The following is a 57671-nucleotide window of genomic DNA, read 5'->3' as shown; positions in this document are numbered from 1 at the left end:
TTCTATTATCCGGAATATGCAAGCGCCGCAAGGAACGACCAGTACCTGCTCGGCGACGATATTCTGATCGCGCCGACCATCACCGATTCCAACAACGGCGATCCGGCGGTTCCCTCCGAATGGCTGAAGACTCCCGACGGCAAAAAGGGCTTGAAGGCGGAGTACTTTAACAACTACAGCCTGAACGGCGATCCGGTTCTTACCCAGACGGTTCCCAACATCGATTATGACTGGGGAACCGGAAGCCCGGCAAACGGCGTCAATTCGGATAACTTCAGCATCCGTTACACAGGCACCATCACCATTGGCGACAAAGACGTGAAACTGCAGACCTGCAGCGACGACGGCGCCCGCATCTACATCAACGACGAGCTGTTCGTCGATTCCTGGAAAGATCAGTCCACCACCATCAAAACTTCCGAGGGTGTCCTGAAGGCTGGCGAAACCTACAACGTGCGCTATGAGTACTACGAAAAGACGGACAAAGCAATCTGCAAAATGCAGTATATCGCAGAAGGCGAGCAGGAAGAGACCCTTTGCACCAGATCTGTTTGGATTCCGGAAGGCGAATGGATCGACCTGTTCAGCGGCGAGACTGTTTATGGCCCGCGCAGCATCGAAGTGGAAGCGCCGGTCAGCGAAACCCCCATGTACATCAAGAAGGGCGCCATTATTCCTCTGGCCGACGAAATGATGACCACGAAGGAGAAGGATTGGAGCCACATGACGCTGGACGTTTACCCGTCCACCCGCAACAGTGACACCACAACCCTGTATGAGGACGATACCATCTCCAACGATTACACGGAAGGCAAATTCCGTACCACCGAGCTGTCTACCAAATCTGAAGGCGGCAAGACTGTCATTGACATCGGCGCGGCAAAGGGAACCTTTGACGGCGAACGCTGCTTTGACAATCGCGATTGGACCGTTCGCATCCATCAGCCGGAAGGCTGGGGCGAGCTGCAGAGCGTGACCACCGCGAATGGAGAGTCCCTCAATTTCACAGCGGTTGCGCAGGATACCAGCGCAATGCCGTTTGAAATCGAAGGCGGCGCCAACGACGGCACCGTTTATGAAGTGGAAGTATCCGGCAATGTTTACGAAGCCATGCAGCTGATCGCTGCATTTGACAATGCGGTCGATCCGGAAATCCCGGACCTGGATTATGACGAAGGCGTTGTCTATGACAGCTACAAACTGCCGGTGGAGCGCACCATCGACGTCAGCAGTGAAATGCCGTACGTGGTGGACCTGTCCTCCCTTGGCAACCTCGACTGGGTACACTCCAATGTGAGCGATGCCAGACAGATTATCAGAAAAGACACCGCAGTCCCGCAGATCACCTTCCTGAAGCAGAATGCACGCAGTTTGGGCGGCTTTGTCGACTACTGCACAAGCTTCAGCTATTCGGACGGTATGCCGATTCAAACTGTAAATGAAACCCGCAACGGTTCTGTCATTTTTGATACCGACGCCAGCTTTGAATTCAATGTGAAGGCAACGGAAGAGGAAAAACAGCTGGTCCTGTTCATCGGCGGCTGGAAGAGCGACGCCAAGCTGGAAATCTTCGACAAATCGGCGGATACCGTGATCGATACCTATACCTTCGGCGATATGAATAAGTCCTATTACCGCAAGGTCACGATCGATATGACTTCTGAGACCGGCACCGAGCTGGTGGTCCGTTACACAAAGACCAACGGCAGCAACATCACCTTCGCGGCGGCAGCGCTCCGCGATCCGAATGCGGATCCGGGAGACGACGTCAACAAGGCTGTGGAACGCACGGTCAACGTGACAGATCAGTATCCGGCTAAGCGCAACCTGACAGAAGAGGGCAATCTTGACTGGATCCACCTCGGCAGAGCGGCGACCGCCGACATCAACCGCAAGGACGTTGAGGAAGAACAGCTTGTCCTGACCACTTCCTCTGCCCTCGTCGGTTTCGACGACCACCGGACTGCGTTCAGCTGGTCGGACGGCACGCCGGACAAGGAAGCAACTGACCTGATCACCGGCTTGCAGCAGAGCCAGCTGGGCAGCGACTTTACTATCAAGGCAAAGGCGGGCCCGGAAGAGAAGATTCTGACTCTCTATCTCGGCGGCTGGAAGGGCAGAGGCAGACTGACTGTCTACGACGCATCCGGTTTGACCGAAAACCAGAGCTATGAATTTGGCAACATGGATACCAACTTCTATACCACAGTAACCATCAACCTGAAGGCAAAAGAAGAAAGCACCCTGTATGTACGTTATGAGCTGATCGAGCGGAACGGCGGCAACGTTTCCTTTGTAGCCGCAACACTGAATCAGCCTGCGGTGGAGCCTGCCGAGCATATGCTGACGGTAAACTTCCCGAAGAACGTGAAGATGTCCATCGACGGTGAAGAGCAGAAGCTCGCGAACCTGATCGGCTCCTACAAGAACGTCGTGATGGCAGACACCGCAATGGCCTTCAGCTTTGCTCCGGCAATTGAGGGCAGAGAGATTGCAGGCGTTACCGTGAACGGCAAAGCTGTTGAAATTGGTGAAGACTTCAATGTCAGCGAGTACATTCTCAACACTGTGATGCCGAACGAGAACACAGAGATCAACCTCGACTTTACCGTGGTAAACAAGCAGGTGCTGCGCAGCACGATCGCAATTGCGGAAGATTGCGCGGATGAAGCCGCTCTTGCGGTCGAGTCCGTACAGAAGAAGTACGAGGCAGCTCTGAAGGCGGCAAAGGCGGCAGAGGCAAACAAGGCTGCAACACAGGCAGAGATCAACGAAGCCTGGAGCGAACTGATTGACGCGCTGCATTATCTGAGCTTTGTTGCGGGCGATAAGACGATGCTGAAAGCTCCGATGCAGCTGGCAGAACTGATCGATCGCAACATGTTCACACCGAACAGCCTGGCTGTTCTGGACAAAGCCTATGCGGACGCGGCGGACCTGATGGACGACGCAGACGTATTGGAAGCAGACATTAAGGCAGCGGTCGATGCACTTTACGATGCATTGAACAATCTGGTAGAGCGTGCGAATACGACTCAGCTGGAGGGAGTAGTTGCAAACGGCGAAGCGCTCGATCAGAGCAAGTACTTTGACGACGATGCAATGGAAACCTTCCGGAAGGTTCTCGCTGAGGCGAAGGTTCTGCTGGAGGATGCCAACGCAACCCAGACAGCTGTAAACGAGAAGGTTGACGAGCTGATTGCGGCAATGATGAACCTGCGCGTCATCCCGAATAAGGATGCGCTCAAGGATCTGATCGCACAAGGTGAAAACACCAGCACAACAAACGTTCCGGCAGCTGTTGCAAATCAGCTTGCACAGGCGATGAACCAGGCAAAAGCGGTTCTGGCGGATGAGAACGCAACTGAAGCCCAGGTGGAAGCAGCAGTCAACGCGATGCAGGCTGCCCTGAAGGCTGTTGAGGACGCGAAGGACAATAAGCCGGCCCCGACTCCGAAGCCGGATACCAAGAAGAGCAGCAACTCCACCAGAAACACCAGCAACGCCTATGGCACCGCGGGTATTGTCTCCGCCAGCCAGAGCGCGGCTGCAAGCGTACGCAGCGATACGAACGGCGTTATTACGCTGAACAGAGGCAGCGTATACACCTTTAAGATGACTGTTGCCAACGGCAGCGGTTTGATCCCGAGCTTTACCGTAGGAAACGGCAATGTGATTAAGACGCAGTTTGTGTCCCGCATCGGCAACGACTTCTACTACAAGGTCTATGCGGTTGGCACACCGGGCGAGAGCACGGGCGTTTACACCACACTGAACGGCCAGGCCGCACAGATGCACTGCACCGTGAAGGTTGCGTAATACGTTTCCCTTTCCTGTTGGAAAAAGCAACTGAAGAATTTGCAAACATAAGAAACCGCCGGGTGCATCCGCTTTGGATGCGCCCGGCGGTTTCCTGTTATTGAAACGCATGATCAACAAGGAATTTTTAGATGAAGCTGTTTTTTGGTATGCACCTGTGGCAAAGGGCTGCACAATAACTTTTTCGTAAAATGCACCATCCTGTACCGCTCCTGTTTAAAAGTAAAAGGCGAACACCCTGACATCCGTGCGGGTGTTCGCCTTTTATCCATGTCTGTGAAATGACCGTTCCTTGTCAGCTGCCGCGGGATTGTCAAACCAGAGTATTTTGCCTGCCGTATTACAATTCCGTTTTCCGAAAGGACGCGGCCTTAATAAGCCCTGTCTTTGCGCCGGCAGCCCTCCGACCGCCGGACCGGCTCTTCCCACTGGCCCGCAGGATTTTCCCGCTCCGAGTCTCGCAGAACACGCCGGATTCTACGGCAAATACTCCGTTGACCAGGACATGCTCAATGCCGACCGGCTTTGCGTCCGGCTGTCCGCGATCCGGAAATACCGCGGTATCCGCGATTGTCTGCGGATCAAAGATGACCAGATCGGCGTCCGCGCCCACAGCGATTCTCCCTTTATTAGGCAGTGAAAACGTCCGCGCAGGCAGCAGAGTCGCCTTGTAAATTGCGTCTCCCATGGTGAGCTCTCTCCGTTCCCGCACCATCTCCCGGATAAATTTTGGAAAGGAACCCGCGATCTGCGGGTGCCCCTCCCCCTTCCGGTATGCACCGATGTCGGTAGAAGGCATGGCATACTCCTTCCGGAGCGCTTCATAGATCTCCTCTTTTTGCCCGGTAAAGCAGATGATCGACTCATCCGGCTCCTGTTCCCGCACCTTTCGGTACAGCGACTCGTCCAGCCATTGCCCCATGTGGGGACCGGTCGCCACCAGCATGTCGCCGAAACGCAGCTCGTTGTCCCGGATGGTCTGCTCGTCAAAGGTCGCCGTACCCGCGTAGGTGGCCCATTCCGTATACAGGCCGCTGTCGACGCGGACCCAAAGGCCATCCTGCCGGGCGCGATCCACAATGTCCAGCGCCTCCCGCATAATGCCCTCCCCATACTGATACACAAAATGGGAAAACAGCAGCCGTGCGCCGGTTTTACGCGCAACATACAACATCTCATACAGGGAAGACAGATCATACAGCGTGAAAAGGCGGGTGTGCACCGGGACAATGCGCCCGAACGAAGTACTGACTTCCGCCAGCGCTTCAATTTCCTTCAGCGACGCGCCGGGCGAATAATCCAGACCAAAAGAAACCCCGCAGGCGCCATCCTGCAGAGCCTGATCCGCCATACGTTTCATCTGCGCGATCTGCGCGTCGCTCGCCTTTTCATACACGTCCTCCAGACCGACCGCCTTTCGCAGGGAAAACGAATGGCCCACCAGCTCCGCCTGGTTGACTGCAAAGCCTTTTTGCTCCTGTTCTGCAAAAAAACTTTTCATATCCACCGGGCTGAGACCGCAGTTGCCGCCTACCGTAGTCGTGATCCCCTGGCAGACGGAGAGCTCCCCTGCATAGTCGTCGCCGTCCACATGGCCGTGCACGTCGATGAAGCCTGGGGAGATGAGCAGGCCCTCCGCGCAAATCTCCCGTTTCCCACGCAAAGGTTCTTCAGAAAGCGCGGCGATGATGCCGTCTTGAATGCCAATCTGCAACGGCAAAAACGTGCGGCGCTCAGTATCCGCCACCAATCCGCCGCGGATGACAAGGTCCAGCATGGACCCACCCCCTCCCATTCAGGTATTGCCGGAATATTCCCGGTTTCGGCTTCCGCCCTGCCGGGCAAGCTCCAGGTTTTTCCACCCGCGCGCCCAGCTCCGCATTTCTTCCCCATCCAGGGGGACCGGCGTTTCTGTCGGGCCTTTCTGGATCACCCTGCGGGAAATCTCCTCAAACTGTTCTGCAATTTTCTTACAGGGGCACCGCGCGAAGAGGGTGGTGCCCGCCAGTACGGCGTTTTCCACCTCCTGGTCAAAATCCAGATAGCCAATGACCTCCACGCCGACCTGTCTGCCATAGTTCTCCAGCAACGGGCGGGCCGGATAACGGTCCGCGTAGTTGACCAGCAGACGGATGGGGATTGCACGGTTCCGCCTCGCGTACAGAATGCCGGTCATCAGGTTGTTCGCGGTAAACAGGGAGGAATAGCTCCCCGTCGTCATGATGATGCACTGATCCATAATATCGTCGCGGATGGGCAGCATGTAGCCGGTACAGGGAATTTCCCCGGAAATATCGTATAAGACATAGTCAATCCCCAGTTCTTCCAGCACGCCCTGGCTTTCCAGCAGCTCATCCACCATGCCGATCCCGCGCGCCATACACCCTGCGCCCGGCGTTACGCCGCCCAGCTCCATGCAATAGACGCCGCAGTCGCTTTGCGCGATAAACTGGCGGAGATCCACCGCATACTGCTCCCGCAGCGCTTTCAGCACCGGCGGGATATCCGCATTCTGAAGCAGCAGCAGGGTAGAACTCAGGCTGAGATCGTTCCCAATTTGCAGCACGCGATACCCCTGTCTGCACAGCGCCTCGCTTAAATTGGATACGATCACGGATTTCCCGATCCCATTTTTCCCAAGAAAACAGATTCGCTCCGCCCGCTTTCCCATTTGCCCCGCTTCCTTTCTATCGTCCGCATACACGGGAGCTTATGGCTCCTGCGTGCGGTAAAATGCTTCTACATATTCCCGGTATTCTGTCCGGGTAAACACAGGCTGGAAGTTCGCCATCACTTCCCGGGCCTGCTTTGCGCCGTCTTTCAGCAGCCGGTACACGGTCAGGGCCATCAGCTTTGCCGGCAGGATATACGCCTGATCGACGTCCGTCACGGTAAAGTCCGCGCTGTGCAGGGCCCCTGTAAAGCCGCCCATGGAGAAGTTAACCACCGGTAGCACATGCGTCAGGTCTCCCACATCCGTACAGGCCGCATTGTGCATAAAAGGCGTGACCGTTTCAAAGTCTGTTTCCGGCTCCAGCAGCTTCGCCGCTTCTATCTGCGCAGGAACCGCCGCCAGATACCGCACAGGAAGATACCCCTGTTCGTCGATGACCTCCGCCCGCGCGCCGAACGCATATGCCCCCGCCTGGAACGCACGGTTTACTTTTTCGCTGGCCCCGCGCATGGCCTCCATCGTCTTTGCCCGGACCTGCCCTTCAATCACGACCTCGTCGGGCACCACATTGGTGGCGGTCCCGCCCTTTGTCATGATAAAATGCGCGCGCACATAGTCCTGTTCCCGGAAGGTACTGCGCAGCATCCCCAGAGCGGAAAAGCCCAACGACGCGGCGTCCAGCGCGTTCACGCCCTCGTGCGGTGCAATCGCCGCGTGAGAAGCTTTCCCCAGCAGCCGGATCGTTTTGGAAATATAGCCGTTGGAGGAGGGGTTCCCCAGCAGGAATTCCCTGCCGCACGGAACCATATGCGCATGCGTGGTGAGCGCCAGGTCCACATTGTCCAACGCCCCGTTGCAGAGCAGCTCGCTTTTTCCGCAGCATGCGTGGATTTTGCTCGCCGCCAGCAGGCGGTTACGGCGCTCCGTCCCCACATGCTCTTCCGCCGGGACAGCCAGTAAATCCACCGCACCGTCCAGCGACGCAAGCACCTGCGGATCGCTCAGCGCGCAGGCCGCGCCGATTAATACAGCGAGCTGCATGTGATGGCCGCACGCGTGGGACATCCCGGTCTGCCTGTCCGCAAACGGGTGATCCTTGCAGTATATGCCGTCCAGCTCCCCGATGACACAGGCGACGGGGCCTTCGGCCTTGCCGATCCGTGCGCGGACGCCTGTCAGCGCCAGACGCTCCTCGGTTTGCAGACCCAGAGACCGCATAAACGCCGCCACACGCGCCGCTGTGCGTTCTTCACAAAATCCGGCCTCCGCCGTGTGAAACGTTTCCTCTGCGAAAAAGAGGATGTCCTCGGCCCTTTGATCGATTACCTGTAAGATCCGTCTTTCTACCGCATCCATAGGGCGCCTTATTGCTGTTTAAATTCGGTCCAAATTTTATCATAGGCCGCTGTTGTCTCGCCTACATCCTGAATGAATTCGGTGTTTTTCAGCACCTCGGAAGGAATGAACAGCGCCGCGTTGCTGGTAAAGCTTTCCGGCAGAAACTCCGCGGAAGCCTTATTGGGGCAGAGGTAATAAATCTGGCTGGAAATTTTTGCGCCTACCTCCGGATCCAGGATATAGTTGATAAAGCTGTAGGCGTTCTCCAGGTTCGGCGCCTTTGCCGGAACAATGATATTGTCGATGCCGAAGCCCATGCCCTCCTTGGGATAGACCACCTTCAGGTCGGGATTCGCTTCCACGGCCATCGCCGCCTGGGACGCAAACATATACCCCACGCTTGCCTCGCCGTTGAGGATGACGTCCTGCAGCTGGTTGACCGCCAGCGTGCGGATGTTGGGTTTCAGTTCCATCAGCTTGTTCTTGGCCTGCTCCAGCACAGCCTCGTCCGTCTCGTTAAAGGATTTCCCCATGGATTTGAGGGTCATGCCGATCAGGTTGCGACCGTCGTCCATTGCGACAATGCTGTCCGCAAGGGCGGGATTCCACAGGTCCTCGTAGCCCTGGATGTCAATATCGACCAGGCTCGGATCGTACACGATGACCGGCGTGCCGGCTGCGTACGGGATGGTATACTGGTTGTCCGGATCATAGAACTGGCCCTGGAACGCCGCGTCGATGTTGTTGTAATTTGCAATTTTAGAGGCGTCCAGCTCATGCATGATACCGCCCTTTTTGCGCGCAATATCGATGATATAATCGGACGCAATCACGATGTCGTAGTCGCCGCCGCCTGTAGCTTCCAGCTTGGTCAGCATCTCCTCATTGGACTCAAAATTGGAGATATTGATTTTCACGCCGGTCTGCTCGGTATAGCCGTCCAGCACATCCTGCGGGATGTATCCATCCCATGTAAAAATGTTGAGGTCCTTGGTCTGGCTGTCCCCCTGTCCCGCGGAGCCCGCCGGCTGGCCGCCGCAGCCTGCCAGCGTGCCGATTGCCAGGACCGCCGCCAATAACAGTGCAAATACTTTTTTCATCTTCTTTGTTCCTCCTTTGAAATGGTTCGATTCTTCCTGGTCTTCCCTACTCTACCGGAAATCAGGATCAGGATAAAGGTAAATACCAGCATTACAGTGCACAGCGCGTTGATTTCCGGGCTGACGCCCAATTTGATCTGCGAGTATATTTTGATCGGCAGAGTATTCGTCTGCGCGCCTGTAACAAAGAAACTGATGACCACGTCGTCCAGCGACATGGCAAACGCCAGCAGCGTGCCGGATGCTACCGCCGGGGCTACCAGCGGCAAGGTGATGTCAAAAAACATACGGAATTCCGACGCGCCCAAATCGCGCGCGGCCTCCCCGATGGATTTGTCAATCCCTACGAGCCGCCCCTTGACCACAATAAAAATATAGGGAATACAAAAGGTGGTGTGCGCGAGAATCAACGTCATCATGCCAAACGGCAGGTTTAAAAACGAAAAGAACGCCAGAAACACCATGCCCAGGATGATTTCCGGGATCATAATCGGCAGCATCGCCGCGTTTTCCAAAAGGCCCTTTGTCTTAAAATTGCAGCGCACCAGCCCCACCGCGCCGATGGTGCCGATGACCGCGGAAATCGCACAGCTGGAAACCGCCAGCACGATGCTGTTGCGCAGCGCTTCCATCAGGCTGCTGTTGCGCAGCATTTTGCCATACCAGTCCAGCGTGAAGCCCGCCCAGGAAACGTCGCTTTTGGAATCGTTGAACGAATAGATCACAACCATCAGCACCGGCAGGTACATCAAGACCAAAACAAATGCCAAGTACAGGCTGGAGAGATGCATTTTTTTCTGTTTCATTTAAAAGAATCCCTCCAAATCCTTGGAATGGGTCAGCTTCCGGTACAGGAAGATAATCAAAAACGTCATCAGCATCAGGACCACGGACAGCGCCGCGCCAAACGGCCAGTCGCGCGCCTGCAGCAGCTGGTTTTTGATCAGGTTGCCCACCAGCATGATTTTGCCGCCGCCCAGCAGGTCCGCCAAAAAGAACAGGCCGATGGACGGGACGAACACCAGTACAAAGCCGGAGAGCACCCCCGGCAGCGTCAGCTTCAACGTAACGGTGAAAAACGCCTTGATCCGCCCTGCCCCCAGATCCCGCGCCGCTTCCACCAGCGACCAATCCATCTTTTCCACACTGGAATAGACCGGCAGGATCATAAACGGCAGCAGCGAATACACCATACCGATCAATACCGCGCCGTATGTATATAAAATTTTAATCGGCTCGTCGACAATCCCCAGCGCCAGCAGCGCCTGATTCAGCACGCCCTTGGTCCGCAGCAGGATCATCCATCCGTAGATGCGCACCAGCGCGTTTGTCCAGAACGGCACCACAACAAGCAGCATCACAAAATTGCGCCGGTTGGGCGCGAGCTTCGCCATAAAATAGCCAAAGGGGTACCCCATCAGCGTCGTGATCAGCGTCGTCGCAAACGCCAGCTTCAGCGAATCCAAAAAGGTCTTGCCATACACCGGGTCAAACATTTTGGCATAGTTGTTCAATGTAAACTGATTGGTCACGCCCCACAGAACGTCCTTCTGCAAGAAGCTTAAAACCACAATATAAATCAGCGGGATCACTACGAAAACGATCGTGAACAGGTACAGCGGAACCGCCATGGTCCACGCCCTGTCCTTTTTCCTGCGCGCAGCTTTTTTCAAATCCGTATCCCTCCTTACAAATCCACAAAGACCGCGGCCTCCGGCTTCCAGCAGAGGTAAACGGCCTGCCCGGCGTCCACATTTGCGTGTATTCCGTGCTTGGTGGAAATCACCTGTTCCCCGTTGGGACGCTGGAAAACGATGCGGATCATCCCGCCGACATAACTGTTTTCCAAAACGGTGGCCTTCAGGTTGAAATGTTCGGACGGTTCTTCCCGCACTGTCATATTCTCGCTCTTGACGCAGAACACCGCCTTCTGTCCAGGCTGGAAGGCATGTCCGCTCGTATGGGCGACCGCTGTTTCTCCTCCCAGATCGATCACAGCCTGTTCGCCGTCCAACTCTTTTACAGTCCCTTCAAAAAGGTTTGCGGTGCCGACAAATTTTGCCACAAAGCTGGTCTTCGGATGGTCGTACACCTCCGCCGGAGTTCCGACCTGCTCGAACTGCCCATCGTTCATCACCACGATCCGATCCGACATATTAATGGCTTCCTCCTGGTCGTGCGTGATGTAAAGGAACGTAATACCCAGCTGTTTTTGCAGCTTCTTCAGCTCCTGCTGCATCTGGCGGCGCAGCTGCAAATCCAGCGCGCCCAAAGGTTCGTCCAGCAGCAGCACGCTGGGGTTGTTGATCACCGCGCGCGCAATCGCCACGCGCTGCTTCTGCCCGCCGGAAAGCTCGTTCGGCATACGCTTTTCAAAACCGGCCAGCTGCACCAGATCCAACAGCTCCAGCACGCGCTTTTTGATCTCCGGTTTCGGTACGCGCCGTAGCTTCAAGCTGTATGCTACATTGTTGAAGACATTCATATGCGGAAACAGCGCATAGTTTTGAAAAATCGTATTGACGTCACGCTTATTCGGTTCTTCGTCTGTGACGTCCTTCCCGTTTAAAAGAACCTTCCCGGTATCCGGCGTTTCCAGCCCCGCAATGATGCGCAGGGTTGTGGTTTTGCCGCAGCCGGACGAGCCCAAAAACGTGATGAACTCCCCTTTGCGGATCTCCAGGCTGATGTCCTTTAAAACCTCTGTCCCGCTGAACTGTTTGCTGATGTGGCTAAGCTCCAATATATTTTCACTCACCGCAACGCCCTCCTAACTACAAATACATAGATCGACAGCCATCGGCTTCTCCCTTTGCTCAACAAAAAAAGGCAGCAACGAAAACGTCACTGCCTTCTCCTATATGCGGTCATGCAGGATTCAACCATCCGCCTGTGCCACGACGCAGGAAATAGATAAGTGCAGCCATTAAAGAACACTTTCCACCCCGGATAATCATGGATTGCCGTCTGTCAACCTCTCCATGTACGCTGTTTTCCTTATTTATCCTGTATTATACGCACATTGCCCCCCTATGTCAAGGATTCTGGGGGATAAATGCAAAATTTCGCGGTTAAAAGCGGTTTTTGCTGGCTTTTGCCGGATTTTACAGGTTCTTTCCGTCTTCCCCGCAAAATTTGCGGAGCATCTCCTCCTGTACGGCGGCCAGCGTGGTCTTCCGCACCGCCCTGCGGATTTCCAGCACAGCGGAAGGCGCTACGGAAAGCTCATCTACACCGATGGACAGGTAGAACTGCGTCAACTGCGGATCGGAGGCCGATTCGCCGCAGATGCTTGTCCAGATGCCGTTCTTTTTGGCGTTTTCCACCGCGATGCGAATCATGCGCATCACCGCGGGGTGGTGCAGGTTGTAATACGGCGCGATTGCGGGATTATTCCGGTCCATCGCCAGGGTATACTGCGTCAGATCGTTGGTGCCGATGCTGAAAAAGTCGACGTGCCGCGCCAGCAGGTCGCTGATAATCACCGAAGCGGGCGTTTCTATCATGGCGCCCAACTCGATGCGTTCCGCCACGGGAACGCCCTCCGCCCCCAGCTCTTCCCGCGCCTGCCGGACCATCCGTTTGGCATCGAGAATCTCCTGCTCCGAGGTAATTACCGGAAACATGATTGCCACATTGCCGTAGATGGACGCCCGCAGGATCGCCCGGAGCTGCGTCATGAATACGCCCCGGCTCTGCAGGCTGGAACGGATCGCCCGGATGCCCAAAATCGGATTTTCATAGTCGCGGTACCGCCACTGGCTGGTGCCGGGCTCTTCTCCTACATCAAGCGTGCGGATGATCACACGCTTTCCCTTCATCTGCTGCAGCACCTTGCGGTACGTCTCAAACTGCCCGTCCTCCGTGGGGTTTGCATTGCTGCCCAAGTATAAAAATTCCGTGCGGAACAGGCCGATACCGTCCGCATCGTTTTCCAGCGCCAGGTCAACGTCCTCCGCATGGCCGATATTGGCATGCACGTCGATGCGATAGCCGTCCTTTGTAATGGCGGGACAGCCCTTGAGCTCGCGCAGCGCCTTCTGGTGCTCCTGGTATTTCCGTTCGCGTTCCTCATACTCGTGCAGCGCCGCCGGATCGGGGTCCAGGATCACATCGCCCCGGGAGCCGTCCACAATCACGCATTCCGCATGGATCAGCTCATCAAAGGCTTCCCCCAGGCCCACAACATAGGGAATTCCCATGGTACGCAGCAGGATGGCTGCGTGGGAATACTGGGAACCGTCCCGCGTGACAAACGCCAATGTCCTTTTTCGGTCAACCCGCACCGCCTCGCTCGGCAGCAGGTCCACTGCTGCGACAATTCCCCGGCTGCTCAGCCGTTCCAGCCGGATGGCAAACGCGGGATTGAGGTAGCGGAGCAAATGCTGAGAGATGTCCAAAATATCGTCCCCACGCGCGCGCATATATTCGTTTTCCATCTGGGAGAACAACAGATAAAACCGGTTGGAAACCATCCAGACGGCATACTCGGCGTTCACTTTATTTTGTATAATGGAATCCTTAATACTGTCAAAATAGTCGTGGTCCTCCAGCAGCATAAGATGAATCTGGAAGATCAGGGAATCCTCCTCACCAAGCTCCCGAAGGGCCTTCTGATGCAGGCCGCGCAGGGTACGCTCCGTTGCGGTGCGCGCGGCAATCAGACGGTTCACCTCCGCGTTACTATCCGTCACCGGATGCCGCAGGACCTTTTCCAGCGTCTGCTTATTGAGACTGAGTTTTCCTATTGCAATTCCCTTTGAAGCGCTGACGCCGTGGATCGTCTTCAAGCCGTCACCTCCCAAAAACCCGCTGCAGGTTTTTCCATTATAAAAGTACTTTGCCTGATTTTATCCCACTCACAAAAAAGTGTCAACCCCAATGCAGGCAAAACAGCGGCGATCCTTCCCGATGCGCCGCTGTTCTACAGAAAGTGCTTTTTCATTACAAATCATTTCTCTGTTCCGTTTACGCATGCGCCGCCGCTTTCCAAACCGGCGGATATCTCCGCCAAAATTCGGCTGAGCTCTTGCATACTGTCCACAATGGCCTCTATCTTCTTCTCTCCCATATTGTACAAACAGTCCCGGAATTGCTGTTCAATCATCTCATTGATCTGCGCGATCGCGCGCATTCCTTTATCTGTTAGCGCCAACCGGACAATCCGCTCATCCTGTGTATCCCGGCATCTCAGCAAAAAGCCGTCCTGTTCCAGCTTTTTACACATGGAGGACATATTTCCAGCGGATATTCCCATATGCTTGCCAAGGCTTCCCACGGTTTCCGGCTGTTCCGCAATACGGATTTTAAGCAATATTTGCAGCTGTGCCCGGGTTAGCCCATTCCGTTCGCTGATGGGGCGAAAAACGGCATCCATTCCATCCATAATCTGCCGTGTCAGATCCCATATTTTATTTTTAAACGTTAATATGTCCATTTTTTCCCTCCGTTCTTAATTTGTTCAAATAGTTTTAAAGTATATATAATATATTTAATATAAGCTATACTTTAAACAAGTTTGTTACGAATTTTTTAATTTTTTCCTTTTGGCATGGAAAAGTTTTCTTTGGCTGCCAGAGCACCTCCAGCTTATTACGATAGCAATCGGAACCAAGAGCAAGGAATCTGTAAAGCTATCGATTGGAAGTCCTTTGGTAGCACATCATGATATAAGGTGATCAAATGCTATTTCAAACCAATTTAGAGCGCATCTTTGAATTTTGCCGGCTCCTTTACGAAATTTCCCGCGTTCCGATTCAAATTTCTGACGCCGCGGGAACCGCATGTTTTTCCTGTCCGCGGCAATCGGAATTTCAGGATATTCAACTGAAAAGCACCGTGTTAGCAGAACTGCGCAAGAACAGCGCTTCCCAGCCAACCCTGCATACCTTTCACTCCACTCTTCTCTATTCCTTCCTGCCGTTTCCAGCGGACGGACAGGAATATTTTTTGGTTCTCGGTCCGGCTTTGCTGTGCGATCCCAGTCTATCCGCCATAAAGAGCATCGCGCCGCTGTTCACTTGCATCGATACACACCGCTTATATGCAGCTTCAAAACAAATACCGGTTTACAGCACGGCGCAGTTTCTTCGGTTTGCGCAGATGCTGTACCTGACCATCTTTCAGGAAAAGATCCATCTGTCCGAATTTTTGATCGCCAATCAGGAGCTTCTCTCCCAGGACAGCATCGACCGCGACCTGCAAGCCAACTATTTTGAGCGGCAGGAACTGACCAGCATGCCCGTTTCCTTTGAATACGAGCAGATGTTTACGGAATGTGTAAAAAACGGCGATACCGTGGAGCTGAAAAAACTGTTGGACACCTACATATCCGGCATTGCAGGAACATTCTCCTCCTCGCCTCTGCGGCAGGCGAAGGACTCCTGCATCACCATCGCGGCGCTGATTTCCCGCGCCGCAATTGCCGGCGGCCTCCGTGCAGAAAACGCCTTTCGGTTAAGCGACGTCTATGTACAGCACATGGAAAACTGCTCGGAGTTAAAAGACGTCTATACCCTTTGCGCCAAGATGGTGTTTGATCTGACAGAGCGGGTCGCTCAGGCACAGACGCAGAAAGCTTATTCATTCCCGATTTCGCAATGCATCCAGTATATCGACAATCACCTGCACCAGGAGCTTTCCCTGCAGACGCTCGCTGACGAGCTGCAGCTCAGTACGCGCTACCTTTCCCGTCTGTTCAAACAGGAAACCGGCGTCAACCTGACCGCGTACATCCAACAGGAGCGCATCCGCGAGGCGCAGAACCTGCTGCTGTTCTCCGAAAAAAGCCTTTCAGAGATCAGCAATTTTCTCTGCTTTGTCTCCCAAAGCTATTTCATCCAGATTTTCAAGCGCTATACCGGTATGACGCCGCAGCAATTTCGGAGAAGCAACCGCCGCAAATCAGCCTGCACTCGGAACAGTTCTTGATTTTGGTGGAATAAACGATATTTTATGTATTTTTATTATATACGTTTCCGTTTGTCATCCCGTATGATTGGCTTTGTTGTTAAATAAGTAACGAGATTTCTTTGGAGGCGAACCGCTTTGGATAAGAAGAAACATACATCCCACAACCTCATTGACCTGATCATCAACAGCCGCAACATCATAGAAAAGGTTTTCGCCGTCGCGGTCATTTGCAGCATTATCGCCACCTGCTTTGTCAGCGTCAACTACGATTTGAGCAAATACCTGCCCGATACTGCCCCGTCGAAACAGGGCCTGAACATCATGGAAGAGGAGTTCGGTTATCCTGGCACCGCGCGCGTCATGGTCGGCGAGGTCTCCTTATATGAAGCGAAGATGTACAAGGACCGCATCAGTAACATTGACGGCGTAAACATGGTAACCTGGGCGGATACCGCCACAGACGTTTACCAATCCCATCTGTTTATCGACTACGACAACATTGAAGATTACTATAAGGACGGCTATGCCGTTATGGACATCATCTTCGACGATGGGGACTCCGATCCCTCCACCCGCCAGGCGATCAACGAGATTGAAAAAGTCACCGGAGACAAGGGCTACCTGATGGGCGCAGCGGTACAGGACAAATCGCTGGATGAGACCCTGACCCGTGAAATCGCCATCGCTATGGCAATGGGCGTCGTCATGATTGCCGTCATCCTGTGTTTAACAACCACCTCCTGGTTTGAACCGTTTTTGTTCCTGTTTATCATGGGCGTGGCAATCATTATTAACATGGGCACCAACCTGATTCTTGGAGAAGTTTCGTTCATGACCTTCAGCGTGGCCTCCATTCTACAGCTGGCCATTGCCATGGACTACTCCGTTTTCCTGCTGCATTCCTTTACCCGCGAGCGGGAATCCGGACTGGAGCCGGTGCAGGCGGTGGCAAACGCGCTGCGCAGTTCCGTTACATCCATCCTGTCCAGCGGTGCGACCACCATCGTGGGGTTCCTGGTTCTGATGCTGATGCAGTTTAAAATTGGGTTTGACCTCGGCTTTGTTCTGGCAAAGGGCATTGTCATCAGCCTGCTGACTGTCCTGCTTCTGATGCCGGCGCTGCTGCTCCGCTGGGGCGATAAAATTGAGAAGACGGAACACCGTTCCTTTATGCCATCCTTCCATGGATTGGGAAAGTTTGTTTTTAAAATCCGGTATGGCGTGTTAGCTGTCACCGCCATCCTTGTCATTCCCGCTTTTACCGCGCAAAACATGAACGCCTTCAGTTATGGCAACAGCGCGCTGGGGTCCAGTCCCGGCACCAAGGTGTATGAGGATGAGCAGGCAATCAACGCACGCTTTGGGCGCAGCAACCTGATTCTGGCGTTGATTCCCAACACCAATAATGTGACCGAGCGGGAACTGACTCACACCTTGGAGGACCTGAACTATACCAAATCGGTGACTTCCCTCTCCGGCACACTGCCGGAGGGCATTCCAGAAAGCTTTCTTCCGGAATCCCTGACGGGCCAGCTTCACACGGACGACTACAGCCGCATGTTAATTTACATCCGCACCAAGGATGAGAGTGATCTCTCCTTCCAATGCGCCGATGAAATCCGCTCCATCGTGCAGTCGTACTATCCGGAGGATTCGTACATCGTGGGCATGACCCCTTCCACGCAGGATATCAAGTCCATCATTACAACGGATTACAGTTATGTCAACATTCTGTCCCTGCTGGGCGTCGCCATCGTCATTCTGTTCACCTTCCACTCCGCAATCATCCCCATCGTGGTGATGATCCCCATTGAAGTTGCGATCTTCTTTAATATGGCGCTGCCGTACTTTACCGGTGATACCATGATTTACATGGGATATATCATTGTGAGCTGCCTGCAGCTGGGCGCTACTGTGGACTACTCAATCCTGATGAGTAACAATTATCTGGACGCCCGCACAGACATGAACAAAAAAGAAGCCGCTATCCAGGCGATTTCACAGAGCGCACTGTCCATCCTGACCTCGGGCTCCATTCTGACCATCGTCGGATACGGCCTGTACTTTATCTCTACCGTTTCCGCCATCGCGGACATGGGGCATCTGGTTGGCCGCGGCGCGCTGCTCAGCCTGCTGCTGGTTCTGTTCCTGCTCCCCGTGCTGCTCGTTATGAGCGATAAGATCATCTTTAACCAGATACGCCGGCGGAAACACGCGGAAAAGCTCCGTCAGGCAAAGCTGAAGCAGGTCCAGCTCTCCATGCGGCAAAAGCGGAAACTGCGCCGCCGGAAGCTGCGCAAGGCCCTGCGTTACCGCAAACGGAAGGCCTGGATGGAACAACGGAAAAAGAAACATGAAAAGATCGAGGAAGAAAAAATAGATATCAACACTCTGGCCGGAACGCCGGAGGAGGAGAAGGAGGACACAGACCATGAATAAAAACAAACGCTTTCTTTCCCTTTTGCTGGCTTTCTCCCTGCTGCTGCCGCTGGCCGTGCCCGCTGCCAGCGCGGCGGAAATCCCCGTCACCACGGATGAAGCAGTTTACGTCAATCTGGATTATTACGGCGCGATCACGGACACCAGTATCGTCAAAGGCTGCAGCCTGAACGGCAACAGGGAATTCTTCGACTACGGCGCCTATCAAAAGGTAAACAACATGTCCGGCTACGACCAGCCGGAGCTCACCAAAGAAGGCGTCAAATGGAAGCTGTCCGACAACGTCAGCGACCATTTCTTCTACGAATGCACGCCGGAGGAAAACAGCATCGTCCTACCGTGGAATTTTAATGTCACTTACAAACTGAACGGCGTTCCGGCAAAAGCGGAAAGCCTTGCCGGTGCGTCCGGTATGGTGGAAATGCAGATTGAATGCATCCCCAACGAAAAAGCCGGCGCCTACTACCGCAACAACATGCTGCTGCAAGCCGCAACCATGGTCAATGTGGAGGACGTTCTCAGCATCGAAGCGCCCGGATCACAGACGCAGTCCATCGGCACCTATAAAGCGATTATTTTCGCGGCGCTGCCCGGTGAGCACACCACATTTACGATCCGCATCGGTACGGAAAATTTTGAAAGCTCCGGAATCATCTTGATGATGATCCCCGGCACGCTGGAACAGATGAAAAATATTAAAAAGCTGAAGGAAGCCAAAGATGTGATCGGCGACTCCGCGGATGCTATTTATGACAATCTGGACAGCATTCTGGGCGTATTGGATGACATGTCCGGCAGTCTGAAGCTGACCCAACAGGGGCTGAAAGACTTGCAGCAGGCCCGCAACTCCATTCACTCGGCCAAGGATGGGTTATACGGCAGCGCGGACGGTTCTTTGGAGGACCTGAACAGGCTTGCCCAGTCCATTACCACACTTGTTCCCCATTTTAAAAATGGAGAAACCATGGTCGGCGAAGTTTCTGACAACGTCAATGCAATGGTCAAAGAGGTAGATGCGCTGCAACCCGATCTGGCGGAGCTGAAAAAATCCCTTACACGGCTGCAAAGCAGCCTGGAAGACCTGGAACACGCGATCAACGATTCTTCCATCAGCAACAAACAGTTGTCCTCCGCGCAGGATGCTATCGACGGCCTGAGCGACGCCCTTTCCCCCTTACAGAACGATATCAAGGCTTTTAAGGATGCAATCAAAAATCAGACGGACCCACTGAGCGCACTGCTGACGACCTTGCAGGACGCGCGTACACAGCTGAACCAGACCATTGAAGAACTGACCCAACAGGGCGCGTCCGACACCGTCCTTGCGCCGCTGAAAAAATACCGGGACAGACTGGATGAAACGATTGCCGCACTGGAACAGGCCGGCAAGAAGCTATCCGATATTTTAGGCAATACCAGCAGCGCGATCGGCGCGCTGGACGACCTTGGGTCTTCCGCAAACAAGCTGCTGGAAAGCCTGAAGGGGCTTTCCGATCTGGATTCCGCGGCTGATCTGGCGGCAGAGCTGAACCGGGCCAGCATCCCCCTGAAAAGCAGTATCGATACCTGCTCCTCCCTCATTACCACATTGGATGATTTGAACGCCACGCTAAACAAGTATAAAGATGGAACAGTCAGCCTTCTCTCCGACAGCGCCGTACTGACTCAGCAGCTCTCCTCCACTCTGGAAAGCACCGCCTCGTTCCTGAAGGACCTGGAAAGCACACTGCAAAACAGCGGGGACAGCCTGAACGACGGGACCAAACAAACTCTGGATGGATTGATCGACGTTCTATCCAAAGCATTGGACAGCTCCGACAACACCTCGGACCTTCAGGATGCGAACACCACTATTAAAGACACCATTGATGAGCAAGTCGACAAATACGAAGACGAAACCAAACTGCTGGATTTGGATGCCGAACAGGAGATGGTTTCCTTTACCTCCGGCAAGAATCCAACGCCCTCCAGCATCCAGATTATCCTGCGCACAGAGGAAATCCAGGTGGACGACGAAGCCGTGCCGGAAACCGACCTGGAACAACCTGCGGAAGAAGTCGGCGTCTGGGACCGAATCGTCAATCTCTTTAAAAGTATTTGGAATTCAATTACATCCCTGTTTCAATAAGTACACAAAATCCATAGCGATTGCTTTACGGCATTCCAAACCATAACCAAATTGCATTTAAAAGACAGCACTCAATCGATTTTTGGGTGCTGTCTTTTTGCGCCGTCTGCATGGAAGCAGACGCAGAACAGATTGTCGAGAAGCACAGGAACACGGTGCGTAAAACAAAGGAACTGTGACCGTCTTCTTTGCCAAAGCTGCATAAACTTTTTGAAACAGCACAGGCTATTGGCAGGTTTTTGCATTTAAACGCCGTCATAAAACACATGCACTTCCTATCAACCTGCTGTGTTCTTTCTCATATCGTCAGGATAATTTTGTATCCTGCGGTACATTCTTCCTTTACTTCCCCCGCGGCGGGTTATATAATAGCAGTAATGCGATTGAAAACGGCCGTGTTTTTGAAACGGCCTGAGGGAGTATGATATGAAAATAAAAGAATTGATCCGCGGGCAAACCTCCATGAAGCGGGCGATCCTGCTCATCACTTACACGGTTCTGTTAATCTTTGCCCTGTTCAATCTGGACAAGCTGCTGGGCACGCTTCTCTTCGTATTTTCTATGGCGACGCCGTTCTTTATCGGCATCGCCATTGCCTTTGTTGTCAATGTATTTTTAAAGTTTTATGAAGAAAAGGTCTTTGCTTTTTTAAACAGGCGGAACAGCAAAATTTGGAATAAATGCAGGCGCGCCGTCTGTGTGGTGCTGTCTTTTCTGACGTTGATTCTGATATTGGGCGCGATCATCCTGTTTGTCATTCCGGAACTGGCTTCCTCCCTGCAGGTTTTAGTCAACAGCGCACCGACTTATATCAACCGCCTGTCCAACGAGATCATCAAATTCCTGCAAAAGCATAACATCACGCAGGAGCAGATCAATTCCATCAAAATCGACTGGCCTTCCGTGCTCTCCAAGGTCACGCAGGTCACGACCGACTTCATGGGGTCCATCTTCAGCATCACGGCAAGCGTGGCCAACGGTGTGTTCACCATGGCGATGAGCTTTATTTTCTGCATGTATATGCTCTTCGGCAAAGAAAAGCTGATCGCCAATCTCAAACGCCTGCTTTACGCGTTTCTGCCGAATCGGGTTGCCAAGCGCACCATCGAGGTTTCCGCGCTTTCCAACCGTATCTTTTCCAATTTTGTCCGCGGACAGCTGACAGAATCCTGCATCTGGTTTTTCCTGGTGTATATCGGTATGAATCTCCTTCATCTTCCGTATACGATTCTGATCAGCTGCATCGTCGCACTGTGCAGTCTGATTCCGATTATCGGACCCTACATTTCCATGTTCACAGCCGGATTTATCCTCCTTCTGGTCAATCCCTGGTACACGCTGTATTACATTGTATTTTTCCTGATCCTGCAGCAAATCGAGGGCAACCTGATTTACCCGCGCGTAGTGGGTACGTCCATCGGCCTGCCGCCCATCTGGGTTTTGCTATCCATTATCCTATGCGGCAACCTGTTCGGCATCCTCGGCATCCTGCTGGGTATCCCGGTCTTTTCCATCCTGTACACGCTGCTGCGCGATTCGACGCGCCGCCGCCTCCGCGCCAAGCATTTGACGCGGGACCAGGTGATGCAGAACACACCGGATAAGCCGGAATCGGATGAAGAACCCGCCGATCCTCCCATTCAACTGAACAAAGAACCCACATAAATGAAAAGACGCCGGACCCAATGTGGTCCGGCGTCTTTTCATTTATGCCAATATCGTTTCGCTGACAGTCGGATGCGGGTACACCGACCGCATCATCGCTTCCTCCGTTAGCCCCGCCGACACCGCCGTCGTGAGGCCTCCGATCATTTCCGACGCATGGGGACACATGAGCTGCGCGCCAAGCAGCACGCGGCTTTCCGTGTCAAACACCAGCTTTACAAATCCCCTGTCAGCTCCGTCAATGACTGCTTTTCCGTTTGCAGAGGTTAAAGATTTTTTGACGGATACCGCGCGCCCCGCGGCTTTCGCTTCGTCCGCTGTGATCCCCACCGCGGCGATCTCCGGTTCTGTAAAAATGCAGGACGGGATGGCGCGCAGGTCCTTTCCCTCTTTTTCCGCAAACATAGTACGGACCACGTTTTTCGCCTGCGCCTCCGCGGCGTGCGCCAGCTGAATGCCGCCCTGCACAACGTCGCCGATGGCGTAAATACCCGGAACCCGCGTCTCATATCGCTCAGTTACAGGGATGTATCCCCGCTCTCCACAGAGCGCCAGCCCGTCCGCACAGAGTTCCTGCGTGTTCGGCGCCCGCCCGGTACAGATAAGTACGCAGTCCGCCCGTACTTCCTGCGCCTGTTCTTTTTCCGTATAGCGGCAGAGCAGGCCAGAGGACTCAGAGACAATCTCCTGTACAAATGCATTGGCATGCACCTGCACGCCGCGTTTCTTAAAGATCATTGCAAGATTCTGTGCAATTTCCCGGTCCATCGCCGGCAGGATTCTGGGCATTGCCTCCAGAATCGTTACCTCACAGCCCAGGGAGCGGTATATCTGCGCGAATTCCACACCAATGACGCCGCCGCCGATGACTGCCAGCCGCTTGCAGTCCACGCCGCCCTCCAGCATTTCATCGCTGGTGACAACGCCGGGCAATTCCAGACCGGGAATCGGCGGGCGGGCCGGTTTGGAACCCACCGCGACCAGGATGCGCCCCGCCTCGAAATACTCTTCTCCCACACGCACCGTATTCGGTGATTCTATCACAGCCGTTCCGTGCAGCACGGTCACTTTTGCCTTTTTCAATAACAATTCAATTCCGCCGCGAAGCTGCGCTGTCACTTCCTGTACGTGACGGTGCATCTCTTCCATATTATAACTGACGCCGGAAACGGAGATTCCCAGCGCTTCACTGTCCTTCGCTTCCCGGTACACCCGCGCCGCCCGCAACAGAGCCTTTGTCGGGATACACCCCCGGTTCAGGCAGGTACCGCCTACTTCGCGTTTCTCTGCAATTGCGACCCGTTTTCCCAGGCTGGCGGCTTCCAATGCCGCCACATAGCCGCCGGGCCCGGCGCCAATCACGATCAAATCAAATTGGTTCATTACGTCAACTCCTCCAGCAGCGCGCCGCAGTCGCGCCGCATCTGCTCCTGTTCCGCGTTGTCCACCGGCAGTCCCCGGATTGCCTGCTCCAAGTCCTTTTTTGAAAAAACCGTTTCAAGCAGTGCATTGCGCAGGGACTGTGCAAAAAAGACGTCCATTGCGTCCGTATAGACGGCGGCATCCTTTACAATTCCACCGGAGACCAGCAGCTTCCACTCCATACCGCCCCAGGGGAACCGGCGTTTCAGCTCGCAGGAAAAATCCGGCTCCTTGCCAATGCGCCACTCCCAGGAAGCAAATTTCTCCGTCAGGCGCGCCCATTCCACACGGTCTACCCCTGACAGGGGCAGGCATTCCGGCGTATGTCCGTAAACCGTTTCAAAGGCGGAGCGGAGCGCGGTTTTCATCTTTTCTATCGTGAGTTCCGGACACAATTCCTTTAGATTGACCACACGCCCTTTGACCGACTGCACCCCCTTGGCCTGCAACTTTTCTTCCGGGACCGAGAGATACTGCGACATCTGTTCTGTGTCCACGTCGATCAGGATCGTGCCGTGGTGGTAACACCGTGTGCCAGAGCGGTAAAATGCGTTACCGGAGAACTTTTTTCCATCCACAGTCAAATCGTTGCGCCCCGTCTTTTCCGCATGGATCCCCAGCATTTGCACCGCGCGCAGGATTACCTCCAGCTGGCGGTCCACATGATACTCCTGCCGGTGGGCCAAAAATGTAAAATTCAGGTTTCCTAAATCATGAAAGACCGCGCCGCCGCCGGACAGGCGGCGGGCCAGATGCCCGCCGTCCTCCTCCAGCTTTTCCACACGGCACTCCCTGCGGCAGTTTTGGTTGCGGCCGATCACCACCGTCCGGCGGTTCTGCCACAGATACAGCATGCAGGAGCCGGGCTTCACCGTGTTGAGCAGGTATTCTTCCAACGCCAGGTTCTCATAAGGATTCGTCCCGGCAGTTTCCACGTATTGCAGCCGATTAATCATTGAAAACAGCCCGCAGCTTCGGGTTGCGCGCCGCCGCCACCTCGTCCGGCCGGCCGACCGGCGTGGTAACCGGCGCGTTATGCAGCGCCTCCGGATCGCTATGCGCCTTTTCCAGGATTTCCGCGATGACGCCCGCAGCCCAGTCCAGCGTCTCCTTGGATTCCGTCTCCGTCGGTTCCAGCATCAGCGCCTCATGGACAATCAGCGGAAAATACATGGTGGGCGGATGCATTCCGTAATCCAGCATGGACTTCGCTACGTCCATAGCGGATACGCCGGTTTCCTTTTTCAGCTTTTCCAATGTAAGGACAAACTCATGCATGCAGACGCCTTCGTTCGCCACCTCGCAATGCGGTTCCAGCAGCTTCTTCAAATAGTTTGCGTTCAGGACGGCCATCTGGGACGCATCGCGCATCCCATCCTCCCCCAGCACCAGCATGTAGCACAGAGCCCGCACCACCACCAGGAAATTGCCGTAAAACGCCTTGACACTGCCAATGGTCTGCGCCGCATCCTCAAAGGCGTAGGATTCACCCTGACGCACCACATGGCGGTTCGGCAGGAACGGCGCGAGCAAGCTTTTGGCGCCCACCGCACCGGAGCCCGGTCCGCCGCCGCCGTGCGGGGTGGAAAAGGTCTTATGCAGATTCAAATGCACCACGTCGAACCCCATATCGCCCGGGCGCGCCACACCCATGACCGCGTTTAAATTCGCCCCGTCGTAGTAATTCAGACCGCCCGCCTCGTGTACAATTTGGGTGATCTCCAGAATATTTTTATCAAAGAGCCCCAAGGTATTGGGATTGGTCAGCATCAGTCCCGCGGTATCCGGCCCCACCGCCGCGCGGAGTTTTTCCAAATCCACGCAGCCATCCGCGCCGGAGGGAATGTTCACCACGGTAAAGCCCGTCATTGATGCGGATGCGGGATTGGTGCCGTGCGCCGAATCCGGCACAATGATCTTCGTGCGCCGGGCGTCGCCGCGCGCACGGTGATACGCCTTAATCAGCAGAAGTCCTGTCAGTTCGCCGTGTGCGCCCGCCGCCGGCTGAAACGTCATGGTATCCATGCCCGTCACCTTGCAGAGGATTTCCTCCGCCTTCGCCAGCACCTCCAGACTTCCCTGAACCGTATGCTCCGGCTGGAGCGGATGCACGCCGGTAAAACCCGCCAGCCCGGCCATCTCCTCATTCAGCGCGGGATTGTATTTCATTGTGCAGGAGCCGAGGGGGTAAAATCCGTCGTTCACGCCGTGCACACATTTTGCCAGTTCTGTATAGTGGCGGCTGATATCCGTTTCGGAAAGCTCCGGCAGGTGCAGCAGCGCTTTCCGCGCAAACGCTTCCGGAAGCGCCGCCATGGGGACGTCGCAGTCCGGCAGAAGCGTACAGGCCCTTCCCGGAACGCTCTTTTCAAAAATCAGTTTCATACGCTCGCCGCCTCCTTCAGCAATGCGACCAGCCGGTCCATCTGTTCCTTCGTATTCTTTTCGGTTGCACACCAGAGGATGTCATTTTCCACCGGCAGGCCGCCCAGAATATCATTTTTCTCCAGCACTGCGAGCAACTGCTCCGCCGGAATCGAGGTCTTTGTGATAAACTCATGGAAAAATTCCGCGTCGTACGCCAGCGAGAAGCCGGAAATCGCGCAAATCTGCTCTGCCAGGTAATGCGCCTTGGAATAGCAAAGCGCTGCCGCCTTCTGCACCCCCGCGGGGCCCATCGCCGCCATATAAACAGAAGCCGTCATGGCGCAAAGCGCCTCGTTAGAACAGATATTGGAGGACGCCTTCTCCCGGCGGATATGCTGCTCGCGCGCCTGCAACGTCAGCACATAGCAGCGCCGGCCCGCCGCATCCGCCGTCTCGCCCACAATGCGGCCCGGCAGCTTGCGGAACAACTCTTTGGTGCAGGCCATAAAGCCCAGGTACGGTCCGCCGAACGAAAGCGGCATGCCCAGCGGCTGGCCTTCTCCCACAGCAATATCCGCGCCGCATTCGCGCGGGGTTCTCAAGACCGCGGCGGCAATCGGATTGACGCCCATGATGAACTTTGCACCGGCAGCATGCACCAGTTCTCCCAGCGCTTCCGCATCCTCAATTAAACCGTTGAAATTGGGCTGCTGCATGTAGAAACAGGCGTCCGTATTGCGGAGGAGTTCTCGCAGCGCCTCCAGATCCGTCGCACCGTCCTTTGCGGGAACCAGAACCGCCTCCGCGTCCGCTCCTTTACAGTAGGTCAGGATGGTCTGAACGACCATCGGATGCGCGGAAGCAGAAATCAACACGCGGCTGCGCTTGCGGTCGCGGCACATCGCAGCGGCCTCCGCGGCGGCGCACGCGCCGTCATATACCGAAGCATTGGAGGCGTCCATGCCGGTCAGCTCGCAGATCATCGTCTGGTATTCAAAAATGGACTGGAGGATGCCTTGGCTGATCTCCGCCTGGTACGGCGTATAGGCCGTCAAAAACTCCTCTTTGGAGGTCACACGGCGGACAATCGCCGGGATATAGTGATCATACGCGCCCGCGCCGCGAAAAACAGAACCGAAGACATGATTTTTTTCCGCCAGTTTTTGGATGGCGGCGGAAACTTCCAGCTCTGACCGTCCCTTTTCCAGCTGTAAATCCGGCAGGCGGATGGACGCCGGGACATCCGCGTAAAGATCCTCCAGAGAGGAAACGCCGACTGTCCGCAACATTTCCTGCCGCTGCGCTGCGGTGGATGGAATATAGCTTCCCATGATACACATTCCTTTCTTTATGTACTGGAACGACAGAATCAGTCCTGTTCCTCACAGAAAGCCTGGTACGCCTCGGCGTCCATCAGCTCGCCATACTCCGTAATATCGGCCACTTCAATGAACCACGCGCCGTACGGGTCCTGGTTGATCGCTTCCGGCGCGTCCAGCAGGTCCGCATTGATCGCGGCGACTGTTCCCGTCACCGGGCTGTAAATGTCGGAAACCGCCTTTACGCTCTCCACATCGGCAAAGCTTTCCCCAACGGCAACCGAATCGCCTTCTTCCGGCAGGTTGACAAACACCAAATCGCCCAATTGATCTTGCGCAAAGTCCGTCAGGCCGATTCGGGCAGTTGTATCGCCTGTTTTTTCCACCCATTCGTGGGAATCCAGATACAGCAGATTTTCAGGAATATTCATATGAAAGTCCTCCAGTTCAATCATTTTATTCTATTTGTTATGCTCTTTTGTAAAACGGCAGAGGCACGACCTCCGCCGCAATCCGGCGGCCCCGCACAGATACCTCCACCTGTGTTCCAACCGCCGCATTTGCCCTGTCAAGATACGCCATGGCATAACCGGCGCCCAGATAGGGACAGTGCGTACCGGACGTCGTCTTTCCGACTTCTGTTTCCCCGATATAAACGGATTCATGCTCGCGGATAATCCCGCGGCCCGTAACCTTCAGCCCCACACGGACGCGTGCCGACTCTCCCCGCGCGGCCAGCGCACTTTTCCCGATAAAGTCCGGCTTTTCCAGTTTGACGGCAAAGCCCAAGCCGGCGGAAATCGGGTCCGTCTCGTCGTCCAGCTCATGGCCGTACAGCGGCATTGCCGCTTCCAAACGCAACGTGTCGCGTGCACCCAGGCCGCACGGGACCGCGCCTTCCCGGTACAGGGCATCCCAAACGGCGACCGCACCGGACGGGTCCATATACAGCTCGTATCCGAATTCGCCTGTATAGCCAGTGCGGGAGATCATGCAGTCGACCCCTGCGACGGAAACATGCTCTACAAAGGAGTAATACTTTTTCGGCAGCGCTTCCTCCGGCACAAATTTGGTAATAATCGCCTTGGCATCCGGTCCCTGCAGGGCAATCTGCGCCGTCCGGTCGGAAATGTCCTCTAAAGCTGCCTCTCCATGCAGATGGCCGCGCAGCCAGCTTACGTCCTTTTCCGTATTGGACGCGTTAAGCACCAGGAAAAAACGCTCTTCTCCACATCGGTATACGATCAGGTCGTCAACCACACCGCCCCGCTCGTTCAGCATCAGGGTATAGCGCGCGCCGCCGATAGGCATCCCTGAGAAATCATTGGAAAGGATGGTATTGAGGTTCTTTTCCGCGTCAGGGCCTTCCAGAACGGCCTCCCCCATGTGGGATACATCAAATAGCCCGGCATGCTCCCGCACCGCCATATGTTCTGCGATGACGCCGGTTTTGTACTGGACCGGCAGCAGGAATCCTGCAAAGGGAACCACCCGTCCCCCCAACTCCACGTGCCGTTCATAAAGGGGCGTTTTCTTCTCCATAATGGACCTCCTTCTTTTCCGGGCAAAATCGGACAAAAAAACGGGGCGCACAAAAACTGTGCGCCCCGTCATATAACCTGAAAGATTCTCCCGGATTGGGATTGCTTCTTCGGTGCCGCGATGCGGCTTTTCGGAGTTTTGTCCGATACCGGTCCTTTTGCCTGAGAGTTTTTTGCATAGCCCCTTCGGCGCCGCGTCAACGGTCTCTCCCGGTATCTTCACCCAGATATTCTATTTGCTTCAAGTATAGGAAAAAATTCCTATTAAGTCAAGTGCTATCCGGAAGTTTTTCAAAAAAGCCGCGGCGGCGCCGTTTCTGCAATACATCTTATGCGGCGCCGCTCTCAATCATGCAGCATGATTCGATTGCGCTTAATACCAGGAGTTGCCACAGCCACAACCGCAGCCCGATCTGGAACCACAGCCGCAGCCTGCATTTGCACCGCAGCCACAGCCCCAGTTGGAACCGCAGCCACAGCCGCTAGCGTTGGCAACAGCGTTTTCCGCAACGGCGGCAGCGCACCCACACCCGCTGCCTACCGCATCCACAGCCATACCACAGCCCCCTGCCGCAGGTACATAATCCTGCAGAACAGCGACCCCGCCGTTTCCTCCATAGCATCCTCTGTTTCCGCATCCACACCAATTGTTGTTGCAACACATCAACGATCCCTCCATTATTATTTTTCTCGGGGTTGTCCCCGCCTTATAAACTATGCCAATGTGGACAGGATTGTGACAAATCGATTCCATTCTTGCGCCTTCCTTTTGCATTGTTCGGAAAATGCGGATATAATAAGGAAAAATGCGAAAAGAACGGGAAGAGGTTGTTATGCCAAAACTCTATTTTAAATACGGCGCGATGAACAGCTCCAAATCAGCAAACGCGCTGATGGTCAAATTCAACTACGAAGAACAGGGATATCGGGTCGCACTGCTGAAACCCAGCATTGACAACCACGACGGCGCAGGCCTTGTCAAATCCCGCATTGGTTTAGAAGAACGCTGTTATGTCATTGACGGCAAGATCAATTTACTGGATTGGTTCCGTCAACATCCGGAATACCAGGTATGGATTATAGACGAGGCGCAGTTTCTCACACCGGAGCAGGTAGAACAGCTGAAAGACCTGGCGGTAGACCAAATTCCCATTCTCTGTTTCGGCTTAAAAACCGACTTTCAGACCCATCTGTTCCCTGCAAGCAAACGCTTATTTGAATTGGCCGACTCCCTCTCCGAGATTAAATCTGTCTGCCGCTGCGGCCGGAAAGCGGAGGTAAACGCCAGAATCCGGAATGGTAAAATCGTGCGGGATGGTGAGCAAATTCTGATTGGCGGCAATGAAAGTTACCTTGGTATGTGCTACAGATGCTGGCGGGACGAAAATCTTACAGCGAAGAAACCCTGATGAAAAACAAGTGGAAAGCTCTTTTTACACAGAGCTTTCCACTTGTTTTTTTAATTAACAAACATATTTTCATTCGGTTACTTATCTCATTTTCTAAAATTTAATTATTCTAATTGATTTTTTCGATATGTTTCATTATAATAATACTAAAGATTAAAAATAGAGTCTTGCAGATAAGGGGGGCTCAACTATGCGTTCACAGAGGATCCAGCAAATTGAAGCATACATAAACGAACATAAAACAGTTACGCTGGACCAGATCTGCGAATCTTTCCAGGTCTCAAAGAGCACCATCCGGCGGGATCTGGATGAGATTCTGGCAGACAGCCGCTACAAAAAGATTTACGGTGGGATCACCGTTCAGATGCAAAAGGCCCAAACCTCTTTTGATGAACGCAATATTGCCCAGCTGGAAGAAAAGAAGCGTATCGCCGCTTTGGCGGCAGAGCAGGTGCGTGACGGGGATATTATATTTATTGACTCCGGCACGACGACCTTACATATGATTGAAGCGCTCTCCAAACGGGACAATCTGACTATTTTGACCAACCATTTGGAGATCATATACCGGGCGATCCCCTACCCAAATATTAATGTAATTGCCCTTTCCGGCCAATTGAACCGAAAGACTTTATCCTTTACAGATACAGGCTCGGCACAGGAACTGAAAAGCTATAACATTAGCAAGGCTTTTCTGTCAACCTCTGGTTTCTCTATCTCCAGCGGCGTCACCAATTCCTCCCCGGTAGAATCGGAAATCAAGCGCACGGCTGTACAGCGCAGCCGCCAGGTCTTCCTGCTGGCGGATCATACAAAGTACAACACCGCTTCCCTGATCACTTACTGTGGTCTGGAACAGATTCATGTGCTGGTTACGGATGCCCGCCCACCGGTGGATATCCTTCAATTTTTAGAGGATCATCAGATTTCCATTCTGACTGCCGATTAAAAGGGTGCTTTCCGAAACCGCACCCGTTAACAAAAAAGAGGGCCTTTCATCGTACTTCTGTCCTACGATGGAAGGCCCTCTTTTGTTGTTTATCTTTCGGATACATTTTCTGCCTCTAACGACGGTCTTTTCCCCGCCCGGCATATTCCCTGAACAACCAGCAAAACCATCGCCAGCAGCAACAGGATTCCCGCAGCCAGCAGGAATGCATACAGCGTCCTCGTCAGTAACTGCGTACTGAACGCATACATCGCCTGGCTGAAAATACCGATTTTGCCAATTTTGCCGGAAAACAATATACCCAAAGGCAGCACAGCAGATAAAAGCGCCGCACCGGCCAGTCCGCCATACAGCCAATAAAAACACCGGCCGCTTTTTCGATTCAGCCATACGATTATTCCGGCGCACAACACGGACAGACATACAAGTACGGCAAGCCCCGTATACAGCGGCGTCTTTGCTTTGACAAGCAGTCCGCCAATCCGGTCCGCATAGGGAATCCGGACCGCCTCCCCATATACCTCCGCGCAGGTTTCCGCCAAACTTCGCAGGTCATTCTCCTTGTCCGCATCAACAGCGGTTCCCCGCCTGACTGCTTCTTCTAAAAAAGCCGTATACAAGCTGGAGTGAACCAATTCCTCATTGGTCTCCAAGGGTGTCCCTGTGTACAAGCTGTGCAGTTGGCGGGCCGCATCCGCTTCCAGTATTTCATCCGATACAATCTGTGAAAATTTTTCCTGCCAGAAGGATTCCTCAAAGCCTCCGACTCCTCCGTATGCAATAAATTCATCCCGTATTTCTTCAGAAAGCAAAGAAACATACTGGCTGTCCGCCAGGATTTGCCTTGCAAACCCTTCCTGCAAGAGTGTCTGACTGAACACCAGGCAAAGAACCGCCAGATACAGAAAGAACGAGAGCAGGAACGAAAAGATTCCATTGACCGCCCATGCGGCACGGCGTTTATTTTCGTAATTCATATGCTCTCTCCTATTCATACAGGTCGATCTGCGGCCCCGACAAGTAGCTTCCATAGACAAAATACCGCTCCTGTGTCAGCCCCAAGGCGTCAAACGGATAGCAGGTATACAGGACAATATTTTCTTCTGTGGCTTCCAGGTCATAGGCCGATTGATCGGTTGCCTGCAGCACCCTGCTTTCCGTTACCTCATAGCGATACGTTCCATAATTGGTTTCAACGGTTATGACCGCGCCCTCCTGGGCGCCTCCCAGATCATGAAAGAAGGTATTGTTGTGGCCTCCGACTAGAACCGTTTTTCCATAACCGGGAAGACCGCTGCCGTTGTACACACCAACGCCGTTCTTAAACTCCTGGTTGCTGTCCCCAAAAAACAGTTTGGCATCAACCTGCGTCCCTTCAATGGAAAGCCTGCCGAACTGATCGCCAAAGCCGGGGACCGTGATCTCCGAAGCCTTGAGCTTTCCGGTATCCGGCCGGCTTTCCGCCTGTTCTTCAAAGATATTCTGGTATTCTGCGTGGTGCTGCGGGCGTTCCTGCAAAAACGCCAAGTCTATAAAGGACATAGCCGTCCCCAGCAGAGAACCTACAGACAAATACAGAATGAGATATCCAATTGCACAGAACAGGACTGGGAGTCCGATAAACGACAGCGCAGGCAAAAGCCTGCGCTGCACCCAATTATGCCTCTTCATACAACCGGAATCTGCGTGCCGCCCACAGCGCGCCGCCTGCCAGAACGACCAGTGTGCCAGCAGAAACAATTAGGCCAAAGGGCTGCCAGTCACCGCCGGTCTTCTTGATCGGTTTTGCCGCACTGAAAACTGTTTTGCCCGACGCATCCGTGCCGACCAGTGTATTTTTATCGTAGCCGACTTTCAAATCCGCCACAGCCGCCGCCTTCTGAACGTCGCTGACAACTTGATTCAGCAGCGTTTTCCCGGACTTTTTCAGTTCTGCAATAGAGGTCGCGCCGGTTTTCTGCGCCTCCTCCCTCACAAGGGATTTTGCATGACCGATGTAGCCGATGATTTCATCTGCCTGCTCCGCCGTGAGGTCTACCGTATTCAGATAGTTTTCCGCCTGGTTTAAATACTGAGCCGGCAGTTGAATCGTCGTCCCGTTGACGGATACGCCGCTGCGCAGTGCGGAAAGTACACTCTGCTCATACGTATTGAAACCGGCCGCAAAAGCATTGGCTGAAAACAGCACGACCAATACAGAAATCCACAATGTGCATAGTAATCTTTTCATCTAAAATCCTCCAGAACTTACGCGGTTTTTCCTCCGTTTTGGGAAACAACCTCTTTGATATCGACAAGAGCTGCCTTCTGTACGGTTACGCCATTCAAGGTCAACTTAGACGATGCCAACGACTGTGTTCCAAAAGACGGACTCATGGAAGAACCTTTTATTTTTCCATTGATCTTGGTGGAGCCGGACAGCGTAATATAGACGCTCGCGCCTCCGCTGCCGTACTTTCCGCCGCCGGCAATGCCGAACATGTCGCTGATCAGCGGCGTATTGCCGTATGTTTCGTCGCCAACGACAGAGCTTTCAACACGGATATTCGCCGTTCCATAGTGGTCGTCACGATTGCCACCCCCGTATACCGCGGACATAACCGTGCTGTTTTTCACCGTAACGTTTGTCGTTCCCGTGAAGTTACCGCTAATACCGTAGATTGCGCCGTTGGCCAAACCGTCCATTCCAACCTTTACATTGCTGACGTTGACATTGGATACGCCGTTTCCGGCCGCGCCCAAAATATTGCCCGTCACGGTTCCGCCGGTTACATTAATGGTGCTTGTTCCGTTTTTCACAGTGTACCCCGATATGTAGGCAACGGTACCGCTCTCCATTGTAATAGTGGCCGAACCAGACGCTTCTCCTCCGGAAATCGTCGCGTTGGTGAAATCCATACTGCCGTTGAGTATCGCGGGCACAGAGCCTTCATAAATACGCGTCTCGTTGCCAACCGCTTTAATGGTGATATTTTTACCCTTCGCATCGTATATTCTGAATGCAGTACCAACAGAAACGCCTACATTTGCCGTTGCCCCCTGGTAAGTGAGGGTAAGCGCATCAACGGAGCCGGACGCCGTGTTGGCCGCAACGTTAGCCGTTACCGTAAATACGCCGTTCGACTGCAGATCCGTAATGGCGAGCCCGGACAAAAACTTTGTCTGCGTTACGCCGGAGATCGGAAGCTGGCCGTTGTACTGCTGAACGGAAACGGCTGCCTGCGCCGCCAGAATATTCGTAAAGGTCACCGGTTTGCCTGCCGCATCAAAAATCTGCGCCTGGAAGGTAAGTTTTTGCGCCGCGGCGCTTTCCTTCATTGCAAACGCCGTCCCGGAGTAACCCGCCGCCTCCATGCTTCTTCCGCCGATGACGCGGATGTCGTACGAACTGTCCGCCGCATACGCCGGCAAAGCGGCAAAACAAGTAAAGACCAGCGCAAGTGTCAACACCAAAGATAGAAATCTGTTTCTCGTTTTCATGTAACTCACTCCTTAAAAATTTCCTTTAATATTTGTACAACGGATGATGCATCCATCGTTCCGCCCTCTATAAAAGATCCCGCAGTAAAGAATGCTTCTGATCCTTTTCCGACAGCTTGACCTTGAGCCCTTCCAACGGCCAATCGATCGCAATATCGGGATCGTTCCAGAGGATCCCGCCTTCCCCGCTGGGATCGTAGTAATCCGTGCACTTATAGCAAAACTCCGCTTCATCGGAGAGCACCAGAAAACCGTGCGCCATTCCCGCCGGGATATAAAACTGCTTTTTGTTTTCCTCGGAAAGGATCACGCCCACATATTGCCCATAGGTAGAACTTTTGCGGTCGATATCCACTGCCACATCGTAGACGGTTCCCTTTGTTACGCGCACCAGTTTCCCCTGCGGACGTCTGGTTTGAAAATGCAGGCCGCGTAAAACGCCTTTGCTGGATTTGGACTGGTTGTCCTGTACAAACACGGCAGAAAGGCCCGCGGCACGAAATGCTTCGTATTGATATGTCTCCATGAAATAGCCTCGATCGTCCCCAAATACGGTCGGTTCTATGATGGTAACGCCTTGCAGTTTCGTCTCTGTAAATGTAAAATTACCCACTTTTTATCACCGCTTTCTCTGTTACAGCACCGTAACGTTCCGGTAGGAACCGTCCGCGATGCGCTCCGTCCAGTCCGGATGATCCAGATACCACTGCATGGTACGGCGGATGCCGTCCTCAAACTTTGTCTCCGGATACCAGCCCAGCTCCTCTTTGATTTTGGCAGGATCGATTCCATAGCGGCGGTCGTGCCCTTTTCGGTCCGCCACATACTCGATCAGATCTTCTCCGATCTGTGTGTCCGCATGCGCATGCAGATATTGCAGGATTTCCTTTACAATAAAGAGGTTCGGACGCTCGTTGTGGCCGCCCACATTGTAGATTTCTCCCAGGCGGCCGTTTTCCAGCACCATATCGATCGCCTTGCAGTGATCTTCTACATAGAGCCAGTCGCGCACATTCATGCCGTCCCCATAGACCGGCAGCTTCTTGTGCTGCAGCGCATGGGTAATCATCAGCGGGATCAGCTTTTCCGGAAACTGATACGGACCATAGTTGTTGGAGCAGCGGGTGATATTGACCGGAAAACGGTAGGTGTCTCCGTAGGCTTTTACAAAGCAGTCCGCCGCTGTTTTACTGGCGGAATACGGACTGTGCGGGCACAGCGGCGTCTCCTCTGTAAAATATCCGGTCTCCCCCAGGGAACCGTATACCTCGTCTGTGGAGACCTGCAGGTATTTGACGCCTTCGCGATAGATATCCTCCCCGATGGTCCAATACTTCTTTGCCAGATTCAGCAGGTTGACCGTACCCTCCACATTCGTCTTTACAAAAATGGAAGGATCAGCGATGCTGCGGTCCACATGGCTCTCCGCCGCAAAATTTACGACATATTGAACATCGTACTTCTGAAACAGCGCCTCCATCGCCTCCGTGTCACAGATGTCCGCGCGGACAAACAGATGGCGTGGATCGTCCTTCAACGCACGCAGATTTTCCAGATTGCCCGCATAGGTCAATGCATCCACATTGACAATCCGAATATCCTGATATTTCTTCAACAGGTAATAAACAAAATTGGTTCCAATAAAACCGGCTCCGCCGGTCACAAGATATGTTTTCATCATATCCCCCCTTTGTCCAGCGTGTAAATATATTGCCGCAACGCATCCTCCCAGGGCCGCATTTCATCCCCCACCGTACAGCGCAGCATGCGGTGTTCCAGCGCACTATACGCCGGCCGGCGTGCCGGGCGTGGAAACTCTTCCGTGGTACAGGGCTGTACGGTACAGTCCAGACCGGAAAGTGCAACAATCTCCTTGGCAAAATCGAACCAGGAACAGATCCCATTTCCTGTACAATGATAGATGCCGTATTCTTCCGTCCGAATTACCTTTAGAATATGATGCGCAAGATCGTTGGCGTTCGTCGGATTGCCAACCTGGTCCCGGACTACTTTGATTGTCTTGTTTTCCGTCGCCAATCTGCGGATGGTTTTGACAAAATTTCCGCCCTCATATCCATAGAGCCACGCGGTCCGCAGGATAAAATACCGGGAGCAGAATTCGCGAACATAAACCTCGCCCATGTATTTGGTACTGCCGTAAATGCTTTTTGGATTACAGAGATCGTATTCACTGAATGGGACATTCCCCTCGCCGCTGAATACATAATCTGTGGAAATGTGGCAGAGCTTCGCACCTATGTGCTCGCAGGCTTTCGCCAGATTGGCCGGGCCCAGTGCGTTGGCCCGGTATGCGGTATCGCGTTCCACTTCGCACATATCCACATTTGTCATCGCCGCACAGTTAACGACTACGTCGGGCTTTTCCCGTTCCATAAACGCCGCCGTTTGACGGCTGTCCGTAATATCCAGATTTTCAATATCTACGGCCAAAACCGTACAATTTCGGTATTCCTCTGCGATTGGACCGATCTCGGAAAAGCCCTTCCGCAGAATAGACTGCAGTTCTTTGCCCAGCTGGCCATTGCCGCCTGTGATGATCAATTTCATTTATTATTCCTCCTTCACAGGTCGATAAACTTGCCATTGAGCACATCTATCAGATATTTGCCATACTGGTTCTTTTTCAGCTCCTCATAGGTGCGGAGCATATCGTCTCGGGTGATCCAGTGATTGTTATAGGCAATTTCCTCCAGACAGGCAATTTTACGGTTTTGGTGCGTCTCAATGGTCTTGACAAAATTGGTGGCGTCTACCAGGGATTCATGGGTTCCCGTGTCCAGCCAAGTGAAGCCTTGCCCCAGCAACGTGACCTCCAGCTCGCCGTTTTCCAGATATATGCGGTTCAAGTCAGTGATTTCCAGCTCACCGCGTTTACTGGGCTTCAGATTTTTGGCGTATTCCACCACACGGTTGTCATAGAAATACAGGCCTGTCACCGCATAATTGGACTTTGGCGCCTCCGGTTTTTCCTCCAGAGAAACCGCCCGGCCCTCAGAATCAAATTCCACCACGCCGAATCGCTCCGGGTCGTCCACATAATAGCCGAACACCGTCGCCCCACGCGCACGGTTCGCCGCCTGCCGGAGATGCTTGTCCAACCCGTGACCGTGAAAAATATTGTCTCCTAGGATCATCGCCACGTTCTCTTCCCCGATAAACGATTCTCCCAAAATGAACGCCTGCGCGAGTCCTTCCGGGCGTTCCTGCACCTGATAGCTCAGGCGGATGCCGAACTGCCGCCCATCTCCCAAAAGGGATTCAAAGCGCGGCGTATCGTCCGGCGTCGAGATAATCAGGATATCCTGTATACCCGCGCTCATCAGGATCGACAGTGGATAATAAATCATCGGCTTATCGTAAATGGGGAGAAGTTGTTTGCTCGTAACCTTTGTCAGCGGGTACAGGCGCGTCCCGCTGCCCCCGGCCAATACAATTCCTTTCATAGTTCCCTTTGAATGATAGCGTTCTATCATTTCATTTCCTCTCTATAAAATCTCGGTTTATCACATGTAAACGAGTTCTTATCTCTCATATATGCTCAGCAAATTTTGGACGTCTGCTTCTTCGGTATATTTCTCTTGAAATTCCCGGTACGCGTTTTCTCCCATTTCTCTTGCTTTTTGAGGATGCTCCCACAAATACTGAATCTGTGCGGAAAAATTTTCAATATTTTTTCGTTTGCATTTCATGCCATTGTAACCGTTTTGAATGGCTTCCTTCATAAAGCCAATATCTGTTGCAATTACCGGCTTCTTCAGACTGAAGGATTCAATCATAACCATTGAACACCCTTCGTAACAAATAGAAGGAAGAACCACAAACTCTGCCCTTTGTACAATCGCAATGCATTGGTCATGCGGCGTAAAGCCCAAATACTGTATATTGGTCATCCGATTGCTTTTTATAAAGTTCTGAAAGTCTTCCGCCATAGGGCCGTCCCCCATGACAACCAGAGGAATGTCCGGCAGCCGCTTCCAAACCTCCAACAAGACGTCTATCCCTTTTTCTTCACCGATCCGGCCGTAATAAACCACAAATCGTTCCGGCAAATCCGGCAGCGGCATTTCCACCGGCACCGATTGGGAAACACTGTTGTATTTTTTGATCATCTTATTTCGGTCAAAACCAGCCTGCTCCAATAAGCCCATCTGCACGTCATTGAGGCAAACATATGTATCAATATTTTTATAAAACACACGCAACAGGCGGTGTATTTTAAAAATGCAGGCAACGATAAACGATTGCAGGCGCGATCCTTTAAAGCACTTGTATTTACACATTCGCAAATACTTTCCATCCGCACAGGCATTGCACAGTTCCGTATCGCGCATCGAAGCCGCATTAGGGCAAACATAGCGCGTATCATGAAGCGTCTGCACCACCTTTGCGCCGCTGCGGTGCGCGGCGACAAACACAGATGGGGATAGCAACGGAAAAAATGTATGGACATGAACCACATCCGGTTTTTCTGTTCTGCAAAGACGCTGGATCTCCCGGTACGTTCGACAGGACCAAAACATAGACAGTGCGGAGAAAATTTTTCCCAAACCGCCTTGTTGATCAAAGGAATCGTTTTTGACAGAATAGCGTAATACCGTTGCACCTGTTGCCTCCAGCAACGCGCTTTCATGACGAAACACCTGGTCGTCCCCGCTGGCGGAACCGGAGCGATGAAAATTATGAACAATCAGAACTTTCATTTTTCCTCTCTTTCTCTTGCAGGAGCGACTCAAAAAAGCGTCCTTTCTCGTCCCACAGCAACGCTGTTGAAACACGTTTAAATCCGGTCTCTCCCATTTTACGGGCCAAATCCGGATTTTCAATCAATTTGCACATCGCGTCGGCAAATGCTTTTACCAGCGTATCATAGTCTGCAACAGGAATTTTAATGCCTCCATTAGGATCTACCAGCATGTGCATGCCGGATGTATCCATACATACAATGGGCTTATGGCACATCATGGCTTCATAAAGAACCCATGCGCCCCCCTCTTTGCCACTTGTCATCAGCAGTGCTAAAGAATCAGAAATGTGCTGAAGACATACTTTTCTGGGGACATTTCCTTCAAATAAAACATTCTCTTCAATTTGAAGCTCATGGACTAAATGCTCCAGATTTTTTTTGTATTCACCATCGCCGACAATTTTTAACATACAGTCCGGATGTATCTGACGTACGATTGCAACTGCCCTAACAGCAATATCTACAAATTTAAGGCTAATTAATCGCCCCACCACCACAAACGACGGTTTGTTTATCAAGGACGGTGTCTGCTGTGACATTTGCTTACAGTCCGCAATATCTACCCCTGTTTCTATCATCATTCTGCACTTGTTCTGATATTTCACAGGAATGCAAACGCGGGAATCCTCTGTCCGCATGATAAGCGTTTCCGCTTTTTTGCAGGCGCTTCGGAACCAAGGATTGGTGATACAGACTCGCGGATTGATACGCCGCATGACTTCAAAAAGCCACTGTTTTTTTGAAATATGACCCCATAATTCCTTTGGAATCCCTTCACCCCCGCCGATCGGCCCCCAAATGAACCGACAGGGCAGCTTGTGCATCAAAGTGGGAAGCCACATGTTACCAAAGGTAAGCGCTATCGCAATGTCCACCTTTGTCTGTGCCGTAAATTTTTTCGCAACACGGTAAGCACCGATTTGCCACAATATATAGTATAGCTGAACCCCTCGCTGCCCTCGTTTCCAAAAAGTGAAACGTTTGGGAACATCATAATATAGAAAGGTCAGATTTGGGTCCGGGTGTTTTTGAAGTTCCTTTTCAATGCTCTCCCGGTTATTGGCGCGGGTCAACACAAAGACTGTATGCTTTTTCGCAATCTGTTTGGCCCAATGCCAGCCTGCGCCAGGTTCAGAACCCTTATCCGGTTCACAGCCATATGCGGATATCAGTATGGTGCTCATGCTTTTTCCCTTTCTTCCAACAGATGCAGCAAGGCCTTCCATCGGTTTATCAATTGTTGCTCCTGACCCGAATGCTCTTCTGTCCTCAAATGATAAAACAGAAGTATATCGATTAAATAAAGCATTACATATTCCCGGATAAAACGGGCAGGATAGCCTATCTGCTTGAAATAAGAAAGCAACTGTACATCTTGTCTTATCACTGTCCAAATCTGCTTCAACGGCTTTTGGGAATTCAACATATCCGGCTGAAGCAAGAAATGTATGGCGTCAAAAACAGGAAGGCATTCCCGTCGGCTGTATTCCCAGTCAAAACAGGACAGAACCCCTTTTTCTACCACTGTATTCCATGGTGTAAAGTCTCCGTGAATTCGGGATACCGGTAGATTCTCGGGCAAAAGCGTAGCGATACACTGCTCAAAAAGAGCGTTTATCCGTTCCTTCTCTTCTCCAGGAAATTGCTTCAACATCTTCTTCGTTCCCACATAAAACTGACCGTTTGATGACAGAGAAGCTGATTTTGTAGCAAAACATAAATGAACCAAAAAACGAACATGCAGTTCGGTAAAATCAAAAACTGTCTCGCCGCAAAGCGATTTTACGGATGAGGTCTGGAATACCGAAGCATTTCCCCGCTTGCTCTGGTTGATCACATGGGGTACACGCAAACTGGGCGCCTTTTCTTCCAGTTCTTTTAACGCCGCCGATTCATTTTGAAACAAAGATGCAATGACGGGAGAATACGTATATTTTAAATAAGAACATGGCCCTGAAGAATTCTGTACCTGCACGGTAACCTTACTGTGCGGGCCGCCATTCCCCATAAAAAAAGCGGGACACTGATCTTTTCCGATGAACGGACTTTCCTTCCACTGCAAATAAGCCAAATGCTTACGTTCAATCTTTTTTAATAGCCAGATCGGCACAATCTGCAAATACTTTTTGTACAGCTTTCCTTTCTGCGTACTTGGAGAATAAAGCATAAGGCCTACTTTAAACGCCTTATTGCTAATCAAAGGAAAGGCCCAACGTGCATTTTCCTGACTGGGTAATACAAGGTAAGCAGAAGCATGCTCCGCTTCTTCTATTCCAAGTATTTTTAGCTCCTGTTTAAAACGATCCCATGTTGTCATTGTAAATATCCTTGTTCATCCACCTTACAATGAAGTAATTTTGCGGTTTGGTGGGCCTTATCATTTAAAATAATTTTTGTAATCTCCTGCGTAACCTTTTCCACCGATTTTGTCGCGTCAATCAGGTAGGCATTGGGCAGCAGCTTTGCAATTTTTTGATATTCTGCACGTTGTCTGGACAGCTCGTCCAACGGCAGCTCCTGCTTTCTCGCATACAATACTTCTGCCGGCGCATCCAGAATGAAAACCAAGTTGGGTTTCGGAACACTCCAAGCAAACGCTTTGGGAAACCATTTCGGTAACCGGTATTGATACCGCTTCAGATCTACATAGTAATCATAGTAGTACCTGTCAAAGATCACCAATTTTTTTCTTATTTTCATCGGCAGCACCTTACACCAGGTCCCCAAAAGATAATCCATATTGTAATAGAAGTAACGCAACATAGATTTCAGCGGGTTGTTCAAATCCTTGCCGTGCGGATCCGGATTGCTTCCCGCCTCATCTGAAGGGTGCAAGGGGTTATAATGGCCGGGATTCTTTAAAAAATGGGGGCGAAAATAGAGCTGCTCTATTCCATAAAAGCTGCCGCATACCGTTTTGGAAACACTGGATATGATCGTACTTTTTCCTCCCCCGTCTGGAGACAAAAACGCAACGGAAATGCCCGATGTGTAAATTACCCTTTTGGGTATTACTTTTCCAACCTGAAACGCCCAGTTACTGATGCGCGTTTTCAAATGGTAGTTTTGATCAGAAATCTTCTTTACACTTCTTTGAAACACTTCATAATTTTGATAAAAATCTTTTACGCTGCCTGAACGCAGTATATTCAAAATCAGGGCACTCGCTTCTTCGCCAAAAACCAACCGCAGTTTTTCCGAATACTCTTCTGGCTCACGCTGAAATAAATCGCGGGCGATCTGCAAATGCTCTTCATTCATATCACGCTTAATAGTCCGGCGAATCCACATGTACTTTAATTCGTCAAAATAATCCGGCACATAAAAACACTTGTAAAAACGGCGATTTTCCAGCATATCCTCAGCCGGCATCACGTTTGGAAAGCCCTTTTTGGAAATTGCTCTATAAAAATCCAATTGCAACTGAAACCGTTCCATTGGGGCTGCCGGCGTTAAGATGTATGTGTACTCATAAAATCCCTGCAGGATTTTTTGCGTAACAAGAAGCTTCGTTTCTTTCGCAATTTTTATAATTAAAGCATCTAGAAATTTTTCATCCGCATCTTTATACATCATATCGATATCTGAAGGGATTTCCTCAGGCATCATTTCATATTTATTTTGTATGCAGTAGTTCAGACCGCTGTCATTAATGATTGCAAATACCTGTTCCAATAATCTCATATCGATAGCAAACCTTTCTATAATGCTAACCATCGGGCGTGTAAAATCGCCATTTAGCATTTGGGTTTAGAAATAACCTCAATATTTTTATAGCCCTTAAATTGATATCAAATTGTCTGCTAGAAATGCAGTACGTTTTATTTAAACAATTCTTCATACTGCCGGCATATTGATTTCCAATTGTAGAAATCTTTCACGCGGCTAACCGCTCCCTCACCTAAACGTGTTCTATCTTCTCCCGTCAGATGGTCAGCCTCTTCAACCAGTTTGGCTAAACTTCCCGGCTGTTTCGACCAATACAATGCACTTTTCTCTGCTACCTCCTGGTTAAACCCTACATTAAGCAACAAATTTACCCTGGTACTTGCCAAAGCCTCCAATAAACTTGGATTGGTCCCGCCAACCTCATGTCCATGGATATAGCCATATGCTTCTTCACGAATTTTTTTCAGCAATTCCTGATCATAAACGGTTCCGACAAATTTAATTCGCAGGTCCTTTTCAAATCCTGTTTTTTCGGACAAGGCTTTATAAAATTTATTCTGCTCCACATTCGTAATAACCACTAAATCCTTCTTGGTATTACTCCGCATAAACTCAATCAGCATCGTCTCATAGTTATTTTCCGGAACAAAACGTCCTACAATTAAATAATACTCGCCACTTTGCAAACCGAACTTCCCGTACCACGACTGAAGTTTTTCCTCTAAACAGGTAGAACGTATTACATCCGCTCCATAAGCAATAAAGGTGGTGGCCCGCGCCTTTGCCGGATAGGTATCTTGTATATATTTTTCAATGTTTTGGGAGTCGCAGACAACAAGATCCGCATTTTTTACAAGACAAGCCTCACAATACCGTAGAATTTTTTTTGCTAAAGCATTCCACTTTGCCCGTTTCCACTCCAAACCATCCGGATTAACAAAAATTCTGACATTGTACTTTCTAAGACGGGATGCATGCAAATACAACAAAGGGCCCACTCGGCATCCTAAAATATAAACAATCACATTTTCGGGATTATTTTCTTTTATCCATTGCTCTACCTGCCGCAGCACCCGGCTGACATGTAAAATACGGCCCGGCGCTCCAGGTACAGGTACTTTTACATTAAAACAATCCGCTTCATGATATGCAAAATGCTTTTCCTCTTGATTCATACAGGAAACATGATAACGGATGGAGGGGTCCGTTTTACCTGCAGTCAAATTTTCGACAAAAGTCTCAAATCCGCCATACCGGGCTGGAATTCCTTTGCTCCCAACTAAAAACACATCCGTCATAGTAAAATTACCTCATTAAAACAATATAAAAAAAGAAGGCCTGAACGCCAATCAAACACAAAATCATTTCAGCCACATATACAGGGAAATTCAACTGCTGAGAATCATCTGCGTACTTTCAGTAATCCAAGCTTCTAACTCTCCATACTTTCTCTTCTTTAAAATCTTTTGCGCAATATCAAAGCACACCGGCCGTGTCCCGCAATTATGTGCGTCGCTGCCCAACAAAACTGGGATTCCTAAGGAATACAAGTCTTTTATTAAATCCATTGTTTCCCGGTTGGCCAGCATATTGGCGCTTATTTGAACAACCACTTTAGGAAGCCGCAAAAGCTCCCGCAGACCTTCCCGTTCGTACCACAGGTATCTTTCAAAATGCGCTAATATTGGAATAACTGAAAAGGTGTACGCAACCTCTTCAATTTCCTGTGACATCCAGCTTTTATAGTGGGATGCCGGCAATTCAAGCAGAACAGCGGATAAATCCTCATAAAAAAGCGGCGTTAAATCCAACCGGCAAATTTCCGGCTCAAGCGCTACTTCCGCAGCCATTCGCAGGGCGACTTTCATGGAATCCCCTTTTGCTTCTTCCAATTGAGTGCAGGCAACTTGCCTTTTCTCCACAAAATCCTCAATCTTTTCACAATGAGCATAATAATGTGGAGTAGCAAATACTGTCTTCACCTGCTGATTTTCCATAGTGTGCAACATCACAGAAGCTTCTTTCACATCTTTGGCACCATCGTCTATTCCAGGAAGAACATGGCTGTGAAAATCTGTCCACATGGCATTCCCCTCATTTTTCCGCTGTTTTTTTTGGCTCATAGCTCCCATAATAGGAGCTATAGTAGGAAGAGTAGGATTTATACGGTTTATTTTTCTCTTCAACATCATTGATTACCGTTCCAAGAACCACGCCATCCACCTTGCGAATACTGTCAATCGCCTTTTGCAGGATGTCGTAAGTCGTTTGCTTTTGTCTGGCAATCAAAACAACACCTGCGACCTTATCAGCCAAAACCAAAGCGTCCGAAAGAATGTTCACCGGAGGCGTATCAATGAAAATATAATCATATTGTTCAGACAACTTTTCCAGAATTGTATTCATTGATTTGGATGCAAGCAGTTCCACTGGATTAGGAGGCTGCTGACCTGCCGTTATAATATCTAACGACGACTTATCATGCACAATCGCATCTTCCAGGCCGCAAAATCCGCCCAGTAACTGGGAAATCCCCTTTCCCTTCGGAATACCAAAAATACGGTGTTGTACAGCACGGCGCATGTCGGCGTCGATCAGCAAAACGCGCGCACCTGTTTGCGCCATCGAAATTGCCAAATTTGCACAACTGATGGATTTCCCCGCATCGGGCTCCGCACTTGAAACCAAAACAACTTTTTTATCCGCATCTGATAAAGTAAACAGCAAATTGGTCCGAATCAGTTTATACGCCTCTGTCACATGGAATTTTTTCGCATCATCCAGTTTGTAGCTGGTCCATAAGGTCGAGTTCAGCTTTTCCATACCTTTTAAATAACGCTTTGCCAAACAATCACCTTCTTTCCTTTTCAATATGGATTTTGGGGATTTCACCCAACACAGGAACATCGATATGTTTCCTTAGATCATCTTCACTCTTAACCGTATTGTCCGCCATTTCCCGGTAGAATGTCCATCCAAGCATAAGGACCAAACCAGCCAAAGCTCCAATCAAGCCGTTTTTCACCACACTCGGAGAAGAAGGAGACGTTGCCGCCTTTGCCTCTCCCAGCACTTCCACAGAGCCTGCTTTTACCACACGCTGCAGAACCTTTGGTGCAATGTCCGCATAGACATTGCAAATCTCTGCTGAAAGCTGCGGATCCTCTGTATTGGCAAAAATAGCTAGAACTTCTGTATCGTTTACCGCTCCCATGGAAATCATCCCGGCCAGCTGAGCAGCTGAAAGCGGGCTGCTCAATTGTTCTGCCACCTGTTCCATGACATGCTCATCCTGCAAAATCACAATGTAAGTGCCAACCAGTTTTTGGGAAGCGTTAATATCATTCATATTTAAAGCATTATTTATAATTGGCTGTCCATTATTTACATATAGCGAAACCGACGAAGTATACTTTTTAGGCAGCACAAACATCGAAATCAATACAGCGCAAATCAGACCAACCGCTAACCCGGCGAAAATCCCTTTCATGTGTTTACGAACGACATAAAAGAGTTCCCGCAAATCGAGCTCGGTAGTTTCCTCCATGTTTTCAATCCTCTCTAAATAAAATCAATACAAAAATGCAAGCACTCAACTTGCTTTATTTTCAACAGAATCTTCCATTTGTTTTTCAAAACGAAAGACCTTTGTTTTCCCCTCTTGAATATCGGCTCTCTTTAACACATAAAGAATGGTCTTCAAGAATATAAGCATATCTATTTTAAAACCATAATGATCCACATAGTATGTATCGTAAGACGTCTTATCTTCTACACTTACTAAATCGCGCCCATTGATCTGCGCCCAGCCGGACAATCCGGGCCTTACACCGTAAACGCCTTTCTCTTCTCTGGACTGAATTAAATCTATTTCTGAAAGGACAACAGGCCGGGGACCAATAAAACTCATTTCTCCTTTGAGAATGTTTATCAGCTGCGGGATTTCGTCAATACTCGTATTGCGCAGAAACTTTCCGACAGGCGTGATATAAGAACCTGAGTTTTCCAAATTTCTGGTAGCGCAGTTTTTCGGTGCCTCTACATACATGGTTCGAAATTTATAAATTGTAAACGGCTTCATATGTAATCCCATTCTCGGCTGCCTGAACAACACGGGACCAGGGGATTCCAATTTAATGACAACTCCCACAACACAACATACAGGAAGCAGTATAACAAGCCCAAGTAACGCTGCCATAACGTCAAACATTCTTTTACAAAAGCGAAATATCATATCAGTTTCCCTCCGCATGATCCCTCATAAAACGCAAATCTCATAACGTAACTTTATTGAAAGGTGGACAGTACCATGTGGATAAATATCGCCTGCTTTATCTTCGGTGGTATCACCATGTTTGTAATCATGGCGTTTTTTCGGATAAAATAACTTTACCCAACCAAATCTACAAACTCCTAAATCGCGTTTTATTCCATTTCACTGATCCATATTCCCTGCACAATATATGACTTTTAAAAATCAAGCAATGATGCAATTCTTAATTTTAGAACAAAGCTTTACAATTCCTAAACCGCTTTTGCACAGCTTACTTTTCCATCTGTTTACTTAAAAAGCTTGCTGCTGCTCTTGTCAGTTTCTCTTCTGATTCATTTGCCGGCACAAACTCATCATCTTGCAGTAAAACCACTGCACCCATAATTTCACTGGAAACAACAATCGGATATACAACGCCAGCCACTTTATCAATTCCCTCTATCGGATAAAGCTTCTCGTCATTTTCTTTGCAAATATACGATTTTTGCTCCTGTAAATAATCGTCCAATTCTACAGAAACACGTCTGCCAATATATTCTTTTCGGGATATTCCAGCAGCAATAACATGATCTTTATCACAAATAACAGAGGGCTTGCCTGTTACACTGCTCAGAACTTCCGCATACTGTTCCGCAAACGCCGCCAATTCTCCCACAGGGGAATACTTTTTAAAAGTAACCCCTCCCTGTGCATCGGTAAATATTTCCAGCGCATCACCCTCAAAAATCCTCAGAGTACGACGAATCTCCTTTGGGATGACGACTCTTCCTAAGTCGTCGATTCTTCGGACAATACCAGTAGCTTTCAATTTAATTCTCCTCCTAGCAAATTTTGTTAAAATGTGGTATTCTAGTAAAGCGTAAATACATTAGCGCACAGTCTTCATTCAGCTATAGGTAAATAAATCGCTCCTTTACATACCAAAAGATTTTCCTGAACTATTTCAAATTCTTTTCCTAAAGTAAATAACTTTAAGATGTAAAAAACGGTCGAAATTCTTCTGTATATTATAATCCCTGCCCCCTTATATCGCAAGGTTCAAAATTCTTTTTTCTGCAAATTTATGCATCTTTGGGATATTAGTGAATTTTCGGTAACAAATTTCTTTACGATTTGTTAACAATATAAATGTAGCAGATATAATTCCCGTCAATTTTTTGGTCATAAAATTAGAGATAAGAGGTGGAAAAATGCCCAGAAAAGGAGAAAATATTTACAAACGAAAAGATGGCCGTTGGGAAGGTCGCTATCTCGTCGGATACGCTGAAAACGGAAAAGCAAAATATCGTTCCATCTATGGAAAAACCTATTTGGAAGTCAAATCAGCTTTAAAAAAGACGTCTCTTATTGTTGACCAACCGCAATATACCCATAGCTTAACGGTGTCGGATTTGTTTGTACTATGGCTTCGCGCAATTCGTGTTACGGTAAAAGCTTCTACCTTTAGCCAGTATACCTTTTTAGCAAACCAACATATATTACCTGGGCTTGGCGATATCAGGCTTGATATGATTACCGCAGACCGCCTTGATCGTTTTGTGGAGCAGAAAATCGCCAGTGGAAGAATTGACAAATCCGGAGGGCTTTCCCCAAAAACAATATCAGATATTCTCTATCTGTTAAAATCTGCACTGGATTATGGAGAAAAACAGCACCTATGTTTGAGTCCTTATTATAATCTATCTATTAAGCCAAAAGTAACCGTGAAAGAAGTAACAGTTTTATCCTCTAAGGAAAGACAAATACTAGAAAATTTTTTATTAAATAATTTAAATTATCAAACAGCAGGAATCCTGCTGGCTTTGTATACAGGATTGCGCTTAGGCGAACTCTGTGCATTAAAATGGGAAAACATTTCTTTTGTGTCTGGTATATTAATGGTACGTGGTACCCTGCAGCGCATCCATAACGAAGACCCCAATGCAAAGACAAAGACTTCTGTCATTCTCGATACGCCGAAAAGCCAGAGTTCGATCCGAGATATCCCCCTGCCTGCCTTTTTGGAAGACATTTTGTTTGATCTCTCAAAAGGGATCTCTCCCCAAGCATTTATTTTAACAGGAAAAGAAGGACGGTATTTAGAGCCCCGTACGTACCAGAATTACTTTAAGCGATATTTAAAAGCAGCGGGCCTTAAGAGTTATAATTTTCATGTACTTCGGCATACCTTTGCCACACGATGTGTAGAAAACAAGTTTGATGTAAAAAGTTTAAGCGAGCTTTTAGGCCATGCAAATGTGAATACAACGATGAACCGCTATGTACACCCTTCTATGGACTTAAAAAGGCGTTATATGGACGGATTAAAACCAGCTTGATTTGCCGTCAGCTTTTTAGTCAAAAGGCGCGAAATGCAGGACAACACCTGCATTTCGCGCCTTTTTTCTTAAAGTTATTTACTTTACGAAGATTACTTGTTAAAAGAGATGTATTTAGCATTACCGGATTTTTTTCAAATACGCGGCGATGCTAAAAATTCACACAAAACGTCTCGGTATATGACCGGGACGTTTTTTTGCAGGTATTTTTCATTTGTTGAAGAGCTTTAAATCCGCATGCATTTCGTCGTTTTTCTTAAGAAAGGTATTTTTTCAAAGCACTTATCAACGTTTACCATCGCGAATATTTAAGCTAGACGGTTCTTGGAAAACTTTTCACCTTCTTGTGACAAGTTCATGACAGACTGAGCAAAGTCCAATGACCGCAAGATCATCAATACGCTGTCTTGGCCTTTGTCATCCAAAGTAAGAAAAATTGAGTTCAACTCCGCAATCCTTTTAATTTGTTCTTCGTTCTGTGTCATTGCCACACTCTCCTTCACACGTCTGTGTTGTATCCTCAATATAACACGTTTTATGTGAGTTGTCAACACTTCATCTTTGCCTATTTTGTGTTGACAAGCGCTTTTTTGTGTTGTAATATAGACGTATCCTTGAAGACAGGAGGCAAATAAATTGTCTAATAGAATAAAAGCTGTGAGAGAGGCTTTAAATTTATCACAAAGAGAGTTTGGAGAAAAACTGGGGGTCAGCAGAGATGTGATCAGCAATTTGGAATACGGCCGGGTACAGCCAAAGGAGCTTCAACTTCGCCATATTTGCGATCTGTATGGCGTAAACGAGGTTTGGCTTAAAACAGGAGAAGGTGAAATGTTCAATCACACCCCTCCCTGTAACAAGAAATTGGAAGAAGCGTTGGAGATTTTTCAAGCTTTACGCCCGGATTTCCAGGATTACGCTTTGGAACAGATTCGAAAGCTGGTTGAGCTGCAAAACAAATAGGTTATCCTAACACACAAATTGATCGAAATGGCAGATGTTGTAAACATCTGCCATTTCTGATTTTTTGCAATTTCTCCGTACTTTTGTATTGCACTGTCAATTCATTTTCTGAAACAGCAAACCTGTCCTGCGTTTGACAATTTCATGTTCAGTTATGTCCCAGTGTGTCACATTCCTCATATATATTGTTTAAAAAATCTCTTTCTTCGCGTTGGACAGATGCAAATGCTTTTGCCGCATTTGGGAGACCGTGCCATTTTATAAAAAATTTACGCACCTAAACGACATGCAGACAATTACCATGTAACCTGATTGAACATGGTTCTAAAAAATCTTATCTCATAAAATTATATATAAGTTATAGAATATGAATTTAATTAAAATCAGGTCCTTATTACACATATTTAAAATACAGACGCCTATTTAAAGCTTCGCTTTTTACAGCTCGTGAACTTAAGTTTTATCATCCTAAAAAATAATATACGTCGATTCCAACGAACACTCGAGGAATCGACGTATACTCCATTCAGTCGTGTAAACAGGGCGTTATTGCCTGCCGCTTTCGCACTTCATTGATAAAAATGAAATATGAAAACCTTTTGCACACGCTTTCGTTGCAAAAGTCCCAACCATCACTTCTTGTTTGCGTATTATAACATACACCGCCCTTCCATATAGCGCCATAGATGAAAAAATGATGACATTGTAAAGGCTATTCACACACACAGCCCCTTTGCAGGTATTTTTATCATGTTCGTACAATTGAAATTCTATGTAAACTTAAAAAAGCCAAAAAGCGACCGTTAACAAAACCTGAAATCTCATCAAATCAACTGGCGGCATTTGATATATAACCGGCCGCTTTCAAAGCGCTTCAGGCTGTCAAAAGCGACAGGACCTTCTATTTTACAAAATGCCGATTATGGGTCATTAGGAATACCCTTCATAAAAAAATTGGAAACCTTTCAAATCAATTAATTTTAATATAGTTTTTGCATAAATTCACTAAAAATCAGAATTAATAAGGAACACTTTTAGAACACTTCTTTTGCTACAATGAGGTTTATAAAAACAGGCGCAGACGCCTGTAATTATGAAGGAGGATTCAAAGCATGAGGAAGAGACCTTGGAGCTCGCTATTGTCATTGATGCTGGTGCTTTCCCTGGTGTGTACCACCTGGATGCCGGCATTTGCAAGTGTGAGCACAAAAGAAGTGAGGGATTCTGGCGGAGACACTACCAGCGTTTACCTCAGCGACATGGAATGGACATCAGCCCACGACGGCTGGTGGCTGGTTCGCAGGGACAGGGACGTCAACGTTCAAAAGATTGTCCTGAAGGACGCGGACGGTGCGGACGTACCGTTTGACAAGGGTCTGGGAACCAGCGGAAACGCAGAAATCGTTTATGATCTGACCGGATACGGCGCCCTGCGTTTTCAGGCGCAGATTGCCATTCAGAGTGATTGGGGTACCACCACCTTCACTCTGCAGGCAGACGGCAAAGAAATCTACGCAAAGTCCCTGAACAGCAGCAGAGGTATTACACCGGTGGATGTTGCCATCCCGGAGGGAACAACCGTACTTCGCATGGCGACGAGTGGCTACCCGAACGCCGTGTGGGCGGACGCCAAACTGGTTTGCGACCGTTCTATTCTGGATCGCCTGCAAACCATTGCGATCCAGCCGGAGGAGCCTTCTGTCGTGGTGGGCGCTACCGCGGGAATGGTACTCTCTGCTTATTCCAATGGCAAGGAAAAAATTGATTTGACCGAAGACCAATGTACCTTCAGCAGCAGCAATCCGAATGTCGCTGCAGTCGATGAAAAGACGGGTAAAGTCACCGGTATTTCCGACGGTATCGCAACGATCACCTGCGAAGCAGTGGACGGGGATATTGTCTGCACCGCTTCCTGTGAGATCATCGTCGGAGCCGGTCAGGAGGGACAAACTTGGTCGGTTTCCTCTCCGGATGAAAACGTTTCCGCCTTGTTCTTCATGAACGATAAAGGCGCGGTGCGATTCGTCTCTTCCTATAAAGGAAAGACCGTTGTCGCCAGCTCCCCCACCGGTCTTGTGACAAGCGAAGGGGATTTCCGCGACGGTCTGACGTTTACAGCTCGTGACGACGAAACAGTAACCGATTCGTACAATCTGATCGGCGCCAAGGTGGATCAGGTCAGCGCAACGGCCAATCAGATGACGCTGCATTTTACCAAAAACGGCGTTTCCTACAGCATTGTAGTTCGCGCTTACGACGACGGTATGGCGTTCCGCTATGCGATTGAAACGGAAGACGGTGCGGAACTCCGCATTTCTGAGGAAAACACCGGATTCCAGTTGGCCAGCGGTTCTGTTGCGCAGGCAATGGATTACGAATACGCCAATGAATCGGTCGCACAGGAACACGAAGCGCACAAGCTGCGCGGCGGTTACTGCATGCCCCTGCTCTATGAAACCAGAGACGGCGCATGGGCGCTGCTCTCCGAGGCTGACTTGAACGCTACCTACTGCGGCGCGCAACTGCAAGGCGATGGAACGGGTCTGCTGCGTGTAACCTTTACACCGGAGCAGGAAGACGACGTGGTTACAGAGGCGCCGTTTACCTCCCCGTGGCGCTTTGCCGTGATCGGTACCCCGAAAACCATCGTGGAAAACACCATGGCGGAAACTCTGAGCGAGGATTGCCAGATAGAAGATACCAGCTGGATCCAGCCCGGCACTGTGGATTGGACCTGGTTGAACGGCGATCTGCGCCACACTGATCCGAACGTCAATTTTGAAACGGACGCTTTTGAAATCTATAAAAAATATATCGACTTTGCGGTAGAAATGGGCTGGCAGTACCAATTGTTGGACGAAGGCTGGCAGAAAAAAGCGCCCAGAGGCAGCAATTACATTTACGAAGGCTACTATGATTGGACAGACGACCTGGTTCAGTATGCCAATGAAAAAGGCGTAGGCCTGATTGTTTGGGCCAACAGCTCGGATCTTGACACCCCGGAAAAGCAGGAGCGTGTTACGGAATGGGCCAAAATGGGCTTCAAGGGAATCAAACCGGATTTCTTCGATTCCCAGTCGCAGGACACCATACTTCAGATTGAACGGCTCATGAAAAAGACAGCTGAAAACCATATGCTTCTGAATCTGCACGGCGCAGGCAAGCCTACCGGCGAACGCCGCACTTGGCCGCAGGTCATCTCGCGTGAAGCAGTGTTCGGCGCGGAACAGTACGACTTTATCCCAGACAATGTCAGTGCGCGCCACAACTGCACGCTTCCTTACACCCGCAATGCAGTTGGCCCCATGGATTACACCCCCATGGCCTCCTTTGGCGTCAGCGGCGACCACCGGCAGTTCACGCTGGCCCATATGGCGGCGCTCCCGGTGATCTTCGAGGCCGGCGTTCAGTGTATGGCTGACACACCGGAGGTTTACCGTGCGCACCCCGGCTATGAAAATTATTTTAAAGGCATGCCTTCCGCATGGGAAGAATCCCTGCTGGTGGACGGCATCCCCTGTGAATATGTCAACATCGCGCGCAGAAGCGGCGATGACTGGTATCAGGGAATTATCTGCGACGGGGCACGTACAGCAGAATTCAGCCTTGACTTCCTGGGAGAAGGCGCCTACACCGCCTATATCCTCCTGGACGGCGAAGCGCCTATGGAAATCGTTGATGCAAAAACACAGACTGTCACTAAAAACGATTCCCTTTCCATCCCGCTCGCGGAAACCGGCGGTGCAGCAATCCATTATGTAAAGACAGAAAAAGCACCGGAATGGGATAGCTCCGCTACTTATCAGATTCTATCTTCGTTAAAGGATGCCGGCATTGAGACTTACGGCGGCGCCACCTCCCCGGGAACCGTTGTGGATCTGTGGTGGAACTACCAGGGCGATGCGCTGTACTGGCGCCTGATCCCTGACGCAAACATGGAATACTACCGCATCCAACCGAAGAATACGACCGAGACCGTTTTAATGCCGACCGATTCCAAAGCGGAAGCCGGCGTCAAATTGACGGTTGGCAACATCAACAACACGGACGATTCCCAGTGGTGGAAAATTATCCCGGCAGACAACGATACGTTCCGGATTCTGAATAAAAAGGCGGAAACGCCGCTTTACATTGCCCTGGACGGCGACGGCACCTCGGACGGCACACCGGCTGTCCTGGCGGGCGGCAACGCGAAAACCAGTTTGTGGAAACTCCCCAAAACGGCAGCTCCTGAACCGGAGCCGCAGGAGCCGGTCGCAGAAATAGCGGTTGCGCAGACACTGCTATCGGCAGGCGAAAGTACTACGGCGTCCGTTTCCGCAACAGATCGTTTTGGCAACACTGTTACGGACTATACAATTGAAAGCAGCAACCCCTCTGTGCTGGAAGTCAGCAGAACAAGCACTGGGATTACGGCTGCAGCAAAGAGCAACGGCACCGCTTCTCTTCTGTTTACCGCAGAGCTGGACGACGGTTCCATTTTGAGAGCGCATGCACAGATTGTCGTTGGAACAGAACCCATTGAAGGAAGCATTTTTGAGATAAAAGCGCCGAACAGCGAGGTTGCCGCCCTGGTCGCTTACGACCGTGCGGCAGGCACTGTGTCATATCTCGCATGCAAAGATGACGAACTGTTTACGGGCGTCTCTCCGACCGGCCTTGCCACCAACCTGGGCGATTTTCGTTCCGGCCTGGTCCTGGGCGATGTATCAGAACAAACTGCCAATGATTCCTATGACCTTATCGGCGGCAAGGTAAAGCATGTGAATACCAGCTACCGCGAAGTCGTATTCCCGTTCACGAAGGACGGTGTTGCATACAGCATTATTTTCCGCGCATATGACGATGGAATTGCGCTTCGCTATGCCATTGACGGAGAAAACGACCTGACGATTACAGAAGAATTTACAGGCTTGCAGCTCCCGCAGGAATATCAGCAGCTCTGGGGACAGAGCTGTGGAGACAATTCCAGCGTAGCAAATGAATGGCCCCACAGGAATCTGAACGGCAAATCCAACATTGAAGGTTCCGTATACAATGTTCCGCTGCTGTACCAAACCAAAGATGGCAGCTACGGCCTGTTCTCTGAAGCGGATCTGATGACCGGCACTTATTGCGGATCGGTCATTCAGGGCGGCAAAGGCAAGATGTTTCATGTAAAATTCGCGCCGGAACAAGCTGCCGAAGGTCCGGTTGTCACCACCGCACCGTTTACTTCCCCATGGCGTTTCCTGGTCATGGGCGATTTGGCAGCGATAATGGACAACACCATGCCGGAAAACCTGAGCCCGGACAGCGTCATTGATGACGCCAGCTGGGTAGAGCCTGGCGTATCCAACTGGTCCTGGTTGAATGGCGACCTCCGCCACGATCAGATTCCAGCCGACAAGTTTGAAACCGAAGGCCTGCGCATCTACAAGGAATACATCGACTTTGCCGCCGAGATGGGCTGGCAGTACCAACTGCTGGACGAAGGCTGGATGATTCCGTACAACCGGACGCAGGACAAAGAGAACGTGCCTGGTTACGATCCGAACGCACCGGCTGGCCAGCGCTACCTGGGTTACTACTCCTGGACAGAAGAAGTGGTCGAATATGCCAAGAGCAAAGGCATCAAACTTCTGGTGTGGGTACATAAAAACGATATTGTAACAGAAAAACAGCGTGAGCGCATCGCCTACTGGGCAGAACTCGGCATCGCGGGAATCAAGCCCGACTTCTTCGATTCCGCAACGCAGTCCATGATGCAGCTGTACGACAATCTGCTGAAATTGACGGCGGAAAATCATATGATCATTAACCTGCATGGAACAGTGAAACCGGCCGGCGAGCGCCGCACCTATCCGAATGCCCTGACAAGAGAAGCGGTCGGCGGTGCGGAAGGCTATGCAGTCAGCGATTGGCGCGACGTCAACGATTACGGCGGCGGCAGCCGTCCGTGGGGCGGCGACCTGACGGCGGCTAACAACTGCGTGATCCCCTTCACGAGAGGCGCGGTCGGCCCGCTGGATTACACCCCGATGGCTTCCTTTGGCGCTTTGAATAACGTGCGTTTTGGTCCCCTCGACCCGGATACCGGAAAACCACAAGAGTTTGACAACCCGCCGTTGTTCACATTGGCGCACATGTATGCGCTGCCGATCATCTACGAAAGCGGCATCCAGTGCCTGGCGGATAAACCGTCGGTTTACCAGTCCATTCCCAATTACGAGAAATACTGGAACAGCATGCCTGTTGAATGGGACGAGAGCAAGCTGGTCTACGGCGAGGTTGGCGAGCTGGTCGAGATGGCACGCCGCAACGGCGACGACTGGTATATGGGCGTGATCTGCGCTTACAAAGAGAACAAACCGGTCGATATTAATCTGGACTTCCTGGGCGAAGGCACCTATACGGCCTATATCTACAGAGACAATCCGGAAAATCCACTGGATTTGGAAGAACCGTTGAATGGCCTGATTGCAGAGACCAAGACCGTTACACGCGACGATGTACTTACATTGGAGCTTGCGGGACTCAACACCCCGGTCCTGGAATACACCTTTAAGCAGGCCGACGGCAGCACCATCACGGCTCACAGCCGCAAGGATCTGACAACTTCCGGCGGCGCAGCGATCCGTTTTGAAAAGACAACCGACGCAAAAACCCTGGAAGTCAACTACAGCGGCAAGCAGGCGTCCCTGTTCGTAAACGATGAAGAACAGAAACTGGCGAACCTGACCGGCAGCTACAAAGCGGAACTCACCCCGGACAGCAAAACCACCCTGACCTTCCTCCCGGCGGTGGAAGGCAGAACGTTCGCGGGCGTCTCCGTCAACGGCGAGGCACAGAAGGACTTCACCGCGGATTCCTACACCATGACCATCAACGGACTGCCGGCGGCAGCCAAATACGATCTGGCCTTCACCGTGGTCAACAAGCAGATTCTCCGCACCGTGCTGACGGCGGCGGAAGCGCTGAACGGCGGCGAGGAATACCTCGCGGCGGTCCCCTCCGTACAGAAGAAGTTTGACGCCGCTCTGAAGAACGCACAGAAAGTTGAAGAGCAGCTCGACGCCTCCCAGAAGGACATCGACGGCGCCTGGAAGGACCTGCTGCAGGTCATCCAGTTCCTGAGCTTT

The 57671-nt window shown here is 50.9% G+C and carries 45 protein-coding genes and 2 riboswitches (1 of these 47 running past the window's edge); of the genes, 10 read left to right on the top strand and 35 right to left on the bottom strand.

The genetic code is table 11. From position 1 onward, the window contains the following. Window positions 1-3819: the 3' portion of a TIM-barrel domain-containing protein gene (locus tag I4V53_RS10830; protein ID WP_195985713.1), read on the top strand. The gene continues 1596 nt to the left of window position 1, outside the view; the window shows 3819 of its 5415 coding nt (coding positions 1597-5415); the start codon falls outside the window, past its left edge; the stop codon is at window positions 3817-3819. Between the two features lie 340 nt (window positions 3820-4159). On the opposite strand, the gene I4V53_RS10825 is transcribed toward I4V53_RS10830, so the two are convergent. The 9 genes from I4V53_RS10825 to I4V53_RS10785 all read right to left on the bottom strand — a co-directional run bounded on the left by I4V53_RS10825 (window position 4160) and on the right by I4V53_RS10785 (window position 14368). Beyond that, window positions 4160-5596: an N-acyl-D-amino-acid deacylase family protein gene (locus I4V53_RS10825; RefSeq protein ID WP_195985712.1), complete on the bottom strand. Its 1437-nt coding sequence runs from the start codon at window positions 5594-5596 to the stop codon at window positions 4160-4162. 18 nt (window positions 5597-5614) lie between these two features. Then, window positions 5615-6490, bottom strand: a complete 876-nt coding sequence (locus tag I4V53_RS10820) for a nucleotide-binding protein (RefSeq protein WP_195985711.1) — start codon at window positions 6488-6490, stop codon at window positions 5615-5617. A gap of 39 nt (window positions 6491-6529) precedes the next feature. Then, on the bottom strand, window positions 6530-7849 hold the full coding sequence (locus tag I4V53_RS10815) for an amidohydrolase (protein ID WP_195985710.1): 1320 nt from the start codon (window positions 7847-7849) through the stop codon (window positions 6530-6532). A gap of 8 nt (window positions 7850-7857) precedes the next feature. Continuing rightward, the gene (locus I4V53_RS10810) at window positions 7858-8931 is read right to left on the bottom strand and encodes a polyamine ABC transporter substrate-binding protein (protein ID WP_195985709.1); all 1074 of its coding nucleotides are present in this window, start codon (window positions 8929-8931) and stop codon (window positions 7858-7860) included. Continuing rightward, window positions 8928-9737: an ABC transporter permease gene (locus I4V53_RS10805; RefSeq protein ID WP_195985708.1), complete on the bottom strand. Its 810-nt coding sequence runs from the start codon at window positions 9735-9737 to the stop codon at window positions 8928-8930. Before I4V53_RS10805 ends, I4V53_RS10810 begins: the two co-directional genes overlap by 4 nt. After that, a complete protein-coding gene (locus I4V53_RS10800; protein ID WP_353616514.1) occupies window positions 9738-10604 on the bottom strand; it encodes an ABC transporter permease in 867 nt (288 codons plus the stop codon). Between the two features lie 14 nt (window positions 10605-10618). Continuing rightward, entirely contained in the window at window positions 10619-11689 is a 1071-nt protein-coding gene (locus I4V53_RS10795; protein WP_195985707.1) for an ABC transporter ATP-binding protein, read from the bottom strand. A gap of 346 nt (window positions 11690-12035) precedes the next feature. Beyond that, on the bottom strand, window positions 12036-13721 hold the full coding sequence (gene ptsP, locus I4V53_RS10790) for a phosphoenolpyruvate--protein phosphotransferase (RefSeq protein WP_195985706.1): 1686 nt from the start codon (window positions 13719-13721) through the stop codon (window positions 12036-12038). A 161-nt stretch (window positions 13722-13882) separates the two neighbouring features. After that, the gene (locus I4V53_RS10785; RefSeq protein ID WP_195985705.1) at window positions 13883-14368 is read right to left on the bottom strand and encodes a MarR family winged helix-turn-helix transcriptional regulator; all 486 of its coding nucleotides are present in this window, start codon (window positions 14366-14368) and stop codon (window positions 13883-13885) included. Between the two features lie 401 nt (window positions 14369-14769). Here I4V53_RS10785 and I4V53_RS14210 point away from each other — a divergent pair, with 401 nt between their 5' ends. The 4 genes from I4V53_RS14210 (at window position 14770) to I4V53_RS10765 (ending at window position 22075) form a co-directional block, all read left to right on the top strand. Beyond that, the gene (locus I4V53_RS14210) at window positions 14770-15861 is read left to right on the top strand and encodes a helix-turn-helix domain-containing protein (RefSeq protein ID WP_195985704.1); all 1092 of its coding nucleotides are present in this window, start codon (window positions 14770-14772) and stop codon (window positions 15859-15861) included. 117 nt (window positions 15862-15978) lie between these two features. Continuing rightward, a complete protein-coding gene (locus I4V53_RS10775; RefSeq protein ID WP_195985703.1) occupies window positions 15979-18282 on the top strand; it encodes an efflux RND transporter permease subunit in 2304 nt (767 codons plus the stop codon). Beyond that, window positions 18275-20410, top strand: coding sequence for a YhgE/Pip domain-containing protein (locus I4V53_RS10770; RefSeq protein WP_195985702.1), 2136 nt, complete (start codon window positions 18275-18277; stop codon window positions 20408-20410). The genes I4V53_RS10775 and I4V53_RS10770 overlap by 8 nt, the downstream gene beginning before the upstream one ends. Window positions 20411-20836: 426 nt before the next feature. Further along, window positions 20837-22075 carry an AI-2E family transporter gene (locus tag I4V53_RS10765; protein WP_195985701.1) on the top strand — a complete coding sequence of 413 codons (1239 nt, stop codon included), beginning with the start codon at window positions 20837-20839 and terminating at the stop codon, window positions 22073-22075. Window positions 22076-22117: 42 nt separating this feature from the next. Here the strand turns inward: I4V53_RS10765 and lpdA are convergent, their stop codons facing one another. The 7 genes from lpdA to I4V53_RS10730 all read right to left on the bottom strand — a co-directional run bounded on the left by lpdA (window position 22118) and on the right by I4V53_RS10730 (window position 29280). Then, on the bottom strand, window positions 22118-23458 hold the full coding sequence (lpdA, locus tag I4V53_RS10760) for a dihydrolipoyl dehydrogenase (RefSeq protein ID WP_195985700.1): 1341 nt from the start codon (window positions 23456-23458) through the stop codon (window positions 22118-22120). Further along, window positions 23458-24453 (bottom strand): lipoate--protein ligase, encoded by a 996-nt coding sequence (gene lplA, locus I4V53_RS10755; RefSeq protein ID WP_195985699.1) that lies wholly within the window; start codon window positions 24451-24453, stop codon window positions 23458-23460. The genes lpdA and lplA overlap by 1 nt, the downstream gene beginning before the upstream one ends. Next, a complete protein-coding gene (gene gcvPB, locus I4V53_RS10750) occupies window positions 24446-25882 on the bottom strand; it encodes an aminomethyl-transferring glycine dehydrogenase subunit GcvPB (RefSeq protein ID WP_195985698.1) in 1437 nt (478 codons plus the stop codon). The genes lplA and gcvPB overlap by 8 nt, the downstream gene beginning before the upstream one ends. Then, window positions 25879-27195 carry an aminomethyl-transferring glycine dehydrogenase subunit GcvPA gene (gcvPA, locus tag I4V53_RS10745; protein WP_195985697.1) on the bottom strand — a complete coding sequence of 439 codons (1317 nt, stop codon included), beginning with the start codon at window positions 27193-27195 and terminating at the stop codon, window positions 25879-25881. The genes gcvPB and gcvPA overlap by 4 nt, the downstream gene beginning before the upstream one ends. Window positions 27196-27233: 38 nt before the next feature. Then, window positions 27234-27614 carry a glycine cleavage system protein GcvH gene (gene gcvH, locus I4V53_RS10740; protein ID WP_195985696.1) on the bottom strand — a complete coding sequence of 127 codons (381 nt, stop codon included), beginning with the start codon at window positions 27612-27614 and terminating at the stop codon, window positions 27234-27236. A 37-nt stretch (window positions 27615-27651) separates the two neighbouring features. Then, window positions 27652-28725 carry a glycine cleavage system aminomethyltransferase GcvT gene (gene gcvT, locus I4V53_RS10735; protein ID WP_195985695.1) on the bottom strand — a complete coding sequence of 358 codons (1074 nt, stop codon included), beginning with the start codon at window positions 28723-28725 and terminating at the stop codon, window positions 27652-27654. Between the two features lie 63 nt (window positions 28726-28788). Next, window positions 28789-28861, bottom strand: a riboswitch (glycine riboswitch). A gap of 3 nt (window positions 28862-28864) precedes the next feature. Then, window positions 28865-28947, bottom strand: a riboswitch (glycine riboswitch). Window positions 28948-29097: 150 nt separating this feature from the next. Next, window positions 29098-29280, bottom strand: a complete 183-nt coding sequence (locus tag I4V53_RS10730; RefSeq protein ID WP_195985694.1) for a hypothetical protein — start codon at window positions 29278-29280, stop codon at window positions 29098-29100. A gap of 277 nt (window positions 29281-29557) precedes the next feature. On the opposite strand from I4V53_RS10730, the gene I4V53_RS10725 reads away from it, so the two are divergent. Continuing rightward, window positions 29558-30133, top strand: a complete 576-nt coding sequence (locus I4V53_RS10725) for a thymidine kinase (RefSeq protein ID WP_195985693.1) — start codon at window positions 29558-29560, stop codon at window positions 30131-30133. 190 nt (window positions 30134-30323) lie between these two features. Beyond that, complete coding sequence (locus tag I4V53_RS10720; protein ID WP_195985692.1) at window positions 30324-31082, top strand: DeoR/GlpR family DNA-binding transcription regulator; 759 nt, start codon at window positions 30324-30326, stop codon at window positions 31080-31082. 89 nt (window positions 31083-31171) lie between these two features. Here I4V53_RS10720 and I4V53_RS10715 read toward each other — a convergent pair whose 3' ends face one another. The 18 genes from I4V53_RS10715 to I4V53_RS10630 form a co-directional block, all read right to left on the bottom strand. Beyond that, window positions 31172-32059 (bottom strand): hypothetical protein, encoded by an 888-nt coding sequence (locus I4V53_RS10715; protein ID WP_195985691.1) that lies wholly within the window; start codon window positions 32057-32059, stop codon window positions 31172-31174. A gap of 10 nt (window positions 32060-32069) precedes the next feature. Then, window positions 32070-32735 carry a class D sortase gene (locus I4V53_RS10710; protein ID WP_353616513.1) on the bottom strand — a complete coding sequence of 222 codons (666 nt, stop codon included), beginning with the start codon at window positions 32733-32735 and terminating at the stop codon, window positions 32070-32072. A 4-nt stretch (window positions 32736-32739) separates the two neighbouring features. Further along, a complete protein-coding gene (locus I4V53_RS10705) occupies window positions 32740-33312 on the bottom strand; it encodes a hypothetical protein (protein WP_195985689.1) in 573 nt (190 codons plus the stop codon). 17 nt (window positions 33313-33329) lie between these two features. Further along, the gene (locus I4V53_RS10700; RefSeq protein ID WP_195985688.1) at window positions 33330-34562 is read right to left on the bottom strand and encodes a hypothetical protein; all 1233 of its coding nucleotides are present in this window, start codon (window positions 34560-34562) and stop codon (window positions 33330-33332) included. A 67-nt stretch (window positions 34563-34629) separates the two neighbouring features. Further along, on the bottom strand, window positions 34630-35175 hold the full coding sequence (rfbC, locus tag I4V53_RS10695; protein WP_195985687.1) for a dTDP-4-dehydrorhamnose 3,5-epimerase: 546 nt from the start codon (window positions 35173-35175) through the stop codon (window positions 34630-34632). 21 nt (window positions 35176-35196) lie between these two features. Beyond that, complete coding sequence (gene rfbB, locus I4V53_RS10690) at window positions 35197-36240, bottom strand: dTDP-glucose 4,6-dehydratase (RefSeq protein WP_195985686.1); 1044 nt, start codon at window positions 36238-36240, stop codon at window positions 35197-35199. Next, a complete protein-coding gene (gene rfbD, locus I4V53_RS10685; protein ID WP_195985685.1) occupies window positions 36240-37130 on the bottom strand; it encodes a dTDP-4-dehydrorhamnose reductase in 891 nt (296 codons plus the stop codon). The genes rfbB and rfbD overlap by 1 nt, the downstream gene beginning before the upstream one ends. Window positions 37131-37144: 14 nt before the next feature. After that, complete coding sequence (gene rfbA, locus I4V53_RS10680; protein WP_195985737.1) at window positions 37145-38026, bottom strand: glucose-1-phosphate thymidylyltransferase RfbA; 882 nt, start codon at window positions 38024-38026, stop codon at window positions 37145-37147. 78 nt (window positions 38027-38104) lie between these two features. Continuing rightward, window positions 38105-39283 carry a glycosyltransferase family 4 protein gene (locus I4V53_RS10675; protein ID WP_195985684.1) on the bottom strand — a complete coding sequence of 393 codons (1179 nt, stop codon included), beginning with the start codon at window positions 39281-39283 and terminating at the stop codon, window positions 38105-38107. Further along, complete coding sequence (locus I4V53_RS10670; protein ID WP_195985683.1) at window positions 39261-40511, bottom strand: glycosyltransferase; 1251 nt, start codon at window positions 40509-40511, stop codon at window positions 39261-39263. The genes I4V53_RS10675 and I4V53_RS10670 overlap by 23 nt, the downstream gene beginning before the upstream one ends. Next, entirely contained in the window at window positions 40508-41644 is a 1137-nt protein-coding gene (locus I4V53_RS10665) for a phosphotransferase (protein WP_195985682.1), read from the bottom strand. Before I4V53_RS10665 ends, I4V53_RS10670 begins: the two co-directional genes overlap by 4 nt. Next, on the bottom strand, window positions 41641-43011 hold the full coding sequence (locus I4V53_RS10660) for a dTMP kinase (protein ID WP_195985681.1): 1371 nt from the start codon (window positions 43009-43011) through the stop codon (window positions 41641-41643). The genes I4V53_RS10665 and I4V53_RS10660 overlap by 4 nt, the downstream gene beginning before the upstream one ends. 137 nt (window positions 43012-43148) lie before the next feature. Further along, window positions 43149-44294, bottom strand: a complete 1146-nt coding sequence (gene cps2T, locus I4V53_RS10655) for a beta 1-4 rhamnosyltransferase Cps2T (protein WP_195985680.1) — start codon at window positions 44292-44294, stop codon at window positions 43149-43151. A 90-nt stretch (window positions 44295-44384) separates the two neighbouring features. Then, entirely contained in the window at window positions 44385-45119 is a 735-nt protein-coding gene (locus I4V53_RS10650) for a CpsB/CapC family capsule biosynthesis tyrosine phosphatase (RefSeq protein ID WP_195985679.1), read from the bottom strand. Then, window positions 45091-45843, bottom strand: coding sequence for a CpsD/CapB family tyrosine-protein kinase (locus I4V53_RS10645; protein ID WP_195985678.1), 753 nt, complete (start codon window positions 45841-45843; stop codon window positions 45091-45093). Before I4V53_RS10645 ends, I4V53_RS10650 begins: the two co-directional genes overlap by 29 nt. Before the next feature lie 4 nt (window positions 45844-45847). Further along, entirely contained in the window at window positions 45848-46543 is a 696-nt protein-coding gene (locus I4V53_RS10640; RefSeq protein WP_195985677.1) for a YveK family protein, read from the bottom strand. Between the two features lie 45 nt (window positions 46544-46588). Then, a complete protein-coding gene (locus I4V53_RS10635) occupies window positions 46589-47230 on the bottom strand; it encodes a sugar transferase (protein ID WP_207747896.1) in 642 nt (213 codons plus the stop codon). A gap of 310 nt (window positions 47231-47540) precedes the next feature. Continuing rightward, window positions 47541-48077, bottom strand: a complete 537-nt coding sequence (locus I4V53_RS10630; protein WP_207747895.1) for a stage V sporulation T C-terminal domain-containing protein — start codon at window positions 48075-48077, stop codon at window positions 47541-47543. A 382-nt stretch (window positions 48078-48459) separates the two neighbouring features. Here I4V53_RS10630 and I4V53_RS10625 point away from each other — a divergent pair, with 382 nt between their 5' ends. Then, window positions 48460-49587, top strand: a complete 1128-nt coding sequence (locus I4V53_RS10625) for a tyrosine-type recombinase/integrase (protein WP_195985675.1) — start codon at window positions 48460-48462, stop codon at window positions 49585-49587. A gap of 308 nt (window positions 49588-49895) precedes the next feature. On the opposite strand, the gene I4V53_RS10620 is transcribed toward I4V53_RS10625, so the two are convergent. Beyond that, entirely contained in the window at window positions 49896-50072 is a 177-nt protein-coding gene (locus tag I4V53_RS10620; protein WP_195985674.1) for a hypothetical protein, read from the bottom strand. 151 nt (window positions 50073-50223) lie between these two features. On the opposite strand from I4V53_RS10620, the gene I4V53_RS10615 reads away from it, so the two are divergent. After that, a complete protein-coding gene (locus I4V53_RS10615; protein WP_195985673.1) occupies window positions 50224-50550 on the top strand; it encodes a helix-turn-helix domain-containing protein in 327 nt (108 codons plus the stop codon). Between the two features lie 1112 nt (window positions 50551-51662). Further along, a partial coding sequence (locus I4V53_RS10610; RefSeq protein WP_195985672.1) for a glycoside hydrolase family 97 N-terminal domain-containing protein occupies window positions 51663-57671 on the top strand: 6009 nt, incomplete at its 3' end.

Source organism: Clostridium sp. D33t1_170424_F3, assembly GCF_015667585.1.
Classification (GTDB): Bacteria; Bacillota; Clostridia; order Oscillospirales; family Acutalibacteraceae; genus Anaeromassilibacillus.
This window is presented reverse-complemented; position numbering and strand designations above follow the sequence as displayed.

Bases quoted from the DNA above. Each gene is read 5' to 3' on its own strand.
- I4V53_RS10825 (WP_195985712.1), bottom strand. From the start codon at position 5,596: ATGCTGGACCTTGTCATCCGCGGCGGATTGGTGGCGGATACTGAGCGC.
- I4V53_RS10820 (WP_195985711.1), bottom strand. From the start codon at position 6,490: ATGGGAAAGCGGGCGGAGCGAATCTGTTTTCTTGGGAAAAATGGGATC.
- I4V53_RS10815 (WP_195985710.1), bottom strand. From the start codon at position 7,849: ATGGATGCGGTAGAAAGACGGATCTTACAGGTAATCGATCAAAGGGCC.
- I4V53_RS10810 (WP_195985709.1), bottom strand. From the start codon at position 8,931: ATGAAAAAAGTATTTGCACTGTTATTGGCGGCGGTCCTGGCAATCGGC.
- I4V53_RS10805 (WP_195985708.1), bottom strand. From the start codon at position 9,737: ATGAAACAGAAAAAAATGCATCTCTCCAGCCTGTACTTGGCATTTGTT.
- I4V53_RS10785 (WP_195985705.1), bottom strand. From the start codon at position 14,368: ATGGACATATTAACGTTTAAAAATAAAATATGGGATCTGACACGGCAG.
- I4V53_RS10770 (WP_195985702.1), top strand. From the start codon at position 18,275: ATGAATAAAAACAAACGCTTTCTTTCCCTTTTGCTGGCTTTCTCCCTG.
- I4V53_RS10765 (WP_195985701.1), top strand. From the start codon at position 20,837: ATGAAAATAAAAGAATTGATCCGCGGGCAAACCTCCATGAAGCGGGCG.
- lpdA (WP_195985700.1), bottom strand. From the start codon at position 23,458: ATGAACCAATTTGATTTGATCGTGATTGGCGCCGGGCCCGGCGGCTAT.
- lplA (WP_195985699.1), bottom strand. From the start codon at position 24,453: ATGATTAATCGGCTGCAATACGTGGAAACTGCCGGGACGAATCCTTAT.
- gcvPB (WP_195985698.1), bottom strand. From the start codon at position 25,882: ATGAAACTGATTTTTGAAAAGAGCGTTCCGGGAAGGGCCTGTACGCTT.
- gcvPA (WP_195985697.1), bottom strand. From the start codon at position 27,195: ATGGGAAGCTATATTCCATCCACCGCAGCGCAGCGGCAGGAAATGTTG.
- gcvH (WP_195985696.1), bottom strand. From the start codon at position 27,614: ATGAATATTCCTGAAAATCTGCTGTATCTGGATTCCCACGAATGGGTG.
- gcvT (WP_195985695.1), bottom strand. From the start codon at position 28,725: ATGGAGAAGAAAACGCCCCTTTATGAACGGCACGTGGAGTTGGGGGGA.
- I4V53_RS10730 (WP_195985694.1), bottom strand. From the start codon at position 29,280: ATGGCTGTGGATGCGGTAGGCAGCGGGTGTGGGTGCGCTGCCGCCGTT.
- I4V53_RS10725 (WP_195985693.1), top strand. From the start codon at position 29,558: ATGCCAAAACTCTATTTTAAATACGGCGCGATGAACAGCTCCAAATCA.
- I4V53_RS10720 (WP_195985692.1), top strand. From the start codon at position 30,324: ATGCGTTCACAGAGGATCCAGCAAATTGAAGCATACATAAACGAACAT.
- I4V53_RS10715 (WP_195985691.1), bottom strand. From the start codon at position 32,059: ATGAATTACGAAAATAAACGCCGTGCCGCATGGGCGGTCAATGGAATC.
- I4V53_RS10705 (WP_195985689.1), bottom strand. From the start codon at position 33,312: ATGAAAAGATTACTATGCACATTGTGGATTTCTGTATTGGTCGTGCTG.
- I4V53_RS10700 (WP_195985688.1), bottom strand. From the start codon at position 34,562: ATGAAAACGAGAAACAGATTTCTATCTTTGGTGTTGACACTTGCGCTG.
- rfbB (WP_195985686.1), bottom strand. From the start codon at position 36,240: ATGAAAACATATCTTGTGACCGGCGGAGCCGGTTTTATTGGAACCAAT.
- rfbD (WP_195985685.1), bottom strand. From the start codon at position 37,130: ATGAAATTGATCATCACAGGCGGCAATGGCCAGCTGGGCAAAGAACTG.
- rfbA (WP_195985737.1), bottom strand. From the start codon at position 38,026: ATGAAAGGAATTGTATTGGCCGGGGGCAGCGGGACGCGCCTGTACCCG.
- I4V53_RS10675 (WP_195985684.1), bottom strand. From the start codon at position 39,283: ATGAAAGTTCTGATTGTTCATAATTTTCATCGCTCCGGTTCCGCCAGC.
- I4V53_RS10670 (WP_195985683.1), bottom strand. From the start codon at position 40,511: ATGAGCACCATACTGATATCCGCATATGGCTGTGAACCGGATAAGGGT.
- I4V53_RS10665 (WP_195985682.1), bottom strand. From the start codon at position 41,644: ATGACAACATGGGATCGTTTTAAACAGGAGCTAAAAATACTTGGAATA.
- I4V53_RS10660 (WP_195985681.1), bottom strand. From the start codon at position 43,011: ATGAGATTATTGGAACAGGTATTTGCAATCATTAATGACAGCGGTCTG.
- cps2T (WP_195985680.1), bottom strand. From the start codon at position 44,294: ATGACGGATGTGTTTTTAGTTGGGAGCAAAGGAATTCCAGCCCGGTAT.
- I4V53_RS10650 (WP_195985679.1), bottom strand. From the start codon at position 45,119: ATGAGCCAAAAAAAACAGCGGAAAAATGAGGGGAATGCCATGTGGACA.
- I4V53_RS10640 (WP_195985677.1), bottom strand. From the start codon at position 46,543: ATGGAGGAAACTACCGAGCTCGATTTGCGGGAACTCTTTTATGTCGTT.
- I4V53_RS10635 (WP_207747896.1), bottom strand. From the start codon at position 47,230: ATGATATTTCGCTTTTGTAAAAGAATGTTTGACGTTATGGCAGCGTTA.
- I4V53_RS10625 (WP_195985675.1), top strand. From the start codon at position 48,460: ATGCCCAGAAAAGGAGAAAATATTTACAAACGAAAAGATGGCCGTTGG.
- I4V53_RS10620 (WP_195985674.1), bottom strand. From the start codon at position 50,072: ATGACACAGAACGAAGAACAAATTAAAAGGATTGCGGAGTTGAACTCA.